General features: G+C 63.8%; 46 protein-coding genes and 3 pseudogenes (2 of these 49 running past the window's edge). 6 read left to right on the top strand and 43 right to left on the bottom strand.

Going from position 1 to position 57,671, the window contains the following annotated elements; translation table 11 throughout:
- The 10 genes from aroC to ACP8LP_RS06180 all read right to left on the bottom strand — a co-directional run.
- Window positions 1–520 carry the 5' end (the start) of a chorismate synthase gene (gene aroC, locus ACP8LP_RS06135; protein ID WP_484483343.1) on the bottom strand. 677 nt of this gene lie to the left of the window's left edge, so the window shows 520 of its 1,197 coding nt (coding positions 1–520); the start codon lies at window positions 518–520; its stop codon lies off the left edge, out of view.
- A gap of 13 nt (window positions 521–533) precedes the next feature.
- On the bottom strand, window positions 534–1,340 hold the full coding sequence (locus ACP8LP_RS06140; RefSeq protein WP_334355066.1) for a shikimate dehydrogenase: 807 nt from the start codon (window positions 1,338–1,340) through the stop codon (window positions 534–536).
- A gap of 16 nt (window positions 1,341–1,356) precedes the next feature.
- A complete protein-coding gene (gene mltG / locus ACP8LP_RS06145; RefSeq protein ID WP_016667655.1) occupies window positions 1,357–2,466 on the bottom strand; it encodes an endolytic transglycosylase MltG in 1,110 nt (369 codons plus the stop codon).
- Entirely contained in the window at window positions 2,463–2,906 is a 444-nt protein-coding gene (ruvX, locus tag ACP8LP_RS06150; protein ID WP_484483363.1) for a Holliday junction resolvase RuvX, read from the bottom strand. Before ruvX ends, mltG begins: the two co-directional genes overlap by 4 nt.
- A gap of 35 nt (window positions 2,907–2,941) precedes the next feature.
- Window positions 2,942–5,620, bottom strand: coding sequence for an alanine--tRNA ligase (alaS, locus tag ACP8LP_RS06155; RefSeq protein WP_016667653.1), 2,679 nt, complete (start codon window positions 5,618–5,620; stop codon window positions 2,942–2,944).
- A 170-nt stretch (window positions 5,621–5,790) separates the two neighbouring features.
- The gene (locus ACP8LP_RS06160; protein ID WP_016667652.1) at window positions 5,791–6,252 is read right to left on the bottom strand and encodes a DUF948 domain-containing protein; all 462 of its coding nucleotides are present in this window, start codon (window positions 6,250–6,252) and stop codon (window positions 5,791–5,793) included.
- Window positions 6,249–7,640 carry a replication-associated recombination protein A gene (locus tag ACP8LP_RS06165; protein ID WP_016667651.1) on the bottom strand — a complete coding sequence of 464 codons (1,392 nt, stop codon included), beginning with the start codon at window positions 7,638–7,640 and terminating at the stop codon, window positions 6,249–6,251. Before ACP8LP_RS06165 ends, ACP8LP_RS06160 begins: the two co-directional genes overlap by 4 nt.
- 107 nt (window positions 7,641–7,747) lie before the next feature.
- Window positions 7,748–9,571 (bottom strand): aspartate--tRNA ligase, encoded by a 1,824-nt coding sequence (gene aspS / locus ACP8LP_RS06170; RefSeq protein WP_016667650.1) that lies wholly within the window; start codon window positions 9,569–9,571, stop codon window positions 7,748–7,750.
- Between the two features lie 180 nt (window positions 9,572–9,751).
- A complete protein-coding gene (locus ACP8LP_RS06175) occupies window positions 9,752–10,822 on the bottom strand; it encodes a hypothetical protein (protein ID WP_016667649.1) in 1,071 nt (356 codons plus the stop codon).
- A gap of 123 nt (window positions 10,823–10,945) precedes the next feature.
- Window positions 10,946–11,599 (bottom strand): TetR/AcrR family transcriptional regulator, encoded by a 654-nt coding sequence (locus tag ACP8LP_RS06180; RefSeq protein ID WP_016667648.1) that lies wholly within the window; start codon window positions 11,597–11,599, stop codon window positions 10,946–10,948.
- Window positions 11,600–11,684: 85 nt separating this feature from the next.
- Here ACP8LP_RS06180 and ACP8LP_RS06185 point away from each other — a divergent pair, with 85 nt between their 5' ends.
- The 3 genes from ACP8LP_RS06185 to ACP8LP_RS06195 are packed head-to-tail and all read left to right on the top strand — an operon-like array spanning window position 11,685 to window position 17,399.
- Window positions 11,685–16,121, top strand: coding sequence for an acyl-CoA dehydratase activase-related protein (locus ACP8LP_RS06185; protein WP_036975982.1), 4,437 nt, complete (start codon window positions 11,685–11,687; stop codon window positions 16,119–16,121).
- Window positions 16,122–16,153: 32 nt separating this feature from the next.
- Window positions 16,154–16,723: a GNAT family N-acetyltransferase gene (locus tag ACP8LP_RS06190; RefSeq protein ID WP_036975979.1), complete on the top strand. Its 570-nt coding sequence runs from the start codon at window positions 16,154–16,156 to the stop codon at window positions 16,721–16,723.
- On the top strand, window positions 16,707–17,399 hold the full coding sequence (locus tag ACP8LP_RS06195; protein WP_016667645.1) for a DUF998 domain-containing protein: 693 nt from the start codon (window positions 16,707–16,709) through the stop codon (window positions 17,397–17,399). The genes ACP8LP_RS06190 and ACP8LP_RS06195 overlap by 17 nt, the downstream gene beginning before the upstream one ends.
- A gap of 73 nt (window positions 17,400–17,472) precedes the next feature.
- Here the strand turns inward: ACP8LP_RS06195 and hisS are convergent, their stop codons facing one another.
- Window positions 17,473–18,837 carry a histidine--tRNA ligase gene (gene hisS / locus ACP8LP_RS06200; protein WP_016667644.1) on the bottom strand — a complete coding sequence of 455 codons (1,365 nt, stop codon included), beginning with the start codon at window positions 18,835–18,837 and terminating at the stop codon, window positions 17,473–17,475.
- A 107-nt stretch (window positions 18,838–18,944) separates the two neighbouring features.
- Entirely contained in the window at window positions 18,945–19,634 is a 690-nt protein-coding gene (locus tag ACP8LP_RS06205) for an MBL fold metallo-hydrolase (protein WP_083940492.1), read from the bottom strand.
- Between ACP8LP_RS06205 and ACP8LP_RS06210 the strand changes: the two genes are divergently transcribed.
- Complete coding sequence (locus ACP8LP_RS06210) at window positions 19,612–20,910, top strand: DUF349 domain-containing protein (protein ID WP_187117035.1); 1,299 nt, start codon at window positions 19,612–19,614, stop codon at window positions 20,908–20,910. The genes ACP8LP_RS06205 and ACP8LP_RS06210 overlap by 23 nt on opposite strands.
- Before the next feature lie 95 nt (window positions 20,911–21,005).
- Here ACP8LP_RS06210 and ACP8LP_RS06215 read toward each other — a convergent pair whose 3' ends face one another.
- From ACP8LP_RS06215 to ACP8LP_RS06310, 20 genes and pseudogenes are all read right to left on the bottom strand, one after another.
- Window positions 21,006–23,327 carry a RelA/SpoT family protein gene (locus tag ACP8LP_RS06215; protein WP_016667641.1) on the bottom strand — a complete coding sequence of 774 codons (2,322 nt, stop codon included), beginning with the start codon at window positions 23,325–23,327 and terminating at the stop codon, window positions 21,006–21,008.
- 141 nt (window positions 23,328–23,468) lie between these two features.
- Window positions 23,469–24,563, bottom strand: coding sequence for a potassium channel family protein (locus ACP8LP_RS06220; RefSeq protein WP_063279941.1), 1,095 nt, complete (start codon window positions 24,561–24,563; stop codon window positions 23,469–23,471).
- Between the two features lie 2 nt (window positions 24,564–24,565).
- Window positions 24,566–25,099 carry an adenine phosphoribosyltransferase gene (locus ACP8LP_RS06225; RefSeq protein ID WP_016667639.1) on the bottom strand — a complete coding sequence of 178 codons (534 nt, stop codon included), beginning with the start codon at window positions 25,097–25,099 and terminating at the stop codon, window positions 24,566–24,568.
- Complete coding sequence (gene secF, locus ACP8LP_RS06230; protein WP_490292983.1) at window positions 25,096–26,265, bottom strand: protein translocase subunit SecF; 1,170 nt, start codon at window positions 26,263–26,265, stop codon at window positions 25,096–25,098. Before secF ends, ACP8LP_RS06225 begins: the two co-directional genes overlap by 4 nt.
- 1 nt (window position 26,266) lies before the next feature.
- On the bottom strand, window positions 26,267–27,910 hold the full coding sequence (secD, locus tag ACP8LP_RS06235) for a protein translocase subunit SecD (protein ID WP_484483364.1): 1,644 nt from the start codon (window positions 27,908–27,910) through the stop codon (window positions 26,267–26,269).
- Window positions 27,911–27,983: 73 nt separating this feature from the next.
- Window positions 27,984–28,421 carry a preprotein translocase subunit YajC gene (gene yajC, locus ACP8LP_RS06240; protein ID WP_016667636.1) on the bottom strand — a complete coding sequence of 146 codons (438 nt, stop codon included), beginning with the start codon at window positions 28,419–28,421 and terminating at the stop codon, window positions 27,984–27,986.
- Window positions 28,422–28,483: 62 nt separating this feature from the next.
- Window positions 28,484–29,512, bottom strand: coding sequence for a Holliday junction branch migration DNA helicase RuvB (gene ruvB, locus ACP8LP_RS06245; RefSeq protein ID WP_036901822.1), 1,029 nt, complete (start codon window positions 29,510–29,512; stop codon window positions 28,484–28,486).
- Window positions 29,513–29,559: 47 nt separating this feature from the next.
- Window positions 29,560–30,165, bottom strand: coding sequence for a Holliday junction branch migration protein RuvA (ruvA, locus tag ACP8LP_RS06250; protein WP_016667635.1), 606 nt, complete (start codon window positions 30,163–30,165; stop codon window positions 29,560–29,562).
- A complete protein-coding gene (gene ruvC, locus ACP8LP_RS06255; RefSeq protein ID WP_036976603.1) occupies window positions 30,162–30,707 on the bottom strand; it encodes a crossover junction endodeoxyribonuclease RuvC in 546 nt (181 codons plus the stop codon). The genes ruvA and ruvC overlap by 4 nt, the downstream gene beginning before the upstream one ends.
- A gap of 41 nt (window positions 30,708–30,748) precedes the next feature.
- Window positions 30,749–31,543 carry a YebC/PmpR family DNA-binding transcriptional regulator gene (locus tag ACP8LP_RS06260; protein WP_016667633.1) on the bottom strand — a complete coding sequence of 265 codons (795 nt, stop codon included), beginning with the start codon at window positions 31,541–31,543 and terminating at the stop codon, window positions 30,749–30,751.
- A gap of 153 nt (window positions 31,544–31,696) precedes the next feature.
- Complete coding sequence (gene priA / locus ACP8LP_RS06265) at window positions 31,697–32,461, bottom strand: bifunctional 1-(5-phosphoribosyl)-5-((5-phosphoribosylamino)methylideneamino)imidazole-4-carboxamide isomerase/phosphoribosylanthranilate isomerase PriA (protein ID WP_484483045.1); 765 nt, start codon at window positions 32,459–32,461, stop codon at window positions 31,697–31,699.
- Between the two features lie 13 nt (window positions 32,462–32,474).
- Entirely contained in the window at window positions 32,475–33,095 is a 621-nt protein-coding gene (gene hisH, locus ACP8LP_RS06270; RefSeq protein WP_016667631.1) for an imidazole glycerol phosphate synthase subunit HisH, read from the bottom strand.
- Window positions 33,088–33,708, bottom strand: coding sequence for an imidazoleglycerol-phosphate dehydratase HisB (gene hisB / locus ACP8LP_RS06275; protein ID WP_016667630.1), 621 nt, complete (start codon window positions 33,706–33,708; stop codon window positions 33,088–33,090). The genes hisH and hisB overlap by 8 nt, the downstream gene beginning before the upstream one ends.
- Window positions 33,708–34,835, bottom strand: coding sequence for a histidinol-phosphate transaminase (locus ACP8LP_RS06280; RefSeq protein WP_036976601.1), 1,128 nt, complete (start codon window positions 34,833–34,835; stop codon window positions 33,708–33,710). The genes hisB and ACP8LP_RS06280 overlap by 1 nt, the downstream gene beginning before the upstream one ends.
- Window positions 34,836–34,867: 32 nt before the next feature.
- Window positions 34,868–36,187, bottom strand: coding sequence for a histidinol dehydrogenase (hisD, locus tag ACP8LP_RS06285; protein WP_016667628.1), 1,320 nt, complete (start codon window positions 36,185–36,187; stop codon window positions 34,868–34,870).
- A 4-nt stretch (window positions 36,188–36,191) separates the two neighbouring features.
- On the bottom strand, window positions 36,192–36,746 hold the full coding sequence (locus ACP8LP_RS06290; RefSeq protein ID WP_016667627.1) for a hypothetical protein: 555 nt from the start codon (window positions 36,744–36,746) through the stop codon (window positions 36,192–36,194).
- A complete protein-coding gene (gene dnaE, locus ACP8LP_RS06295; protein ID WP_016667626.1) occupies window positions 36,743–40,315 on the bottom strand; it encodes a DNA polymerase III subunit alpha in 3,573 nt (1,190 codons plus the stop codon). Before dnaE ends, ACP8LP_RS06290 begins: the two co-directional genes overlap by 4 nt.
- A 104-nt stretch (window positions 40,316–40,419) precedes the next feature.
- Window positions 40,420–41,409 (bottom strand): MupG family TIM beta-alpha barrel fold protein, encoded by a 990-nt coding sequence (locus tag ACP8LP_RS06300; protein ID WP_016667625.1) that lies wholly within the window; start codon window positions 41,407–41,409, stop codon window positions 40,420–40,422.
- Between the two features lie 3 nt (window positions 41,410–41,412).
- A pseudogene (locus ACP8LP_RS06305) lies at window positions 41,413–42,925 on the bottom strand (PTS transporter subunit EIIC).
- A 16-nt stretch (window positions 42,926–42,941) separates the two neighbouring features.
- Window positions 42,942–43,394: pseudogene (locus ACP8LP_RS06310) on the bottom strand (N-acetylmuramic acid 6-phosphate etherase); the annotation flags it as partial.
- Between ACP8LP_RS06310 and ACP8LP_RS06315 the strand changes: the two are divergent.
- Both ACP8LP_RS06315 and ACP8LP_RS06320 read left to right on the top strand, forming a co-directional pair.
- Window positions 43,393–43,893 (top strand): annotated as a pseudogene (locus ACP8LP_RS06315) (MurR/RpiR family transcriptional regulator); the annotation flags it as partial. The pseudogenes ACP8LP_RS06310 and ACP8LP_RS06315 sit on opposite strands and share 2 nt — an antisense overlap.
- 22 nt (window positions 43,894–43,915) lie before the next feature.
- Window positions 43,916–44,575: an HdeD family acid-resistance protein gene (locus tag ACP8LP_RS06320; protein WP_016667620.1), complete on the top strand. Its 660-nt coding sequence runs from the start codon at window positions 43,916–43,918 to the stop codon at window positions 44,573–44,575.
- A 69-nt stretch (window positions 44,576–44,644) separates the two neighbouring features.
- Here the strand turns inward: ACP8LP_RS06320 and pbp4b are convergent, their stop codons facing one another.
- From pbp4b to ACP8LP_RS06375, 11 genes are all read right to left on the bottom strand, one after another.
- Window positions 44,645–46,846, bottom strand: coding sequence for a penicillin binding protein PBP4B (gene pbp4b / locus ACP8LP_RS06325; RefSeq protein ID WP_484483046.1), 2,202 nt, complete (start codon window positions 46,844–46,846; stop codon window positions 44,645–44,647).
- 9 nt (window positions 46,847–46,855) lie between these two features.
- Complete coding sequence (locus tag ACP8LP_RS06330) at window positions 46,856–47,158, bottom strand: hypothetical protein (protein WP_016667618.1); 303 nt, start codon at window positions 47,156–47,158, stop codon at window positions 46,856–46,858.
- Window positions 47,159–47,221: 63 nt separating this feature from the next.
- Complete coding sequence (locus ACP8LP_RS06335) at window positions 47,222–48,694, bottom strand: glutamate synthase subunit beta (RefSeq protein ID WP_016667617.1); 1,473 nt, start codon at window positions 48,692–48,694, stop codon at window positions 47,222–47,224.
- Entirely contained in the window at window positions 48,687–53,210 is a 4,524-nt protein-coding gene (gene gltB / locus ACP8LP_RS06340; RefSeq protein WP_484483047.1) for a glutamate synthase large subunit, read from the bottom strand. The genes ACP8LP_RS06335 and gltB overlap by 8 nt, the downstream gene beginning before the upstream one ends.
- A 126-nt stretch (window positions 53,211–53,336) precedes the next feature.
- Complete coding sequence (gene lgt, locus ACP8LP_RS06345; protein WP_016667615.1) at window positions 53,337–54,176, bottom strand: prolipoprotein diacylglyceryl transferase; 840 nt, start codon at window positions 54,174–54,176, stop codon at window positions 53,337–53,339.
- Window positions 54,173–55,006: a tryptophan synthase subunit alpha gene (trpA, locus tag ACP8LP_RS06350; RefSeq protein WP_016667614.1), complete on the bottom strand. Its 834-nt coding sequence runs from the start codon at window positions 55,004–55,006 to the stop codon at window positions 54,173–54,175. Before trpA ends, lgt begins: the two co-directional genes overlap by 4 nt.
- The gene (trpB, locus tag ACP8LP_RS06355) at window positions 55,003–56,259 is read right to left on the bottom strand and encodes a tryptophan synthase subunit beta (RefSeq protein ID WP_016667613.1); all 1,257 of its coding nucleotides are present in this window, start codon (window positions 56,257–56,259) and stop codon (window positions 55,003–55,005) included. The genes trpA and trpB overlap by 4 nt, the downstream gene beginning before the upstream one ends.
- A gap of 31 nt (window positions 56,260–56,290) precedes the next feature.
- Window positions 56,291–57,091: an indole-3-glycerol phosphate synthase TrpC gene (gene trpC / locus ACP8LP_RS06360; RefSeq protein ID WP_021108498.1), complete on the bottom strand. Its 801-nt coding sequence runs from the start codon at window positions 57,089–57,091 to the stop codon at window positions 56,291–56,293.
- Window positions 57,092–57,307: an HGxxPAAW family protein gene (locus tag ACP8LP_RS06365; RefSeq protein WP_016667611.1), complete on the bottom strand. Its 216-nt coding sequence runs from the start codon at window positions 57,305–57,307 to the stop codon at window positions 57,092–57,094.
- A 17-nt stretch (window positions 57,308–57,324) separates the two neighbouring features.
- Window positions 57,325–57,480, bottom strand: coding sequence for a hypothetical protein (locus ACP8LP_RS06370; protein WP_016667610.1), 156 nt, complete (start codon window positions 57,478–57,480; stop codon window positions 57,325–57,327).
- Window positions 57,458–57,671: the 3' portion of a Trp biosynthesis-associated membrane protein gene (locus ACP8LP_RS06375; RefSeq protein ID WP_036910365.1), read on the bottom strand. The gene runs 368 nt beyond the window's last position; the window shows 214 of its 582 coding nt (coding positions 369–582); its start codon lies off the right edge, out of view — the gene reads right to left on this strand; the stop codon is at window positions 57,458–57,460. Before ACP8LP_RS06375 ends, ACP8LP_RS06370 begins: the two co-directional genes overlap by 23 nt.

The raw sequence follows: 57,671 nt of genomic DNA on the forward strand, positions 1-57,671 counted from the left end.
CGATAGGCCCGAGGGACACGACATGGGACAACACATCGACGTCGAGGGCCTGTTTGAGGAAGGCCTTGGCAATTGCTCCCAGGGCCACTCGCGCAGCGGTTTCACGGGCCGATGCGCGTTCCAGGATCGGCCGGGCCTCATCAAAGTCGTACTTCTGCATACCCGCGAGGTCAGCGTGTCCCGGACGGGGACGGGTCAGAGCAGCTCCACGAGCCTGACCGGCTAGCTCCTCGGGGGATACCGGTCCGGGGGCCATGACGGTACGCCACTTATCCCATTCGGAGTTACCGATCCGGATCGCGATGGGATCGCCGAGGGTCTCCCCGTGACGGAATCCCGCGATCAGCTCCAACTCATCGGCTTCGAAGGACATCCGGGCCCCTCGCCCAACCCCGAGGCGACGACGTCGCAACTCCTCTGAAATCTCGTCGGCCCCGACGCGGACATGGGCCGGGATGCCCTCCATCGTCGCGACAAGGGCAGCGCCGTGGGACTCCCCGGCAGTGAGGTAACGCAACATGGAGCCCAGTCTCTCAAAGGCGTGCGCGCTCAGCCAGAGCGTTCTGCGCTGTGGACCTCAAGATATCCATGGGAACGTCATGGCCCGTCATGAGACGAATCTGGTCGACGGCCTGTCCGGCAAGCAGGTCGAGGCCATCGATGACCGTGATGCCGGCGTTCTCCCCAGCCACCGTCAGCGGTGTCGGCCACGGGTCGTAGATGACGTCGAAGACGGCGTCAGCATGGGCAGCGAGGTCCTCAGCCCGGTCCATGACAGACCCGGCCGGAACCGTCGAGACCATGAGGTCACAACGCGACGGCTCGGACTCGAAGGGCAACCAGGCGACGCGGATCCCGAGACGGTTGGCAAGCTCAAGGATCTCGGTCGACCGATCGCGAGAGCGCGACATGATGATGACCTCGTCTGCCCCCAATTGGACGGCAGCGGCAAGAACTGACCGTGCCGTCGCCCCCGCCCCGAGCATGACGACCTTCTCAACCCTGGTGACGCCCCGAGACCGAAGCGCAGCCCCGGCGCCGGTCACGTCGGTGTTACGGACGATGGTTCTCCCGTCACGACGTACCCAGGTGTTCGCCGCTCCGAGCAGTTCGACGGTCTCGTCGGTCTCCCCCAACTCACTGAGATCAACCTTGTGGGGCATCGTCACCGACAAGCCGCGCCACGACTCGTCTAGCTCATCGACAAAGGTGCGCAGTCCACCGGGCTCGACGTCAATGGCGTCGTAGGACCAGTCCAGTCCGAGAACCCGATATGCGGCCCGATGGATTGCCGGCGACACGGAATGAGCCACTGGATGACCAACGACCGCGCACCGCATCGTCAACTCCTCCCGATCAGCACTTGCCCTTGTGGTCCTGACACCACGCCTGGAACTTCTTCACATTCTTCTCGTGATCGGCCAAGGTCTTGGCATAGGCCGTCGTCCCCTTGTCGGGATCCGTGACGACCCAGTACAGGTAGTCGCTCTTGATCGGGGTCACGGCCGCCTCCATCGACGCCGCACCAGGATTGTTGATGGGAGTCGGCGGGAGGCCATTGTGCAGGTAGGTGTTGTAAGGAGAATCCTTGGCACGCTGCTCGTCGGTCGTCGTGAGCTTTCCGTCGGCATGGTTGGCGTACAGCACCGTCGCATCCGATTCCACCTTCATACCCTGGTTGAGACGGTTGTAGATGATGCCGGCGACCATCCTCATGTCCTTGGGGTTCCTGGCCTCCTTCTCCAGGATGGAGGCGACGATGAGGGCATCATAGGGACTGCGCTTGATGGCCTGGGCCTGACCCATGAAGTTCATGGTGTTCACCTGTTTGACGAACTGGTTCGCCTGCATCTGCAGAATCTCCAGCGGCGTCGGGTTGGAACCCACCTCGTAGGTGTCGGGGAAGAGGAAACCCTCCGGACGGTCCTTGGCCCACACCGGCAGGCCAAGCTTCTTGGTCTGCTTGTACGCGACCTTGAAACTGTCGACGGGCATGGTGGTGCCCTTGGCCATGATGGCGAACTGTTCCTCGGTTGTCAGTCCCTCGGGAAGGGTGACGCGAGTGCGCTGGATGTTGTCCGGGTTGCCCAGGATGGAGACAGCCTTCGCCGCGCTCATGCGGGTCTTGAGCTTGTACTGGCCGGCCTGGATCGTGACGTCAGACTCCGACTCGCGAATGGCCTTGTTGTAGGCCTTCGTCGACTTGATGACGTCGTTGTCGAGCAGGATCGATCCGACCTCGCTCACCGACGCGCCCGAGGGCACACGCACCAGGACGTCCTTCTCACCGTCTCCGAGGTAGTCGTCGGCCGACTTGTACGAGATGTAGGCGTCATAAGTTTTGACACCGACGAAGACGCACCCACCAACGAGAACCGCCAAGGACAAGATGACCGCCACAGCACTGCGAAACTTGTACCAGAACTCCGCCTTGGGGTCATCCTGTTCGTCGAACGGTCCGTTCACGAATCCGTCCCTCCTGTCGTCGTCGCCGATCGGGCCGACCGGACTTGCTCCAACACGTGCTCCAGTATGGCCACCGCAGCCACCTGATCAATAACGCCACGCTGTTTGCGCGCGTCTCGCCCGGCATCGTGGAGAGCACGAGCGGCCGTACGTGTCGTCATCCTTTCATCGACCCAGCGCACCGGAATCGGACTGATGGCCTCGGCAAGCTGATGTCCGGCCTGCCGGACATCCCGCGCGGCGATCTTCTCGGTGCCGTCGAGGGCCACCGGGAGGCCCATGATGACCTCGACGGGCTCATACTCGGCGGCAATCTCGGCCAGGCGCTGTACCGGACGATTCGCGGTCTGCACCGTTTCGACCGGGAAGGCAAGGATGGCATCACGGTCACTCGCGGCCACACCGATCCGGGCCCTCCCCCAGTCGACGGCGATCCTCACACCGCGCAGGGAGGTATCGGGGCGCTCCTCGGAGTTCACAGCGCAGCCAACTCGGCGTTGATGGCACGAAGTGCGGCGTCGATACCAGAAGCATCGCTGCCGGCCCCTTGAGCCATGTCATCCTTGCCGCCACCGCGGCCACCGATCGGCCCCGTGCCGGCCTTGATGAGGGCACCAGCCCTGGCTCCGGCGGCGCGAGCGGACTCAGTCGTCGCGACGATCATGGCGGGCTTGTCGTCTGTACCTCCGATGAGGGTGACGACCGCCGGGCGATCCTTGACGCGGACCCGGACCTCGGAGGCCAGGGTGCGCAGGTCGTTGCCAAGAACACCAGGCACCCTGGCCGCGATGAGGTCAAAGGACCCGGCCGGGGTGGCACCGGCGACGATGTCGTCAACCTGCCCCATGAGTTCGCGGGTGCGGGCGGCGGCCAGCTTGTGCTCAGCGTCCTTGAGGTCGGCAGCGAGCTTGGAGACGCGGTCGGCCAGCTGGTCAGGCTGCACCTTGAGGATGCCGGTGAGCTCGTTGACCAGGGCACGCTCGGCAGCCATGTGGCGGAAGGCATCGGTGGAGACCAGCGCCTCGACGCGGCGAGTCCCTGAACCGACCGATTGTTCGCTCAGCAGGCTCAGCATGCCGATACGACCGGTGGAGGCGACGTGAGTGCCACCGCACAACTCGCGGGACCACGGGCCGGCCAGTTCGACGACGCGCACGATCGGCGGGTACTTCTCGCCGAACATGGCCATCGCTCCCATGGCCTTGGCATCCTCAAGAGGCATCTGGGTGTCGGTGACCTCGAAGTCGTCGTGGATGGCGACGTTGCAGCGCTCCTCGATCTCCTCCTTGAGGGATTCCGAGAGTCCCTTGGTGGCCGAGAAGTCGAAACGCAGGTAGCCGGGCTTGTTGTAGGAGCCGGCCTGGGTGGCCGACGGCCCGACCAGCTCGCGCAGGGCTGCGTGGATGACGTGGGTGGCGGTGTGGGCCTGGCAAGCTCCAAAACGGGTGGTCGGGTTGACCTGCGCGGTCACCTTGTCACCGACAGCGAGGTCTCCGTCGAGACGTACCTTGTGGACGATGAGGCCGGGAACCGGGCGCTGGACGTCCAGGACCTCGAGATCGAAGCCATTGGCGCGGATGATGCCGGAGTCGGAGTCCTGGCCACCCATCTCGGCGTAGAACGGGGTCTCGGCGAGCACGACCTCGACGACTGATCCGGACTCGGCAACCGTGACGGAGGCACCGTTGGCGATAATGCCAGTGACGGTGGTGTCGACGGCCAGATCCGTGTAGCCGAGGAAGGGAGTCTCGCCGAGGGCGCGCACCTGGGAGTAAGCCTCCGGGTCGGTGAGCAGGCCCTTCTTGGCCTTGGAGTCTGCCTTGGCACGGGCGCGCTGCTCGGCCATCAGGGCGGTGAACTTGTCACGGTCAACCTGCAGGCCCTGTTCGGCCGCCATCTCAAGGGTGAGGTCAATCGGGAAACCGTAGGTGTCGTGCAGCTGGAAGGCCTTATCGCCAGACAGGGTCTTGGAGCCCGCAGCCCTGGTGTCTGCCACCGCGGCGTCGAGCATCGCGGTACCGGCGCTGAGGGTACGACGGAAGGTCTCCTCCTCGGCAGTGGCGGCCCCGATGACTCGATCCCACTGAGCGAGGACGTCCGGGAAGGAAGCAGACATGAGGTCACGGGAGACCGGCAGCAGCTCAGGTAGCACCGGATCCTCCACACCGAGCAGACGCATGGCACGGACGACGCGACGCAGCAGACGACGAAGCACATATCCACGAGCCTCGTTGCCGGGGGTGACGCCGTCGGTCATGAGCATGAGGCCGGAACGGACGTGGTCGGCAACCACGCGCAGCCGGACGTCGTCGTCATGGTTGGCGCCATAACGCCTGCCCGACATCTCCGAAGCCTTCTCGATGACGGGGAAGACCTGGTCAATCTCGTACATGTTGTCGACGCCCTGGAGCAGGTACGCGATGCGCTCCAGACCAGCGCCGGTGTCAATGTTGAGGCTGCGCAGCGGGCCGGCGATGTCGAAGTCTTCCTTGGCGCGAACCGCGGACAGATCCTCGGTCTCGAACACGAGGTTCCAGATCTCGAGGTAACGATCCTCATCGGCCTGCGGACCTCCGTCGGGGCCGTAAGCCGGACCACGGTCGATGTAGATCTCGGAGCACGGGCCGCCCGGACCGGGGACGCCCATGTGCCAGTAGTTGTCCTTAAGGGAACGGCCCTGGATGTGCTCATCGGGCACCCCGACGGCTCTCCAGGCCTCGCGCGCCTCGATGTCGCCCTCGGGGTAGTCCGGATGGAATCCCGGGCCGAGGACCGTCACCCAGATGCTGGCCGGGTCAAAGCCGAATCCACCTTGGTCGGCAGGCTTGGCGACGAGCTCCCAGGCGTACTGGATGGCCTCATTCTTGAAGTAGTCACCGAAGGAGAAGTTGCCCAGCATCTGGAAGAAGGTGCCGTGGCGGGTGGTCTTGCCGACCTCGTCGATATCGAGGGTACGGACGCACTTCTGGATGCTGGTGGCGCGTTTCCACGGGGAAGGCTCGGTACCCATGAGGTAGGGCTTGAACGGCACCATGCCGGCATTGACGAACAGCAACGTGGGGTCGTTGTACAACAGCGAGGCGCTCGGCACCACTGCGTGACCCTTGTTCTCGAAGAAGTCGACGAAGCGCTGTCCGATCTCCGCTGTTCTCATGCCTGGTCCTTCTTGACGTGGTCGCTGATTGTGGCCTGTGGGAAATCCTGACAAATTTTCAGGACATACCGGGTCCCAACCCTACCCGGACGCGCGGTAGGCCACATCTCAGCGCGCCGCGGAAAATGTCGAGCTGGGGAATCGTGGAGCGAGGGTGATCCGATTGTGGATCAGTTCTCGTCGTCGAGGTCCTCAGCCGCTGACGCACCATGACTCACCTCGGCGGGAGCTGCCTCGGTCTCGACCTGGGAGGGATGGTTGCGACGCCTGGGACGGCGAATCGTGCGTCGCACTCCCTCACCAAAAGCAGCGGCCTTCACCATCGGCGTCCCGACCGTCTGGGTGAAGGTTTGAGCGAGTTCAGCAGCCTGACCGGTGACGACGGTGCCGTGTTCGGAAATGGTGTGAATGTCCTCGATGACCTGGTCAAGCTTCGAGATCTCACCATTGGTGATGACGACCGTTCCCTTGAGTTCTTCCAAGATCGGCACCGTCGACTCATCCACGTCGCGGACCGTCCTGCGCACCTCATCCAGGACGCCACCAAGTTTCAGCAGGGGAACGGCACACAGCGCGACGAGCACCACCGCCGCGAGGGCAGCGATGAGTCCGGCGATCTGGCCCAGGGTCATGACTTGTTCTCCTCGGTGGTATCTCGTCCGAGCAGCATCCGTATCTGGCTCAGACGTTGTGAGATGGCAGCCTCATTGCCGTGGTCAGTCGGGTGGTAATACCGCGTCGAGGCGATGTCGTCAGGAAGATACTGCTGTTCGGCCACCCCGTGCGGAAAGTTGTGAGCGTAACGGTATCCGACCCCGTGACCGAGGTCGTGGGCGGATGAATAGTGCGCGTCCCGCAAATGGGCAGGCACCTCTCCTCCCTTACCGGCGCGGACGTCGGCCAGTGCCCCGTCGATGGCGGTGATGACGGCGTTGGACTTCGGGGCGGTGGCCGCTGCAATGGTCGCCTGGGCCAGGTTGAGGCGGGCCTCGGGCATACCGATGAGTTGAACGGCCTGGGCTGCGGCGACACAGGTTTGCAGCACGCTCGGGGCGGCCATGCCGATGTCCTCGCTGGCCAAGATCACCAGACGGCGGCCGATGAACCGGGGATCCTCCCCCGCCTCGATCATCCGGGCCAGATAGTGCAAGGCTGCGTCGACGTCCGAACCACGTACCGACTTGATGAAGGCACTGATGACGTCGTAGTGCTGATCACCGTCACGGTCGTACCGCACCGCAGCGCGATCCACAGCCGTCGAGACGATCTGACTGGTGATGATGTCAGTTCCAGCCGTGCTCGCTCCGGCGGCGGCCTCCTCGAGATAGGTCAGGGCTCGTCGGGCGTCTCCCCCCGCCAGCTGCAACAGGTCGGCTCGGGCATCGTCGTCAAGGGCGTAGAGCCCGTCCGACTCGGTGCGCAGACCGCGCGGATCACTCAGTGCACGGTCGATGAGGGAGGAGACGTCAGCCTCGGTGAGGGGTTTCAGGGTCAGCAGCAGGGATCGGGACAGCAGCGGGGAGATGACCGAGAAGGATGGATTCTCCGTGGTGGCGGCGATGAGGGTCACGGTCCGGTTCTCGACTGCGGGCAGGAGCACGTCCTGCTGGGCCTTGGAGAACCGGTGCACCTCGTCGACGAAGAGGACGGTCGGCTTTCCCAGCGCCAGCTGACGACGAGCGGTGTCGAGTTCCCGTCGGACATCCTTGACTCCGGCGGTCACGGCCGAGATCTCCACGAATCGTCGGTTCGTGGCGTGGGACACCACAGAGGCAATCGTCGTCTTGCCGACCCCCGGAGGGCCCCACAGGAAGACGCTCATGGCCCCGGTGCCCTCAGCCAGCCGACGCAACGGCGACCCGGGGGTCAACAGGTGTTGCTGACCGACGATCTCGTCAACCGTGCGGGGGCGCAGTCGAACGGCCAGTGGCGCGTCAGGGTTGGGAGTGTCCAGGGACCCGCCACTGGTCGCGTCGGGCTGTGCCGGCCCGACGTTGCCGAAGAGATCCTCACTCACCATGGCACCATATCGCCGCGCTGCGACACCCCGACGTCCAACGACGCTCGACATGAGGAACGGGCGACGACCGTACGCATCAGTCGCCGCCCGTCGTCAGCTCGGAATCGTCACTTCTTGGACTTCTCTGCGTCGTCCTTCTGCCCCTCGGGGGACTCGGCCTTCTTCTTCGGCTTGGCGTCCACCCCAGCCTCACGACGCTGAGCCGGGGTGATGGGAGCCGGAGCGGCCGTCAACGGGTCATAGCCGTTGCCGGTCTTCGGGAAGGCGATGACGTCCCGGATGGTCTCGAAGCTGCCGAGCAGCATGACCAGACGGTCCAGGCCGAAGGCGATGCCACCATGCGGCGGAGCACCGAACTTGAAGGCGTCGAGGAGGAAGCCGAACTTCTCCTGGGCCTCCTCCGGACCAATGCCCATGACGTTGAAGACGCGCTCCTGGACATCACGACGATGGATACGGATGGATCCACCGCCGACCTCGTTGCCGTTGACGACGAAGTCGTAGGCGTAGGCGAGGGCGGAACCTGGATCGGTGTCGAAGGTGTCCATGCACTCAGGGGTCGGGCTGGTGAAGGCGTGGTGGACAGCAGTCCAGGCACCGCCGCCGACCGCGACGTCGCCAGAGGCCTCGGCCTCCTTGGTCGGCTTGAACAGCGGGGCGTCGACCACCCAGCAGAAGGCCCAGTCGGAGGGATCGAAGAGTTCACAACGACGACCGATCTCCAGACGGGCCGCACCGAGCAGCTCCTGGGAGGAGGTCTTCGGTCCAGCGGCGAAGAAGATGGCGTCACCGGGCCTGGCACCGACCTTCTCGGCGATACCAGCCTTCTCCTCCTCCGAGATGTTCTTGGCGACCGGACCGCCAGGCACACCCTCGTCGGAGATGGTGATGTAGGCCAGGCCCTTGGCGCCTCGGGTACGAGCCCACTCCTGCCAAGCGTCGAACTGGCGACGCGGTAGCGAGGCTCCACCAGGCATGACGACGGCGCCCACGTAGGGAGCCTGGAAGACGCGGAACGGAGTGTTGGCGAAGAAGTCAGTGACCTCGGTGATCTCGTTGCCGAAACGAAGATCAGGCTTGTCGGAGCCGTAACGGTCCATCGCCTCGTGCCAGGTGATGCGCGGCAACGGGGTCGGCATGTCGACGCCAATGATCTTCCAGCAGGCCGCCATGGTCTCCTCCGCCAGGGAGATGACGTCATCCTGGTCGACGAAGCTCATCTCGACGTCGAGCTGGGTGAACTCGGGCTGACGGTCAGCTCGGAAGTCCTCGTCGCGGTAGCAACGTGCGATCTGGTAGTAACGCTCCATGCCCGACACCATGAGCAGCTGCTTGAACAGCTGGGGGCTCTGCGGCAGGGCGTACCAGCACCCGGGGGCAAGACGAGCCGGCACCAGGAAGTCACGGGCACCCTCAGGAGTGGAACGGGTCAGGGTCGGGGTCTCGATGTCATAGAAGTTGTGACGGTCGAGAACCTCACGAATGGCGTGAGTCACCTTGGAGCGCAGCACCAGGGCCTCGTGCTGACGTGGACGCCGCAGGTCCAGGTAGCGGTACTTGAGACGGGCGTCCTCACCGACGGTGACGTGCTCGTCGATCTGGAAGGGCAGCGGGGCCGAGGGGTTGAGAACCTCGAGCTCGGAGATGGCGACCTCGATCTCGCCGGTGGGAAGGTTCGGGTTGGCATTGCCCTCCGGACGAGCCTCGACGACACCAGTCACCTTGATGCAGTACTCGTTGCGCAGATCATGGGCGCCGGAGGACTCCAAGATCTCGTCACGGATGACGACCTGGGCCAGACCGGATGCGTCGCGAAGATCGATGAAGGCAACGCCGCCATGGTCGCGTCGGTGCCCAACCCATCCGGCGAGAGTCACCTCCTTGCCGATGTCGCTGGCTCGCAGGCTTCCGGCGTCATGGGTTCGCAGCACGTTTCATCCTTCCGTTGTCGCAGGCCACGTATAGACGGTACGGGCCGCGAGCCAGCATACCGGCGGCTACCTCAGCCGTCATCCGGGACACACTGCCCGAGGGGCATGCCCCGCGTCGAGACATGATTGAGCGCCGTGACGGTCGACCGTCACGGCGCTCAATCATGTCTCGACCAAGGATCAGGCCTCGACCTCGGGGAACCACTCCTCGATCTGCTTGCGGATGGCCTCGTTACCACCGGAACGCTCGTTATTGGCGAGGATCCACTCGCGCAGCGAGCCGCCGGCAGCGTCATTGATGGCGTTTCGGGCCGCCTCGGGATCGCGCAACACGTCCTTCAGCATCGATACCGCCTCGTCGGTGGTGCGATAGAAGTACGGGTAGTCCTCAGGAACGGTCTTGCGGGCCCAAGCGGCATCCGGGAAGACACCGACCGCACCAGCGACCAGGGCCTCGAGATACTCGAAGCCGTAGGCCTCATTCTTCGCAGTGGCGAGGAATGCCGTCATACGCGCCAGGGCCTCCCAGTATTCCTCGCGCTGACCGAACAGTGGGCCGACCGAGGCCCACTTGGGCGAGGACATCTTCATGGCCATGACGCTGGCGAGATCGCGCTGGCTCAGGCGAACCTCCATGCGCACATCCATCTCGGAGGCGACGCGATTCATGACGTCGAGGAAGACCTTCGGCTGCTTGTTGTCGGTAAGGTGAATAGCCGGGTAGAGGACGGTCGGCACCTCGGGATCGACGTGCTCGCGGACGAGATCGTCACGGATACCAGGCTGAACCCAGGCGATCCGAGCCTGGTGGGCCAGCGGGGAGATCGTCCAGCGACGAACCAGCTCGGTCACCTCGCCGGCAGTGCGCTCACCGGAGCACAGGGTTGGGAAGAGGGCGTAGGCCAGGCCCATGGCTGCGAAGTTCACCTTGTGGTGGTAGTGGGACGGGGGCAGCCACTGCAGGTTGAGGATCTTCGGCTCAGCACCCTCACGGTGCATCGTCTGGAAGACGCCGACCGAGTCGATGACGTCGAGGTTGATGACGAGGGTCTCCAGCGGGTCAAGGCTGGACAGCGTCTTGGCCTCGAAACCGTCACACTGCCGATCCTCGTGGTCGACGACGACGGCTCCCGGGTACATCTTGAGGAGTCGCTCGACCAGCGCGGTTCCGCCTCCTCGTCCGACAAGTCGACCCTGGTCGTCAACGATGGGGTCACCATCAAGGAAACCCATCTTGATTGCGATGGTCATTGGTCATCTCCCGTTATCCGTGGGCGGAGGCGCGACCGTGCGCCAAGTTCATGGGTATCACCCTATCGCCGGACGTGGCACTCCGGTGGGCGAACTGAACGCCCTGAGGGCTAAATGGATGTGTCATCCCCTGGGAACCGAACCCGTCAGGGTCTTCTGCAAGGTCGGAGCCTCTCGAGCAATGAGTTCCGAAGCGGAGAGATCTGCCAGGGATCGCAGCCCGACGACATAACGCGCCGTGAAGATTCCCAACAACTGCGAGAGCCCCAGCGAGGCCCGGATTCCTGCCTCCTCCTCCCCGAACCGGGGCACCAAGAGCTCGACGACGGGGGCCAGGATCTGATCGGTGTAGAACTCGCTCACCATGTCGAAGGCGCCAGGCTGGGTGAGGAGCGCCTGAACCACCCCCTGCATCTGCGGATCCGGTCCGCCCAGGCCGAGATGCCCGTCCCAGGCATCGATGAAGGCCTTGACCAGTGCCTCGCCCAGGTGATCCGGCTCTGTGCCGGAACAGACGTCAGCAATGATCCGGTGTGGTCCGTTCGGCAGGGACATCGCCTCGTTGTAGAGAGCCTGCTTGGATCCGAAGTAGTAGCTCACCAATGAGGTGTCCACCCCAGCATCCCGGGCAACGGCCCGCAGACTCACCGACTGAAAATCTCCCGCCAGGAAGAGAGCCCTGGCAGCTGCCAGAATCGATGCTCGCGCTGCCCCGGCCTCGCCACGAGGACCACGGCGGGGCGCTCGAGTGCGCTGTGACTGACTCCGGACAGACATGCCACGACCGTACTCCCCAAAGAATCTTCCGGAAAAGGGGACCCCGGTGGCTGCGAAGTGATTTCCACGGTGATGAAATGGGGGCATGGACGCACATCATGGCAATGCGATCCCACTGGCCGACCAGGATCTCCGAATGGGGCTTGACGTCGGATCGACGACGATCAAGGCCGTCGTCCTCGACCCCGACGAGAACATTCTCTTCGAGGACTACAGACGCCACCATGCCGACATCACCGGCGCCATGGCGTCACTGCTCGGCGACGCCGCCAAGGCCCTCCCCGGCGCCAAGGTGCGCGCAGCCGTCACCGGATCAGCAGGTCTGGGAACCGCCGAGGCCCTGGGCCTCACATTCATCCAGGAGGTCATGGCCGAGACCGCGGCCGTCCAGCACTGGAACCCGGACGCCGACGTCCTCCTGGAGCTCGGCGGCGAGGATGCCAAGATCACTTACCTCAAGCCGGTCCCCGAGCAGCGCATGAATGGTTCGTGTGCCGGCGGAACGGGTGCCTTCATCGACCAGATGGCCACCCTGCTCCACACCGACGCCGCTGGCCTCAACGACCTGGCATCGCGTGCCCACACCATCCACCCCATCGCGTCGCGCTGCGGTGTGTTCGCCAAGTCTGACCTCCAGCCCCTCATCAACGAGGGTGCGCGTCACGAGGACCTCGCGGCGTCGGTCATGCAGGCCGTCGCCACCCAGTGCATCGCCGGCCTGGCCTGTGGACGTCCGATCCGCGGCAAGGTCATCTTCCTCGGTGGTCCGTTACACTTCATGCCGGCCCTACGAGACGCCTTCGCGCGAGTTCTTGAGGGCAAGGTCGACGAATACATCACACCGGAGCGCGCCCAGCTCTACGTGGCCATGGGGGCTGCCCTGACGTCTGCCTCGGAGCCGGTGGACCTCGCCGAGACCGCTGAGCGTTCCCGTCACGCCCGCACCCAGAACGGCATCTCCCAGTCGATGCCGCCACTGTTCAGGAATGAAGAGGAACTGACCGAGTTCACCAAGCGTCACTCCCAGGCCAAACTCCCCCATCTGCCACTGCATGACGCTCGCGGCAACCTCTTCCTCGGTATCGACGCCGGTTCGACGACGATCAAGTCGGTACTGCTTGACGAGTCCCTCAACATCGTCGCCTCCCATTACGCCTCTAACGAGGGCGACCCGGTGAGCGCAGCAGTGCAGATCCTCACCGATCTCTACGACACCATACCCGCAGAGGCGACCATCGCCCGTACCTGTACCACCGGTTACGGCGAGGGGCTCGTCAAGGCTGCCCTGGGCGCCGAGGACGGTGAGGTCGAGACGATGGCCCACTACCGGGCTGCTGATCACCTGCTTCCCGGAGTCACCGCCATCATCGACATCGGCGGCCAGGACATGAAGTACCTGCGCGTCGTCGACCAGGTCATTGACTCCATCTCCGTCAATGAGGCCTGCTCGTCGGGATGTGGATCCTTCCTCCAGACCTTCGCCGCCGGGATGGACACTGACATCCAGTCCTTCGCCGACATGAGCCTGATGGCCCAGCATCCCGTCGACCTGGGCAGCCGCTGCACCGTCTTCATGAACTCCTCGGTCAAGCAGGCCCAGAAGGAAGGGGCCTCCCCCGCCGACATCGCTGCCGGACTGTCCTACTCCGTGGTCCGCAACGCCCTGTACAAGGTCATCAAGCTGACCGATCCGTCCCAGCTGGGTGACAAGGTCGTCGTCCAGGGCGGCACCTTCCTCAACAATGCCGTGCTGCGAGCCTTCGAGAAACTCACCGGCCGCGAGGTCGTCCGTCCTGCCGAGGCCGGACTTATGGGTGCTTACGGTGCCGCGCTGACGGCCCGTGCCCGCTTCCATGCGGGCGAGCCCACCACCTCTGACGGTCTGCGAAATCGCGCCGAACTGGACGGGTTCGCCGTCGAGACCCACCGCGACGACTGCACCCTGTGCCAGAACCACTGCCAGCGCACCATCGCCACCTTCTCGGACGGACGCGTCTTCGTCTCCGGCAACCGCTGTGACCGCGGCGCCGAGGTCAACAACCGCACGATGGCCAAGCTGCCGAAGTCCGAGCTGCCCAACGTCTTCGAGGCCAAGTACAAGAGGCTCTTCAGCTACCGACGACTCACCGTCAAGAAGGCCTTCCGCGGCGACCTGGGTCTGCCTCGCGCCCTCAACATGTACGAGAACTACCCGTTCTGGTTCACGACCCTCTCGGCCTTGGGCTATCGCGTCATGATCTCGGGGCGCTCCTCTCACGCCCTGTTCGAGAAGGGCATGGAGTCCATCGCCAGCGAGAACATCTGCTACCCCGCCAAACTCAACAACGGTCACGTGGAAGACCTCGTGAAGCGCGGTGTCAAGCGAATCTTCGACCCCTGCATCCGTTTCGAGCAGGTCAGCGCGACCGACGCCGACGCACATTTCAACTGCCCAGTCGTCGCCTCCTACCCCGAGGTCATCCGTGCCAACGTGGAGAGCCTGCGCGAGAAGGACGTCGAGCTCATCTCCCCCTTCCTCTCCCTGGCCAACCCAGACAAGCTCGCCGAACGACTGGCGGAAATCTTCGCCGAGGACGGGGTGACCGTCGAGGAGGCCCGTCAAGCCGTTACCGAGGGGCTCGAGGAGGACAGGGCCTTTCATGACGACGTCCGCAAGATGGGCGAGGACGCCTTGGCCTACATGGCTGAGCACAACGTTCCCGGCATCGTGCTGGCAGGACGCCCCTATCACGTCGATCCCGAGATTCACCACGGCATTCCCGAGATGGTGAATTCCCTGGGCATGGCGGTCCTCACCGAGGACTCCGTGGCCCATCTTGGGTCTGACCTGCTAGAGCGTCCGCTGCGTGTGCGTGACCAGTGGATGTTCCACTCCCGCCTCTACCAGGCAGCCGCCTTCGTGGGCTCCCGCCCCGATCTCGAGCTCGTCCAGCTCAACTCCTTCGGTTGCGGACTGGACGCCATCACCACCGACCAGGTGCGCGAGATCCTGGCAGCGCGTGACCGCATCTACACCACTCTCAAGATTGACGAGGTATCGAACCTGGGTGCAGCCCGTATTCGGATGCGCTCCCTGCAGGCCGCGGCGAAGGAACGCGCCGGCCACGATCGCAAGCTGGTGACCCATCCGCTTTCCGACGACCGGGTCCCCTTCACCAAGGACATGAAGGCGACCCACACCATCCTGGTGCCCCAGCTCGCCCCGTACCAGACCTCGGTCGCGGAGGCAGCTCTGCGCGCCTCCGGTTACAACGTCGAGGTGTTGGAACAAGCTTCCAGGGAGAACATCGACTTCGGCCTGTCGGTGGTCAACAACGATGCCTGTTTCCCCGCCATCGTCGTCATTGGTCAGCTCGTCTCGGCATTGAAGTCGGGCAAATACGACTTGGACCACACCACTCTCTTCCTCACCCAGACCGGTGGCATGTGCCGTGCCACCAACTACATTGGTCTGCTGCGCAAGGCCCTCAAGGATGCCGGATTCGGAAGCATCCCGGTCATCGCAGCTTCCCTGCAGGGTGTCGAGGACAACCCGGGCTTCTCCCTCACCGCTCCCCTGATTCACCGCATGGTTCAGGCCATCACGATCGGGGACCTGCTGCAGAAGGTCCACTTGCGTACCCGACCTTACGAGGCGGTTCCGGGTTCAGCTGACGAGCTCATGCACCACTGGACGACCATCGCCAGGGAGCACTTCCTGGATGGCGGACATTCCAAGACCTGGGGACGGCGCACCTCCTACAAGGCGATCATCAACGGCGTCGTCGACGGCTTCGAGCACCTCGAACTCGTCGATGGCCCGCGCAAACCTCGCGTCGGTGTCCTCGGCGAGATCTTGGTGCAGTTCCACCCGGACGCCAACAATCACATTGTCGACACCATCGAGTCTGAGGACTGCGAGGCTGTCCTGCCAGGTCTGATGTGGTTCGTCTACAACTGTTTGTCCGCGGGCGACTACAACTACAAGACCTTCGGTACTGACAAGTGGAGCCGTCACCTCAAGAAGGCCTTCCGTGGTCTACTGATGCAGTATCAGAAGCCGGTGACCACGGCGCTGAGGAAGTCGACCCGGTTCGAGGTCCCGACCCCGATCACAGAGCTGATGGAGGACGCCCAACGCATCGTCCAGCTCGGCAACCAGGCTGGCGAGGGGTGGTACCTCGTCGGTGAGATGGTCGACATGATCCGCGAGGGCGTGCCGAACATCGCCGTCGTCCAGCCGTTCGCCTGCCTGCCGAACCACGTCACCGGTCGCGGCATTTTCCGAGAGATCCGCCGTCAGTTCCCGCATGCCAATGTGGTGTCGGTGGACTACGACCCCGGTGCCTCCCAGGTCAACCAGCTCAACCGCATCAAGTTGATGGCAGCTACCGCGCGGGACCGCAATGGTGCCGAGGAGCTCGATGCGAACCAGGCAGTGCGTCCAGAGCCTGACGAGGACATCCCAACCTCACCGCAGACAGCGTCGCGCCAAGATTTCATCACCGGGACACCAGTGATGGAGCTGTCTTCACGCTCGTGAGAGGCCTTTGGCGCAGTGCTAGTGTCAACGTCATGAAACTGGTTGGCACCCGCCCGATCCGAACTGATCGGTTAGTGCTCCGGCAATGGTCTGTTGACGATGCCCAGCAAATGTATGACAACTGGGCCAGTGATACCGAGGTCACCCGTTTTGTGACGTGGCCGCCACACCCACATGTCAATGCAACGCGATCACTATTGACCGGTTGGGTTCAGGGCTATGATGATCCAGCCAGTTTCAACTGGGCGATATGGCTCGACGACGTCATCATCGGCCAGACCGCGGTCGTCCATTGGGAGCCGCAAGTCGAACTCGCCGAGGTGGGTTACTGTTTTGGTGCCCGCTGGTGGAATCACGGTTATGCGACCGAGACTCTGAAAGCCGTCATGGCGTACTTGTTCGATGTCGTTGGGGTCAACAAGGTCGAGGCCAGCCACGACCCAGCCAATATCGCTTCCGGGAAGGTGATGGACAAGGCGGGAATGGTCACTGAGGGGTTGCGACGGGCGTGCCTTGTCGGCGCGCAAGGCCCACGAGATGCCCTGTATCATGGCCTGCTGCGCAGCGAATGGAGAGGCCAGCAACGTGCTCGATCGTCGTGAGGTGACGCTTCGATGCTGGCGCGCCGCCTTCCTTATCCTCGCGTCCTTGACCGCCCTAACCTGGGCCTTCGCGGGCATTCTCAACCCTGCGATGAGCCAGTTGCATGCCTTCGTCTCGGAGTACTCCGCCCGTGACCAGCCGTGGCGTTACCTCTTCCAGACCACCGACGTCATCATGGGGACCTCCCTGTGTCTGGCAGGCCTGGCCACTCTTGCCTGGGCTGGTCGTCGTCCCCTTGGCCGCCAGGGGTGGTCGGGCATTGGATTCGTGGCTGGCGGACTTTTCAGTGTTCTTGACGCCTTGGTGACGATGGACTGCTCCCCTACCCGTTCCACGGCCTGTCTGGCTGCCGAGGAGGCCGGTCACGTCAGCCCGAGCCACCTCGTCCACGTCGGGACCTCGACGATCGTCGTCGTCGGTTTTGCCCTCCCGATCCTGCTGCTCAACTCCACCATGACGAGGTTCCGCACCTTCGGTCTGATAGTGGCATGGGCGTGGATCGTGTTCACCCTGCTCAACGGCATCGGGGCCATGGACTGGTTCGATGGCACCCCGATGGATTACACCGGGATCTGGCAGCGTTTCAGCTTGTCCCTGGGCACCCTGTGGTGGCTGACGTTAGCCGCCGACGACATCATCACCTCCCGTGCCCAGCGACGCCCAGTTACCTGCTGAGGTGTGAAGGAGGGCTCCCGGAGGTTACCGGGAGCCCTGTTCCTCGTAGCTGTCGCCCTTCGGCAGGCCGCACTCACCAAGAACCGACGACTCCGGGATGAAGATCCTCGGCAGGCGGATTCCAACTCGCGGCGTCAGCCTCGACCTGGTCACCGGAGCGAATGTCCTTGACGGTGTCGGGGTCCCGGTGGTCGCTGTGCTGAGCACCCGGGAACCACACGAAGGGGATCCCGCGACGATCAGCATGCTTGATCTGCTTGCCGAACTTGTCGGCTTTGGGGGCCACCTCGCAGGGGATGCCGCGGGAGCGCATCGCGTGGGCGACGGCCTCCGAGCTGACACGATCCTCCTCGCTGTTGACGGCCACGAGAACCGCTGAGGGAACCGAACGAGAAGACGTCAGCTCTCCTCGGGAGATGATCGGGGCCAGCAAGCGGGTCAGGCCGAGCGAGATTCCCACGCCCGGGTAGATGTGTTTGCCGTCGGAGGCCAGGGACTCGTAACGGCCGCCCGAGCACACCGAACCCATCGACTCGTGGCCGGTCAGTTCGGTCTCGTAGACGGTGCCGGTGTAGTAATCCAGGCCGCGGGCGATCTTGAGGTTGGCAACCATGCGTCCGGGAACGACCTTGTTAACGGCAGTGACGACTCGGTTGAGGGAATCCAGGCCCTCTTCGAGCATGTCGTTGGACACCCCGAGTTCGCGCACCTTGCCGATGAAGGAGTCGTCGGCAGACTGGATGGAGGCCAGGGCGACACACTTGCCGGCGACCTCGTCAGACAGGCCCAGCTCGTCAGTGAGAAGCTCACGCACCGCGTCCGGGCCGATCTTGTCGTACTTGTCGACCCGCTGCAGAACGGCCATGTGGTCCTCGATGCCCAGCCCGCGGTAGAACCCCTCGGAGAGCTTGCGGTTGTTGACGTGCATGGTGACGGTCGGGAAGCCCAGCTCAGTGTGCAGACGCTCAAGAGCCGACAGCATCACCAGCGGGGTCTCGATATCGTGGTGCTCGGCCAGGGTCTGGTCGCCGACGATGTCGATGTCAGCCTGGGTGAACTCGCGGTAGCGGCCCTCCTGAGGACGTTCACCACGCCACACCTTCTGGATCTGGTGGCGACGGAACGGGAAGTGCAGGTGGCCGGCGTTCTCCAACACGTAGCGGGCGAAGGGAACGGTGAGGTCGAAGTGCAGGCCCAGACGGTCCTTCTCGGACCGCGAGTCATGAGGGTCAGCGTGCAGTCGATCGACGACGTAGACCTCCTTGTCGATCTCCCCCTTGCGGGTGAGTTGCTCCATGGGCTCGACGGCACGGGTGTGGATCGGCGCGAAACCATGAAGCTCGAAGGTCTCCTCAAGGATCCGGGTCACATGGTTCTCCACCATCTGTCCTGAGGGCAGGAACTCGGGAAAACCGGACAAGGGCTTGAGACGGGCCATGGAAGGAATCCTTCGAAGAGTTGGGTATCAGGGCGAGTTACCCCGCAGGGGTCATTCTGCCAGCCCGAGGGCGATCGGGCTCATTCGCCACTGTTCGGTGAGACTTCTCAGTGGAAGTCCGACGAGACCGTGCGGTTGAGAAATGGGTTGGAGATGCGCTCCTGGGCCATCGTCGTCGGTCCCCCGTGTCCTGGCAGTAGGTGGGTGGAGTCGTCAAGGGGCCAGACGACGTCGGACAGGCTGCGAGACATTTGTGCCGGGTCAGCCTCGGGCATATCGGTTCGACCGATGGAACCTGCGAAGACGACATCACCGGACATGACGATCGGGCCGAACTGCGCGTCAACCATGCGGATCATCGAACACCCAGGGGTGTGGCCCGGGGCGTGCAGGAATTCCAGGTCGAGGTCGGCGTACTCGTGGTGGGAGAACGGCTCGACATCGACGACTTCCTCGGGTTCGCGCAAGGTCGTCGATCCGTAGCACTGCTCGATGAGTGGACGGGCGAAGTCAGACAAGGCTGCCATGGGGTCGGTGAGGAGATGCCGGTCATCTCGAGGGCACAGCACGGGCATGCCGTACTGATCTCCAACCTGGCGAGCTGAACCGACATGGTCGATGTGACCGTGGGTGAGCGCGACCGCCACCGGGGTCAGATGGTGGGTCTTGAGCGCCTCGCCAAGGAACTCCTCGGCACCCATCCCAGGGTCGACGACGACGCAGTCAGACCCTGGTTCGCGCGCCAGAAGATAGCAATTGGCCTGAAAAGGACCAGTGATGAAGGACGCAATGAACACGTTTGCCATTTTATCGGGCAAGATGGAGCGTATGAGTCACGCACAAGCTCCGCAGTCCTTCGGCCGCGTCGATGATGACGGCACCGTTTACGTCCGAACCAGTGACGGGGAGAGGCCTGTCGGCCAGGTGCCGGACTCCACCAGCGAGGAAGCCCTTGAATTCTTCGTGCGCCGCTATCACGCCCTCGAGACCGAGGTGTCGCTGCTGGAATCACGAGTGAGCTCCGGGACCGCCTCGCCGGAGGAAGCCCGATCGGCCGCAAGCAAACTCGTCACGTCCATCCGTGAGGCCAATGCCGTCGGCGACCTGGAATCGCTCGCAGCTCGGGTGGAGGCTCTCAGCCCCACCATCGACGCCAAGGCGGAGACCCGTCGGGAGGAGAGGGCCGAGGCCAAGGCCCGCGCAAAGCAGGCCAAGGAGGACATGGTCGCCAAGGCGGAGGCCATCGCTGCTGGCACCGACTGGCGCGGTGGCATCGGCAAGTTCCGCGACCTGCTCGAGGAGTGGCGTCATCTCCCCCGTATCGACAAGACCACCGACGACGAACTGTGGCACCGCTTCTCCGGGGCTCGCACCGCCTTCACCCGTCGCCGCAAGCAGCACATGGCCGAGCAGAATCACCTGCGTGAGAAGGCTCGCGTGCTCAAGGAGCAGATCATCGAGGAGGCTCGTCCGCTGGCCGATTCGACGGCCTGGAGCGAGACCTCTCGTCAGTTCCGCGACCTCATGAACCGTTGGAAGGCTGCCGGCCCGGCTCCTCGCGACATCGACGAGAAGCTGTGGAAGGAGTTCCGCGCCATCCAGGACAAGTTCTTCGACGCCCGCAGTACTGCTCAGAGCCAGCAGGACGAGGAATATCGCGGCAACCAGGAGGTCAAGGAGAAGCTTCTCGACGAGGCCGAGAAGGACATCCTGCCGGTCAAGGACATCGAGGAGGCCAAGGCCAAGTTCCGCTCCTTCCTGGAGAAGTTCAACGAGGTCGGTCGAGTGCCCCGTGACGCCATGAAGCGCATCGACGCCCGCGTCCGTGACTTGGAGCGTCAGGTCCATTCCGCGGAGGAGGCCGAGTGGAAGCGCACCGATCCGCAGGCTCGTGAGCGTGCCCGCGCCACCGTCGACATGTTCAGCGCCCAGATCGACAAGCTCAGCGCCCACGCCGAGAAGGCCGAGGCTGCTGGCCACACCAAGGAGGCCGAGAAGGACCGCGAGTCGATCAGGACCTACCAGACCTGGCTGGAAGAGGCTCAAAAGGCCCTCGACGAGTTCAGCGCCTGACTGACAGGAAACGGCCCCAGTCACAACGACCGGGGCCGTTCGTCATACCGGCGGCTTTCCAGACAGAGAAGTCAAACCCCGAGAGCCATACCGGGTCACGACTTCACGCGAAAGACGTCATAGACCCCGGAGATCCGCCGGATGGACTCGATGAGGTGCTTGAGGTGGGTTGGGTCGGGAGCCTCGAAGGTGAGCCGCAATCGAGCCAGATGAGTCTTCGATGCGCTCATGTTCGCCGAGATGAGGCTGACCCCCTGCTCGGCGAGGACGCGTGAGGTGTCCAGCAGCAGGCCGGCACGGTCGAGACCCTCGATCTGGATGGTGACCTGGTAGCCCTCCTGCTGGTTCTCCGACCAGGAGACCGGCACGATCCGTTCGGGGTGCTCAAGCAGGTTCTTGGCGTTCGAGCAGTCCGTGCGATGTACCGAGACCCCGTCGTTGCGGGTGACGAAGCCCATGATCGGGTCCCCCGGCAGCGGGGTGCAGCACCGAGCCAGCTTGACGAGCATGTCGGCGTCACCGTCGACGATGACCCCGGTCTCGTTGCTGCGATGCCGCGGAGTCTTGACGCCAACGGCGAGCTCCTCCTCGACGTCGGCCGTGGTCTCCTCCGGCCCACCGCCCAGGGCGATGAGCTTCTCGACGACCGACTGGGCGCTGACGTTGTGCTCTCCCACCGCGGCGTACAAGGCGTTGATGCCGGGCACCCGCAGGTCATCGGCCACCGCGGTGAGGTACTCCACCGTCAGCAAGGACTGCAGCGGCACACCGGCTTGACGCAACTGCTTGGCGATCGCATCCTTACCGGCCTCGATGGACTCCTCACGGCGTTCCCTCGTGAAGTAGGACTTGATCTTGGAACGAGCACGTGGAGAGGCGATGAACCCCAGCCAGTCACGGCTGGGACCGGCATCGGGGGAATTCGAGGTCAGGATGTCAACGACGTCGCCGTTGGTCAGCTTGGTGTCCAGGGTGACGAGTTTGCCATTGACGCGAGCGCCGATACAGCGGTGGCCGACCTCGGTGTGGACGGCATAGGCGAAGTCAACGGGGGTAGCGTCCTGGGGAAGGGCCATGACGTCGCCCTTAGGGGTGAAGACGTAAACCTCCGAGGAATTGATCTCGAAACGCAACGAATCCAGGAACTCGCCGGGATCGGACTCCTCCTTGGACCACTGGTTGAGCGACTGTACCCAGGACAGGTCGGTGCCGTCAGGCTGAATCCCCTTGCCAACGGCGTTGGGGTTCTCCTTGTACTTCCAGTGGGCCGCAACACCGTACTCAGCCCGCCGGTGCATCTCGTGAGTACGGATCTGCAATTCCACCGGCTGCCCACCGGGCCCCAGCACGGTAGTGTGCAGGGACTGGTACATGTTGTACTTCGGCATCGCGATGTAGTCCTTGAACCGCCCTGGGAGGGGGTTCCATCGCACGTGCATGACGCCCAGTGCGGCATAACAGTCGCGCGGGGTGTCGACGAGGATGCGCAGACCGATGAGATCGTAGATGTCTGAGAAGTCCCGACCGCGTACGACCATCTTCTGATAAATCGAGTAGTAGTGCTTTGGCCGACCGTAGACGGTGGCCTCGATGCCGGCCTCATCGAGGTCCTGACGGACGATCGCGATGACTTCCTTGAGCTGAGCCTCCCGCTGCGGGGCCTGCTCGGCCACCATGTGGACGATCTCGTCGTAGAGCTTGGGATTGAGGGTGGAGAAGCACAGGTCCTCCAGTTCCCACTTGATGGCATTCATGCCAAGACGATGAGCCAGTGGCGCGAAGATCTCGAGGGTCTCCTTGGCGATGCGGTTCTGCTTGTCCGGCCGCAGGAACCCCAAGGTCCTCATGTTGTGAAGCCGATCGGCGAGTTTGATGACCAGCACTCGGATGTCGCGGCTCATCGCGATGACCATCTTGCGGATGGTCTCGGCCTTCGCCGAGTCACCGTACTGAACCTTGTCGAGTTTCGTCACCCCGTCGACGAGCAGGGCCACTTCCTCGCCGAAGTCTGCCGTTAGCTGCTCGTGCGTGTACGAGGTGTCCTCGACGGTATCGTGCAGCAGACCGGCGCACAGGGTCTGCTCATCCATGCCGAGCTCCGCCAGGATCATCGTCACCGCTAAGGGATGGGTGATGTAGGGATCACCCGACTTGCGGGTCTGCCCACGGTGATAATGCTCAGCCGTGCGGTATGCCCGCTCGATGACAGCGGTGTCGGCCTTCGGGTGATTGGCCAGGACTACCGAGATGAGCGGATCCGTGACGCTCTGGGGCGGACCTGATGGCTTCGGAGTCCCCCAGCGGACGATGCGCTCGCGCATCCCCATCCGAGGCTGGGGACGCTGCTGGTCAGTCTTCGGCTTGCCCAGGGTTCCCTTGCCCGATCCGTACGGACCGTAGACGCTGTCGTCGGCCATCGGGGCACCTCCTGGCAAGTTAGACTATTCATTCTAGTGGTATTTTCCACCGTCATGTCGGCTGAGTGCGACGGCATGTGGTCGGTCAGCACCCATGCCGACAGCTGAATTGGCCTTCCGGTGCCGGGGTTCCTGCTGTTCTCAGCGGACCAGGTCAGACTCGGTCTGGGTGCCGGTGGCGCGAGGAACCGCCTTCCGCACGACGACGATGACGTCACCAGCCTGTAACTGACCGATCGACGGGTCGTAGAAGTTGCGCAGCACGTCATTGCGGATGACGGCCAGGAGCCGCTCGTTCTGGATGTCGGCTGGACGTGCGCCGATCTCCGTCTTGGAGACCATCCGCTGGACGACCTCCATACCCTTCGAGCTGGACAGCAGGTCGTCGACGACGGTACCGACGTGCGGGTTGACCGAGGACAGACCAAGCAGACGGCCCACCGCGTCGGCGGAGGTGACGACGGCGTCGGCCCCGGACTCACGCAGCAGCGGAAGGTTCTCGTCTTCCCTGCCGGAGACGACGATGTGGCAGCGCGGATTGAGCTGTCGCACCGTCAGTGTGGTGAGGATGGCCGAGTCATCTCGGTTGAGGGTGATGACGACCTCGCGCGCCTTGCTGATCTCAGCTCGTCTCAACAGGTCCCGCCTCGTCGCGTCGCCTTCGAAGGCAGCCAGGCCTGACCGATTGGCCTCGGCCACCGCAGAGGGACGATTGTCGATGACGACGATCTTCTCGATGGGAACGTCATGGTTGCGCAGGGTGTTGACGGCGCTGCGCCCCTTCGTGCCGTACCCGATGACGACGGTGTGGTTCCTCATGCGCTTCCTCCAAGCACTGTCAAGCAGTCCGCGTCGCCCCTCGTTGGCCAACATCTCGAGGGTGGTACCGACCAACAGCACCAGGAAGGTGATGCGCAACGGGGTGATGATGAAGGCATTGATGAGTCGCGCATGGGGCGCGACCGGGGTGATGTCACCGTAACCAGTCGTGGTCACGGTAACCGTCGAGTAGTAGAAGGCGTCGATCAGGGAGACGCCGTCACCGGCGGTGGAATCAACATAGGAGTCATGGTCGACCCAGACGATCAAGGTACTGGCCAGCAACAGAATCGCTGACCAGACCAGCCGCTTGACCAGCTCTCGAAAGGGCTTGGTGGTCTTGAACGGAAGCTTGACCAGAGCCGACTGCTCAAAGACGTTGCGACGGCTCGAAGACTCCATTGATTCCGGCACCATGATCAGACCGTGATCACGGCGTTGACCGGACCAATACCGGCCCGGTCGAGCATCTCACGGCCCCCCAAGGCGGACAGCTCCATGAGCACCGACACACCGACGAGCTCACCACCGAGCTTCTCCACCAGGGATGCCGTGGCACCGACCGTTCCTGCCGTCGCGAGGATGTCGTCGACGATGAGCACCTTCGAGCCGGGCTGAACGGCGTCCTGATGAACGGTGAGGGTGGCGGAACCATACTCCAGCACGAAGGACTGGGAGTAGACGTCGCCGGGAAGCTTTCCGGGCTTGCGCACCGGGACGAACCCAGCGCCCAAGGACAGGGCCACCGGCCCGGCGAACATGAATCCACGTGCCTCCATGCCGAGAACGACGTCAACCCCGCGCGGAGCGGTGTCAACGAGTTCAGAGATCGCGGCGGCGTACCCGTTGGCGTTGGCCAGCAGAGGGGTGATGTCCTTGAAGGTCACCCCGGGCTCCGGGAAGTCCGGAACATCCCGGATCAGGCCGGTGATGAGGTCAGTACGGTAGGTCATTTCTTCCTCTCGGAGCGAGTGGAACGACGCGGCTGATGACGCTCGCTCCCAGTGATGGACGTGACGTCACCAGGCCCTTCGGCGGCGACGGTCTGAGCCGTCACCTGAGGACCCTTGTGCGCAGCACGCTCACGGCGGCGCAAGACACGAGCGGTGTGTTCCTTCATGGCCGGCTCATTCTCACGCAGCTGGGTGAACACCGGGGTGGCGATGAAGATCGAGGAGTAAGCACCGACGATCATGCCGACGAAGAGGGCCAGGCCAAGATCCTCCAGAGGCCCGGACCCGAGCACGAAGGCACCGGCGAAGAGCAGTGCCGCCACCGGCAGAACGCCGACGATGGTGGTGTTGATGGAACGCACCAACACCTGGTTTACGGCTCGGTTGGCGCCTTCCGCAAAGGTGTAGTCGCGTTTCTGGATGTCCTGGACGTTCTCGCGCACCTTGTCGAAGACCACGACGGTGTCGTAGAGGGAATAACCCAGAATCGTCAGCACGCCGATGACGGTCGACGGGGACACCGTGAAGCCGATCAGAGCATAGATGCCGATGGTGACGATGAGATCGTGCAGGAGAGCGATCAGGGCGGCAACAGACATCTTCCAGTGCCGGAAATAGGCCCAGATCTGCAACATCACCAAGACCAGGAAGACGACCAATGCCTTGATGGCCTTGCCGGTGATCTGGTCTCCCCACTGACTACCGACCTTGGAGTACGTGACGGAGTCCGTCTTGGTCGCGGTGGCCTTGGCGATAGCCCCCTGAACCTTGGTGGTCTCCTCGTTGTCGAGTGCCCTGGTCTGCACCTGGACGGCGTTCGAGCCGAGACTGACGACCTCGGTGGAGTCCATGTCCGGGACTCCGGAGGACGGCACCGACCTGCGGATGTCGTCGACGGTCGAGGTCGCAACGTGGGCAGGAGAACGGAACTGCACACCGCCCTTGAACTCGATACCGAGGTTCAGGCCACGCACCAACAGGCCAAGCAGCGAGATCGCGATGACGATGATCGAGATCGTGTACCAGAGTTTGCGGCGCTGGATGAAGCCGTAGGAAATCTCACCCGTGTACAGGGCATGGGTGAAACCGTGCTTATGCTTCTTGTCCTTCTCCTCGGACCGCCTCGAGGCGACAGACGAGGTCTTGGCGTTCTTGTCGTCAGTCATGTCAGGCCTCCTCCGTCTCGATGGTGCGCTTGGCCCGCGGGGCAGATCGCCTGCTTCGCCGACCGAGCAACTGGGCTTCCGTGACACCCATGTGCCCAGCCTCAAGGCCGGAGCCGCGTCGGCCCTGGCCCCAGAACTTGGTGCGTCCCAGCAGAGTGACGACAGGGTGGGTGAAGAAGAAGCAGATGAGGAGGTCGATGAACGTCGTCAGACCCAGGGTGAAGGCGAATCCCTTCACCTGGTCGACCGACAGCACGAACAGCACGATGGCGGACAGCAGGGAGACGCCGTCGGCCATCAGGATGGTGCCGCGGGCCTTCGTCCAGCCGGTCTGAAGGGCGGTACGCAGGGTCCGTCCTTCTCGGATCTCGTCTCGGATGCGTTCGAAGTAGACGATGAAGGAGTCGGCCGTCACACCAATGGCGACGATCGCGCCAGCGATACCAGCCAAGGAAAGAGTGAATCCGACAGCCTCGCCCAGGAGCACCATGGCCGCGTAGGTCGTGATACCGGCGATAAGCAGGGAGCCGATGGCCACCAGGCCCAGTCCTCGGTAGTACAGCAGGCAGTAACCGGCAACCAGGATCAGTCCGATGACGCCGGCGATGATCCCGGCACGCAGCTGCTCGCCACCAAGGGTCGGCGAAACATTGTCAACGCTGGAGATGTCGAAGGACAGCGGCAGGGCACCGTACTTGAGGACGTTGGCCAGGTCGGCAGCACTGTCCTGGGTGAAGTGTCCGGAGATCTCGGCCTGACCACCGTTGATCGGACAGGAGGCTCCCTTGCCGCCATCCAACTGCGGTGAGGAGATGACCTTGCCATCCAGGACGACGGCGAACTGGTTCTGCGGGCTCTGGCGCGAGCACAGGAAAGTGGTCGCCTCACTGAAGGAATTCGTGCCGATGGAGTTGAATTTCAAGTTCACCACGTAGGACAGCTGGCCCTGCGGGATTCCGGAGTCGGCGCTCTCAACCTGGGTTCCCGTGATGGCGACCGGGGAGAGCAGGTACTTGGTCTTGCCCTCACGGTCACAGGTCACCAGGGCCTTGTTCGGCGGGGATTCGACGGACTTGGTGCACTTGAAGTCCTGGAAAGCCTTCATGTCCTCCGGGGACGGCCTCCACTTCTCGGCGCCCTTGACCATCTTGGCCGCGGAGGTCGGATCCTTCTCGTTGTACTGTGGGCCGCTGTCCTTGGCACCAGGCTTCGAGCTGGCAGAGGCACTTGACGACGCCTTGGCCTTCGGATCGGCAGTGGGGAGGGCAGAGGGCTTTGCGGGGCCGGGAGTCGGACCCTTCTCACCCACCGACTCCTCAGCATGGACCATGCGGAATCCGAGCTGGGCGGTCTGGCCGACCATCTCGACGAGCTTGGAACTCTCGACGTTCGGGGCCGAGACGACGATGTTGCGGTCACCCATCGTCGTCACTGACGACTCGCCGACACCCAGCGAGTTGACGCGCTGCTGAATGATGAGCCGCGCCTGCTCGAGGCTCGTCGGTGTGGGAGCCTTGCCATCATCCGTCTTGGCCGTCAGGGTGACGGACGTACCGCCTCTGAGGTCCAGGCCAAGTTTGGGTGCCCACGTACGCGTAGCTCCCATGAGCACGTACATGACGATGATGGCCACCAGGAAGATCACCAGGGTTCTGCCTGGATGGTGTGTCCGCTTTTTCGTTGCCACGTCGAAAATAGTCCTTGGTCTTGGTGGATTGTCAGGCCCGGGGCTGCTCGTCAGTCTCAGCAGCGACGGTGGACTCGGTAGCCGAGGTCTCAGGCTGGGCGTCAATTGCCGGGGCCTCGGCGACGGTCTCGTTGCTGGCCGGAGAGGTCTGTGCCGGGACGTCGTCGGCGAAGGCGAATTCCTCCTCGTCACCAGCAGGTCGTACGATGGCCTGCTTGAGGACGCTGACTTCGACGCCAGGGGCGAGCTCGACGACGGCCTGCTTGTCACCCAGGTGGGTGATCGTCACGAAGAGACCACTGTTGAGCACGACACGAGTGCCCTCCTGCAGGTTCGACTCGAGCTTGGCTCGCTCCTCCTGCTGCTTCTTGACCTGCCTCTTTCCCTGCCACACGGTGAATCCGATGAGCACGATGAAGAGAATCAGGATGGGCATGAAACCGCCCAGCGGGCTGGCGAGAAGAGGCATAGGGAGTTTTCCTTGTCTACGGGTGTAACCGGGGTCATGCTACCCCGGAGTGGTGAACATGGTCAGAACAGGCCGTCGCCGGTGCTGTTGGTAGGTGGCTCAAGACCGAGGTGGCGCCACGCCCTGTCGGTGGCAACCCGACCCCGAGGGGTTCGCATGAGGAAGCCCAACCGGACGAGGAAGGGTTCGGCGACCTCCTCGACGGTCTGAGGCTCCTCCCCCACGCTGATGGCAAGGGTGGACAAGCCGACCGGGCCTCCGCCGAATTTGAGACAGACGGCATTGAGCACGGCACGGTCGAGGCGGTCGAGGCCGAGCGGATCCACCTCATAGAGATCCAGAGCCGTCTCCGCCCCCCTCGGTGTCACCGGGGACTCGTCGTTGACGTCGGCCCAGTCACGGACGCGACGCAACAGTCGGTTGGCAATCCGAGGTGTGCCGCGAGAGCGGGAGGCGATGGTATGGGCGGTCCCCTCAGCCAGGTCGACCCCGATGACCCCGGCCGAGCGGGTGACGATCCGCTCAAGGTCGGCCACCTGGTAGTAGTCGAGCTGGGCCGTGAAGCCGAATCGGTCCCGCAGCGGCCCGGGCAGCAGGCCTGCCCGTGTCGTCGCCCCGACAAGGGTGAACGGTGGAATGTCGATCGGGATCGCAGTGGCCCCAGGGCCCTTGCCGACGACGACGTCGACGCGGAAATCCTCCATCGCCAGGTAGAGCATCTCCTCGGCAGGCTTGGACATCCGGTGAATCTCGTCAAGGAAGAAGACCTCACCGGGAACAAGCGAGGACAGGATCGCAGCCAGGTCCCCCGCGTGTTGAATAGCAGGGCCGGAGGAGATGCGAATCGGGGCGGACATCTCGGCCGCGATGATCATGGCCAAGGTGGTCTTTCCAAGCCCTGGAGGTCCGGACAACAAGACATGGTCCGGGGTCGTACCGCGTGACTGTGACGCGGCCAGGACGAGTCCCAACTGCTCGGCGACGCGCTGCTGTCCCCCGAATTCCGCCAGGGCACCAGGGCGCAGAGCAGCCTCTTCGGCCTTCTCAGGAGGCTCGGCCCAAGGGTCGACGGGCGAATGCTCCACCGAGATTCTCCTTCCTGACGACGTCTGTCAGTGTGCCAGAGGGGTCCGACATCTCATCGAGCCAAACTGCGCAGGGCTGCCCTCATGAGGTTGCCGATCGTCATCGAGGGATCGGCCTCCTTGAGGGTGGCCACCTCCTCAACAGCCTTGTCAGCATTCTTCGCAGACCACCCCAGACCGATGAGCCCATCAGCAACCTGCTCTCTCCACGGTGCCACCGGCTGGCTCGTACCGGCAGGGGTTGACCCGGCAGGAGCGACGATTGCCATCTTGTCCTTGAGCTCGAGGATCATCTTCGCTGCGCCCTTGCGCCCAATACCGGGCACGCGGCACAGCGTCGCCTCATCCTCGGCGCTGATTGCCGACGCAAGTTGGTTGGCATCCAGCACACTCATGATCGCCGCGGCGAGCTTGGGGCCGACCCCGGAAGCCGTCTGGACGAGCTCGAACGCGTCCCTGTCGTCAGCCTCGACGAAGCCGTAGAGGGTTAGGGAGTCCTCGCGGACGACGAGGGAGGTCTGCAAGGTCATCGTCTGGTCGACACGTGCACTCGCAGCCGTGGCAGGCGGGCACAGCACCTTGACGCCGATTCCGTGGTTGTCGAGGACGACCCAGGTCGGGCCGGCCGCAGTCACGGTGCCGGAGAAATGGGAGATCACCGGGCAAGATCCTTCCAGGAACGAGGTGCCGGACGGCCACGTCGTTGGGCTGCCACGGCTGCTTCGATGCGATTGGTGGCTCCGCCTCGCCACAGATGACAGATCGCCAAGGCCACGGCATCGGCAGCGTCGGCTGGTTTCGGCGGGGCTGACAGGCGCAACACCCGCGCGACCATGAGACCCACCTGGGCCTTGTCAGCACGCCCAGAACCGGAGATGGCCGCCTTGACCTCGCTAGGGGTGTGCAGGGCGACCGGCAGGCCGTGGCGAGCAGCGATCATCATCGCCATGCCTGCGGCCTGAGCGGTGCCGGTGACGGTATTGCGGTTGTGCTGGGCGAAAACCCGCTCGACGGCGATGGCGTCAGGACGGGTGTGGTCGCGCCACTCCTCCAACCCATCGTGGATGCGCAGCAGACGATGAGCGTGATCCAGATCTGCGGGGGTACGGATGACGCCGACCGCGATGAGCCTCAACGGGGCCCCGGGGCCGCCTTCGACGACCCCGACCCCGCATCGGGTCAAACCGGGGTCGACCCCCATGACCCGCGTGACACGCGGGTTGGGGGTCGTCTCTGGGATGGTCACTCCTCCTCGTCGAGAGCCGCAGCGACCTCGGCGGGGACGTCAGCGTTGGAGAAGACGTTCTGGACGTCATCGAGGTCCTCGAGGGCGTCGAGGATCTTGTAGAGCTTGCGAGCATCGTCGAGCTCTACGGGCTGGGTGAAGTCCGGCTTGAAGGAGACCTCGGCCGAGTCGTAGTCGATGCCGGCGTCCTGGACGGCCTTACGGACATCCACGACGGCGTTGGGGTCGGAGATGATCTCGAAGACGTCGCCCTCGTCGACGATGTCCTCGGGCTCGGCGTCGATGGTGGCCTCCATGAGCTGGTCCTCGTCCACCTCACGGGTTTCGGTCTTGCGACCCTCCTCGACCTCGTAGGTCTTCGAGACCGCCACGACACCCTTGCGCTGGAACAGACGCTGCACCGAGCCACCATCGGCCATCGTGCCACCGTTGCGGGTGACGGCTACGCGAACGTCGGAGACGGCACGGTTACGGTTGTCGGTCAGGCACTCGATGAGGATGGCAACACCGGCGGGGCCGTAGGCCTCGTACATGATGGTCTCGTAGTTGACGGCGTCGGCGCCCTCACCGGAACCACGCTTGACGGCGCGGGTGATGTTGTCGTTGGGAACCGAGCTCTTCTTCGCCTTCTGAATGGCGTCGTAGAGGGTCGGGTTGCCCGACGGATCCCCACCACCGAGTCGTGCCGCCACCTCGATGTTCTTGATCAGGCGGGCGAACAGCTTGCCACGCTTGGCGTCGATGGCCGCCTTCTTGTGCTTGGTGGTGGCCCACTTGGAGTGACCGCTCATGGACGGTGTCTCCCTTCCTCGAATGTCGCAGTTATCGGCCCAGAGGGGCCAAGCATTCGGCGCGGGACAAGCCCACGCACACAATGAAATAGTTTACACTCCTCACCCGACAGCGAATCGGGCTGAGGAGAGCGGACGGTGAGTGACCGTCAGTCAGCCTTGGGTACGGGGGGCAGAGTCCGCCGGGATCGGTGCCCGGCACACCTCGAGGGCTTCCGGCAGGGTGAAATTACCCACGTAGAGAGCAGTTCCCACGATGGCCCCCTCCACCCCAATCGGGACCAATCCGCGCAGACGACGCAGGTCCTCGAGGGTGGCGATGCCTCCGGACGCGACGACGGTTCCCTGGATGCGCGCACAGATTCGGCCCAAGAGCTCGTAGTTCGGTCCGGTCAACATGCCGTCGCTGGCCACATCGGTAACGACGTAGCGCTTGCACCCGGCGTCCTCCAGCCGAGCCAGGACGTCGAGAACCTTGCCGCCCTCGCGAGTCCAACCGCGCGCCGCGAGCTGATCTCCCCTGACGTCCAGACCGATGGCGACCTGTTCGCCGTAGCGGCGCACGACCTCGTCGCACCAGGTGGGATTCTCCAGAGCGGCGGTACCGATGTTCACGCGAGTGGCGCCGGCCGACAGGGCCGATTCCAGGCTCTTCTGATCGCGGATACCGCCGGACACCTCGACGTTGATGTCCATCTGCTCGACGATGTTGCTGATGATCTCAGTGTTGGATCCACGTCCGAAGGCGGCGTCAAGGTCGACCAGGTGAATCCACTGGGCTCCCAGACCTCGCCACCTGTGAGCCACCTCCAGGGGATCACCGAACGCGCGTTCGGAACTGGCCACCCCCTGTTGCAACTGGACGGCGCGTCCACCCTGGACGTCAACGGCTGGAAGTAGTGTGAGTTCTCCGGTCACGAGGGTCAGGTTATCAACACACCCGAGCCAGCCACCGTTCGAGCAAGGCCAGGCCCGCCGTTCCGGACTTCTCGGGATGGAACTGGGTTGAGGTCACCGGACCAACCTCAGCGGCGGCGACGAAGGTCGCACCTTGATGGCTTGCCGTGGTGAAGTGGTCGTCAGGCCCGTCGACGAGCACCCCGTAGGAGTGGACGAAGTAGAACCTCTCGCCATCCGCATGCCGGAACAGGGTCGTCCGGGTCCCCGGTTGGACGGTGTTCCACCCCATGTGTGGCAGGCGGTCAGCCGGCAGCTCCTCGACGACACCGGGCAGTACCCCGAGGCACTCGACGTCGACGCCGCGCTCGCTGCCACGCTCGAAGAGCATCTGATGTCCGACACAGATGCCGAGCAAGGGCCGTCCCTCGTCAACCCAACGATGCACCAGGTGGTCCCCACCCATGGCGCGTAGGCCCACCATGCAGGCTGCCAAGGCTCCCACTCCGGGCAGGACGAGGGCGTCATTGTCGAGCAGGGCTCCCGGATCACGGGAAATCGTGACGGTGGCACCGACCCTGCGCAGGGCGCGCCCGGCCGAATGCAGGTTTCCCGAGCCGTGGTCAATGATGCCGACCCGCACCGGATCAGACATCGAGAGCACCCTTGGTGCTGGGGACACGCCCGGCATTGCGCGGATCCGGAGCGACGGCAATCCTCAGAGCGCGGGCCAGAGCCTTGTACTGGGCCTCGCAGATGTGGTGGGGATCCCGTCCGGCCAGCAGACGCAGGTGCACACACAGGCCAGCGTTGAGAGCCAGTGACTGCACGACGTGATAGGTCATGGATCCTTGGTAGGGAACGCCCGAACCGCCGAGACGGGCGTAGATCTGACCCTCCGGCTCTCCGGTGCACTCCACCCACGGGCGTCCAGCGACGTCAACGACGCATTGTGCAAGCGCCTCGTCGAGAGGAACCACGGCGTCACCGAAGCGAGCGATCCCTCGCTTGTCGCCGAGGGCTTGGGCCAAGGCCTGTCCCAGCGCGATGGCAGTGTCCTCGACGCTGTGGTGACCGTCGATCTCGACGTCTCCGGTGGTGGTGATCGACATGTCGATGCCTGAATGCTTGGCAAGGGCCGTGAGCATGTGGTCGTAGAAACCGACCCCGGTGGAGATGGTCGACTCCCCCTCACCGTCCAGATCAATGGAGACGTCGACGTTGGACTCGGAGGTCTCGCGGTGAATGTGAGCGCAGCGGTGGGTCATCAATCCTCCTCGGGACCGAGTCGACGAGCGGTCGGAAGGACGTCGAGCAGTGCAGCTCGGAATGCGTCGGTCTCCCGAGGAGTACCAGCGCAGACACGCAGGTAGCCGGTCGGGCCCACCTCACGGACGAGAACGCCGTGGTCGAGAAGGGCCTGGAAGACCGCATGGCGATCGGCGAACCTCCCGAAGAGGACGAAGTTCGACTGAGAAGAGACGACGTCCAGACCGTGTGCGCGCAGCCAGTCCTCGAGATTGGCACGCGTCTCGCGGAGTTCGTCGACCCGAGCGAGCATCTCGGGAGCATGGGCCAGAGCGACCCGGGCCACCACCTGGGACACCTCCGACAAGTGGTAGGGCAACCGGACAATCCGTAGGGCGTCCACCACGGCAGGAGCCGCAACGGCATATCCAAGACGACCTCCGGCCAGGGCAAACGCCTTCGAGAGGGTGCGCACCACAATGAGGCGTCCATGCTTGGGAAGCAGGGCGATTGCCGAGTCCTCCGGGGTATCGGTGAACTCCTGGTAGGCCTCGTCGACGACGACGATCGCATCGGTGGCCGAACAGACCTCGTCTATGACCGCCACCGGGATGGTGGTGCCGGTCGGGTTGTTCGGCGTGGTCAGCAGGACGACGTCCGGCTTGACCTCCTCGATGGCGCTCACGATCTCGTCGGTGGTCAGACCGTAGGAGGCATTGCGGGGACGAGTGACGTACTCGGTGTGAGTGTTGCGGGCGTACTCCGGATACATCGAGTAGGTCGGCGTGAAGGTCAGGAGAGTACGGCCCGGACCGCCGAAGGCCTGCAGGATGTGGGTCATGACCTCGTTGGACCCATTGGCCGGCCAGATCTGACCGCTGCTGACCCCGAATCCGATGTACCTGGCAAGGTCCTCGCGCAAACCCGTGGCCTCTCGGTCCGGGTAGCGATTCAGCCCCTTGCCGGCATTGGAGACGGCCTTGGCCATGTCCTTGCGCACCGATTCCGACGGTGGGTACGGGTTCTCATTGACGTTGAGACACACCGGGACGTCGAGCTGCGGGGCACCGTAGGGCTCCTCCCCCACCAGTTCGGGACGAAGCGGCAGATCAGCCAATTGAATGGGGTTCGGCTGCGGCTTGGCCATCGGACGGGGCTGGGTCGTCCGTCGACGCTGGGTCATCGCGGCCTCCTCACGGTGATGGCATTGGCATGGCCGGGCAGGTTCTCGGCCAGGGCGAAGTTCTCGACGGAATCGGCAAGGTCGAGCAGGGCGTCCTCGGTGTAGTCAATGACGTGGACAGCTCTCATGAACGAACGCACCGACAATCCCGAGGAATGGCAGGCAGCACCTGCCGTCGGCAGCACGTGGGTGGATCCGGCCGAGTAGTCACCCAGGGAGACCGGGGACCAAGGACCGACGAATATGGCACCGGCGTTGTGGACTCGCGCTGCCACCGCGGCGGCATCAGCCGTCTGGATTTCCAGGTGCTCGGCGGCATAGGCATTGACAACCTCAAGGCCTTGGTCGATGTCGCGCACCATGACTATGGCCGACTGCTCGGAGGTCAGTGAGGTACGGATCCGCTCGGAGTGCAAGGTGGCCTCGACCATGGGGGCCAACTCCTTCTCCACGGCGTCGGCCAGCTCGGTGGAATCGGTGACGAGAACAGCGGCGGCGAGCGTGTCGTGTTCGGCTTGGCTCATGAGGTCGGCAGCAACGTGACGTGGATCAGCGGTCTTGTCAGCCAGGATGGCAATCTCGGTCGGACCAGCCTCCGAGTCGATGCCGACGGTGCCACGCAGGTAGCGCTTGGCAGCAACGACATAGATGTTGCCCGGTCCGGTGACCATGTCGACCCGCGGGCAGGAATCGGCCTCGTCAGAGCCCTCGACACCGTGGGCGAACATGGCGATGGCCTGGGCGCCGCCGACGGCATAGACCTCGTCAACCCCGAGCAGGTGACACAAAGCGAGGATGTTGGGGTGCGGCAGGCCACCGAACTCAGCCTGCGGTGGGGACGCCACCGCGATCGACGCAACGCCGGCTTCCTGGGCCGGGACGACATTCATGATGACCGAGGAGGCCAACGGGGCAAATCCGCCAGGGACGTAGAGCCCCACTCGGCCTACGGGGACGATGCGCTGACTCACACGAGCACCGGCAGCCACCTCGACCGGCGCCGGCGAGGTTTCCACCTCGACCTCCCGGCACACCTGACGACGTCGACGAATGGACTCGGTGAAGGCCTGACGCAAGGTGTCGTCAAGATCGGCAGCCGCCTCGACCAGGGCCTCAGCCGGAACCCTCAGATGATCCGGAACCACATGGTCGAACTTCTCGCTGTATTCACGCAGTGCCTCGGCGCCACGGTCCTTGACCGCAGTACAGACAGGGATGATAGCCGCCATCGCGGCATCGACATCAAAGTCAGCGCGCGGCACGGCGCGACGCAGGCCGCCAGTGGTCTCACGGGTCAGATCGACGATTCTCAGCACACCGTCAGTCTAATGAAGCCTCAGTCGCCGGTTCGGAGCGTCCAGTCCGCGGAGAGCGACGCCGGGCCGTCACCAAGGATGCAATAAGCATCGGGATCATTGCTGCAAGCAACCAGACCAGCACCGACACCCAGGTGTGGAGGGCAAAATCAACCGGAACGACCTCACCCGTCTTGGCCGCAACAATGCGCTCGGCGAAGGAGTCCGGGCCGATGAGTACCCCTACCCACCAGCAGGCCAGGGCAGACAGACAGGACGACACCCCGGCAGCCAGTACTCCCCACGCACCGCGACGGCGCATCAGAACCCAGCTCAGGAAGCCGATGATCAGTCCGACGATCAGGCCCACGAGGCAGTACACGGCGTCGGTCGAAAAGACCTGGGTGAGGCCCTTCTCCGTTGTCGATGCCGCACCATCGGATCCCACCGTGTAGGTCGGCAGGGTCACCATGGAGTGCCATATCGGAGCAGCCAGTCCGCCCAGGACGATGCCCACCCCCACGACGAGCAGGCTCGACCGCAGAATCGCGAGACCGTGGGCACGGATCGTCTCGTTCATGACTGCCTCCTGGGGATGCATGAGGGGCCGAGCAGGGCCTTGAGGTCGGCCATCAGCGGCTGGCCAGTGGTGACCTTGAGTTCATCGGCAAGCCGGAAGGTGGTCGTCACCTTTCCGTCGAGGAGTCGCAGTCTCACCTCGGAGCTACCCGGGTGGTTGCGTAGCACTCCCCGCAGGCCTTCGATGGTGCCCCGGTTGCATCGTCCGCGACGTAGATCAATCGTCATGGGCGCATTGCCGGCATCGGTGAGGTCCAGCAGCCAGACGTCATTGGCCGACATCTCGACGGTCTCGTCACGTTCCCGGACGAATCCGCGCACCTTGAGGATGCTGTCTACGGCCAGTAGCGGCTCCACGCGCTGGTACACCTTCGGGAAACAGGCAATAGTGATGGAGGCGCCGAGGTCCTCCAGCGTGATAGAGGCCCAGATGTCACCGTTCTTGGTGGTACGTCGGACGATCTGGGTGACCATACCGGCAATGGTGTAGCGCCCCTCGTGATGGCCTTCAGGGTTGACGAGTTCGGCCACCGAGATGTCTGATTCGGCCTCCAGAGCAGCTTCCAGGCCTCGCAGCGGGTGATCGGAGACGTACAGACCCAACATCTCGCGCTCGAAGGCGAGCTTGGTGCTGCGGTCCCAGTCGTCCTCCGGAACCACCCTCTCGACACCCAGCTGGGTGGGTTCGGAATCGTCCCCCATGCCGAAGAGGTCGTCCTGACCATTGGCCTGGTGGCGTTTGATGTCGATGACGGCATCGACGGCCTGCTCGTAAACCGCCATCAGGCCGCGTCGGGAATGGCCCATGGAATCGAAGGCACCAGCCTTGATGAGGGACTCAATGAGCCTCTTGTTGCACACCGTCAGGCTGACCTGGTCAAGGAAGCTGAAGAAATCGGTGGCCGGGCCATTCTCCTCACGGGCCCGGATGATCTCCGTGACGGCGTTGGCACCGACATTGCGGACAGCTCCCAGGCCGAACCTGATGTCCTCACCGACAGCCGTGAACTCCAGCGAGGAGGCGTTGACGTCGGGAGGCAGGACATTGATGTGCTGGGACCGCATGTCGGCCAGGTACATCGCCATCTTGTCCTTGTCGTCACCGACGCTGGTCAGCAGGGCGGCTCCGTACTCGGCCGGGTAATTGGCCTTGAGATAGGCCGTCCAGTAGGAGACTAGTCCGTAACCGGCAGCATGGGATTTGTTGAAGGCGTATCCGGCGAAGGGGACCATGACGTCCCACAGGGTCTGGATGGCATCGTCGGAGTACCCGTGTTCACGCATGCCAGCCTGGAAGGGGATGAAGTTCTCCTCCAGGATGTGCTTCTTCTTCTTGCCCATGGCACGACGCAGAAGGTCAGCGCCACCCAGGGTGTAGCCAGCGAGCTTCCGGGCGATCGACATGATCTGCTCCTGGTACACGATGAGGTGGTACGTGGGAGCAAGGATCTCGTCGAGGTCCTCCTTGAGTTCGGGATGGATCGGGATGATCGGTTCTCGGTTGTTCTTGCGCTGGGCATATGAGATGTGTGCATTGGCACCCATCGGGCCCGGTCGGTACAGGGCCAACACGGCGACGATGTCATCGAAGCAGGTTGGTCCCATGAGACGCAGCAGGGATCGCATGGCCGTGCCATCGAGCTGGAAGACGCCCAATGTGTCGCCTCGGGCCAGCATCTCGTAGGTGTTCTCGTCATCAAGGGCAAGATCCTTGAGATCGACGTCGATCCCCCGGTTCTCCTTGATGATCTTGATGCAGTGATCCATGATGCCGAGGTTTCGCAGGCCCAGGAAGTCCATCTTCATGAGCCCCATCTCCTCGAGCTGGGGGTAGGCGAAGCCGGCGATGATCATGCCGTCCTTGTCTCGCCTGTGCATCGGCACCAGGTCGAGCAGCGGAGCGCTGGACAGGATGAAGGCACATGCGTGCACACCGGTACCGCGGATCAATCCCTCGAGACCCTTCGCCGTCTCGACAACCTTAGCGACGTCAGGATTGTCGGCAACCAGCTGGCGGAACTCCTGGCCCTCGCCATACCTCTCGTGGGAAGGATCGAAGATCTTGCTCAGCGGCACTCCCTTGCCCATAACGTCCGGGGGCATGGCCTTGGTGATCTTGTCTCCAAGGGCGAAGGGATAGCCGAGAATACGATTAGCGTCCTTGACGGCAGCCTTGGCCTTGATCTTGCCGAAGGTGTTGACCTGGCTGGTGTACTCCGCCCCGTACTTGTGGGTGACGTAATCGATGACCTTGTCACGCTGACGATCGTCGAAGTCGAGGTCGATGTCGGGCGGGTTGACGCGTTCCGGGTTGAGGAACCTCTCGAACAGCAATCCGTGTTCCAGCGGATTGATGGCGATGATGCCCGTCAGATAGGCGACGAGGGAACCGGCAGCCGATCCACGACCCGGCCCGACCGGCACGCCCATGGAGCGCGCCGCATTGCATATGTCGGAGACGACGAGGAAGTAGGAGGAGAATCCCAGCGGCTCAATGACCGAGAGCTCTGTCTCGAGACGGTCGAGGACCTCCTTGGGCGGATTCGGACCGAACTTCTCATCCATGCCCTCCTGAAGCTTCTTACGAAGCCAGGACTCCTGCGTCTCCCCCTCCGGGACGTCGAACTGCGGCATCCGGTCGACGTGATTGAAGACCTCGTCGTAGGACCCGATCATCTCGGTCAGCAGCAGGGTGTTGTCGCAGGCCTCGGGATGATCCGGGAACAGCGCCCTCATCTCGTCAGAGGACTTGATGTAGTAGCCCGAACCATTGAAGCGGAAGCGGTTCGGATCATCCTTGTTACGCCCCACACCGACGCACAGCAGGGAGTCATGGGCGTCAGCCTGGTCCTCGGTGACGTAGTGCGAGTCATTGGTGACCAGCAGAGGAATGTCCAGCCTCTTGGCCAGCCTCAGCAGGTCGGATCGCACCTGCTTCTCGATCGGGACACCATGGTCCATCAACTCGCAGAAGTAGTTCTCCTTGCCGAAGATGGCTTGGTAGGCACCCGCGGCTTGGCAGGCCTCCTCGAACTGCCCCAGGCGCAGTCGGGTCTGCACCTCGCCCGACGGGCATCCGGTGGAGGCAATGATGCCACCGGGATACTGGGACATCAGTTCGCGGTCCATGCGGGGCTTCATGTAGTAGCCCTCGTAGGAGGCCAGGGAGGACAACCGGAACAGGTTGTGGAGCCCCTCCGGGTCCTTGGCCCACATCGTCATGTGGGTGTAGCGGCCACCTCCGGACACATCCTTGCCGCCCTCCGCATCCGGATCGCCCGCGTCGCGGGAGGTTCCCCAGAATTCCTGCACCCGGGACTTGCGAGTACTCGGGGCAACATAGGCCTCGATACCGATGATCGGCTTGACCAGCGGGTTCTGATCTCCGTCGTACTTCTTGGAGATCTGGAAGAACTCGTAGGCGCCAAACATGTTGCCGTGGTCGGTCATGGCGACCGCCGGCATGCCCTGACGAGCCACCTCGGCAAAGAGCTTCTCGTTGCTGGCAGCACCATCCAGCATCGAGTACTCAGTGTGAGTGTGAAGGTGGACGAAGTCGGATCGGGCCACGGACAGTCCTTTCACGAACCGACCGGAATGGAGGTCACTCCGGCCCTGGGTGGTGCTGACTCGGACAGACTAGTCCGCACCACCGACCGGAGCGACCCGACCGCTCACGTCGGGCGGCGAACGACGAAGTCAACCTGCATCCCACCGGCCAACTGGGACACCAGATCCGTGTACGGACCAGCAATCTCACCAACCCTGACGAAGTCCCCGTCAAGCCTGTCGTCATGCACCATGAGGTGAACCTCACCGCGATATCTCCCCACGGTGTCCATCTGGAGGGATCCGGCCCTGCGGCACCCGGCGTTGGGGGCATCGGGCACACTCATTCCTCGGGTCCTCTCGATCCGCCACGAGGAGCCCGTCTCCTCCCGGCGTAGATGCCGAACCCCTGCCAGCTCCGGAACCTCCAGGTCAGCGAGGGGGAGGGTCAGGACGCCGTCCCTCTCCAGGTGGTCGATCCACCCGAGGGTCTCCTCGGTCAGGGTTCCCTCCGCCAGGGCGACCGTCATGCCCATCCGGTGCAATTCGACGACGTTGACCCAGGCATTGCAGTGACGCTGGTGTTCCAGCGTGGCAAGGCCACGATAGAGCGGGGCGCGCAGCCCTCTTTCCCCAGGGACGAATGCGACCACCGGTAGCTCATGTTCGGTGAACAGCCGCGACTGTTCGAGGCACCAGCTCCTGGTGATTCCGGTTCCTGGACGCGGGTAGAAGTTGTGCCAACCCACCGGCTCCAGATCGGCCAGCTCCTCCAAAGTGTCGACTCCAATCGTCGAGGCATTCACCGCAGTGTGTAGACCTGTCAGGTGCGCCATTCGGTGGATGTCCTCGACGTCGAACCCGAAGTCGTACCTCAGCCCGACGATGCCAACCTCTCGCAGTTGTGGACCGATCAGGTCGACGGCCACCGGGGAGACGTCGGCCCAGAAGGTCAGCCCGAAACGGCGGTGCAAGTCACCGAGGACATCGAGGAAGGACGCGACGTCACGAGCCTCCGGCAGGTGCAAGGAGGTGAAGACCTCCCCACCGTGGTCGGCGGCCTGTCGAGCAACCGGCTCCCACGCCTCGTCGGTCGGATAGAGGGACCAGATCATCGCTCAGTCCATGATCCGATCGGCCATGGACTCCTTGAAGCCGAACAGGTAGGTCAGCAGGCAGCCCATGATCACCGAGATGAGCCAGCCGCCGAGGTACCAACCCCACTTGCCGGCCGAGATCACCGGAGCCATGAGCAGGCCTGACAGGCCGAGGGCCTGGGACCCGAAGATCTCGGAGTGCTGCATGCCCCAGGCCACGAAGGCTCCTCCGAATCCGCCACCGAGACAGGCGGTGAGGAACGGGTAGAGCAGCGGCAGGGAGACGCCATAGACGAGGGGTTCTCCGATGCCCAGGATGCCGATGGGCAGCGCGCTCTTGATGACCGAACGCAGCCTCGGGATCTTCGTCTTCAGGAGGATTGCGATGGCCATTCCAACCTGTCCCGCGCCCGCCATGGCGAGGATCGGGAGCAGCTCGGTGAAGCCGCGGTTGGCGATGAGCTGGGCGTGGATCGGGGTCAGGCCCTGGTGAATGCCCAACATCGCCATCGACAGGAAGAAGGTCGCCAGGATGAATCCACCAATGGTGCCGCCCTTGGCCAGGGCGAAGTCCACCAACAGCCAGGTGAGGCCCTTCATGAGCAGCGAAGACACCGGCATGATGATGAAGATCGACGCTGCTGCACCGATGAGCAAGGTGAGGGTAGGGACAAGAAAGAGTTCAATGGCTGCCGGAATGACCTTTCGGAGCTGTTCCTCGATGACGGTGAACAACCAAGCCGTGATCATGACGCCGATGACACCGCCCAAACCAGGCTTGAGCTCACCGAACGGGAATTGTCAGCGGGACTGCTGCGGCCTTGTCGGACGCCGCAACACCTGCGAGGGCGGGCATGTAGGGCACGCCACCGGCGATGAAACCGAGGATCGGGCTGCCACCGAATTCCTTGGCAGTGTTGTGGCCGACAATGAGGTTGAGGGAGGCGACGACGATTCCTCCCAGTCCGGCGAGCACCAGGAACCATCCATCGTTGGCGACGGCAGGATCGATCATCTTCCAGATGCCGCAGATGGCGGTGACCAGGCCACAGGCGATGAATCCCGGGATGACGGGGACGAAGATGTTGCCGATGTGACGGAACATCGCCTGCACCGGGGAGGTCTGCTTGTCGCGGACCTTGTCCCTGGTGCGCTTGGCCAGATCGGCATCTCCCTCGGGGAGGGGCTCAACCCCGCCAGAAGCAGCATGTCGCGGGACGGACGAGCCCGTCGCTGTCGCAGTGTCCTCGACCGTCGCCTTCTCATCGACGACGGAAGCCGTGCCAGACTTCCCCAGGACCTCACCGAAGGCTGCGCGCAACCTTTCGGCATGGCCAGGCCCGACGACGACCTGCAGCTGCTTGCCCTCGACAACTCCAAGCACCCCGTCGAGACCCTTGATGGCCTCCACGTCAGCGGATTGTGGGGTGACGAGGTTGAGCCGCAACCGCGTCATGCAGTTGGTGAACGACCCGACGTTATCAGGACCCCCGACGAGGTCGAGTATTCGCTGCGCAAGAGCTTTGTAATCCATGACGTCCTCCTGGAAGTCAGATGTGGGGGTGGTCTTGGTCAACAGCGGCGCGAACCGCTCCGCCAGATGTCGTCAGTCGTTCTCGGGCTTGTGCCGCCGTCATGTCCAGCAGGATCATGACGATGGCCGTCTTGGCGTGACCGTCAGCCTCATGAAGGGCGATAACGGCCTGGTCCCGGGTGCATGCCGTCGCGGACACGACGATGGACACGGCACGTTGCCGCAGTTTCTCGTTGCTCGGAGAGACGTCGACCATGAGGTTCCCGTAAGTCTTACCGAGCCCGACCATGGTCGCCGTGGAGATCATGTTGAGGACGGGTTTTTGTGCCGTTCCGGCCTTCAGACGGGTCGACCCGGTGAGCACCTCTGGGCCGGCGTCGATCTCGACGGGCAGATCGGCCTCGTCACTGATGAGGGCGTCATGGTTGCAACACACTGACGCCGTGTGGGCACCGGCCTGCTTGGCGGACCCGGAAGAGCTCGAAGCCGTGGCCAGCGCCATCTCCATCGCGCCGCGGACCGTCCTCTTCGGAGTCGGTTCCAGCGGGCTCGTGGCCGACGATCTCTCCCAGAAGCTGGAACGCATCGGTCTGGTCTGCCAACATCACAACGACACCCACATCCAACTCGTCCATGCCGCACTGTGCGGACAAGCGTGCGTCGCCGTGGGAATCTCGTTCAGCGGTAGCACCCAGGAAGTCGTCGAGACTCTCACCGTGGCTCGGGCCCACGGTGCCACGACGGTCGCCATGACGGGAGTGCCCCAGTCCCCCGTCGCGCAGCTGTCGGATCACGTTCTCGTCACCCCAGCCCGCGAAACCCAGGTCCGGGCCGGAGCAATGTCTAGCCGAATGTCTCAGTTGGCCGTCATCGACTTCCTCTTCGCCAGGGTCGCTCAGCTGTGCATGGACGATCTTGAAACCCACCTGACCAGCACCCGAACGGCAGTCAGCACTCACCGGACCTGAGGTCCTCACGTAGACTTGAGTCATGTCGTCACAGACCCTGACAAAGACCTGGAAGTCAATTTGGTGGATTCCCCTCACGAAGGGGATCCTCGCGATCATCGCGGCGGTGATGGCTGTCGTCTGGTCCCACCAGACCATGGAGGCCATCGTGGTGATCGTCGGTGTCTACGCCATCGTCGACTCCGTCATGACTCTCATCAATGCTCAGGCTCTTCGCGGCATGGTTGGCACCGGGTTCATGACAGCTTGGGGCATTATCGGCATCATCATTGGCCTCGTCCTCATCGTCCACCCTGGATTCTCACTCCACGTCATCGCCATCCTCATCGGAGTTTGGCTGGTTCTCCTCGGCGTTGCGGCGACCGGTTTTGCCCTGCCGATGAGGTTCGTCACCGAGAAGGCCTGGGCCTGGATGCTCGGCGGCGGCATCGGACTGTTCGCGCTGGGCATCGTCATCCTCGTCCACCCCGGATTCGGCGTGGTGGCCATGAGCTGGCTGCTGGCCATCGGCGTCCTGCTCTACGGCGTTGCCAACATCGCCATCGCAGTGAGTGTCCACAAGATCACGAACTCCATTTCCTCGGCAGTACGGCGAGATCCACGCAATACCCTCATCGAGGGTGAGGTCGTCGATTCCCCCGCGACCTCTCAGGAGACCTCACCCCACCGCGAACTCAAGTGACGAGTGGCCCTGAGCACCTACTGCGGCCCGGCCTCCAAGCCGGGCCGCAGTGTCATGTGTTGATCCGGATCATGCACCGGTATGCGGGAGACCGCGCGGGTGGCCATCAGATGTCCCTGAGCCGGGACGATTCGTCGGTGACGGGGTAGAAGTATGCGCTGCGGACCGCTCGGGAACCGTGACCTGCGCAATCCGATCATCCTCGGACAAGGCCGAGTACACCCGTGAGATGAGCCCGACGTAATCAGCCAGGGGGAAGGCACCGGCGGCGAATCCATTCGGTGGTTCGACGACCGGACTGTGACGCATGTTCGTCAACAGGACGATCTGGATGTCCCGGACCGGGTCGACCATCGTGATCGTTCCGGTCCACCCGGTGTGGCCGAAGGCGGCGGCGCTCGGCCCGCCGTGGAAGTAGTAGTACTTGTTCGTGCGCCATCCCAGACCATAGGTGCCGTCGTCATCGTCAGGAACGAGGAAATGTCGCAGGACGTCGGGACGGAAGTACTCCCGACCGTCATAGATGCCCTCGTTGGACATCAGCTGCAGCAGCACCCCGAGGTCGTCCGCGGTGGAGAACAATCCGGCATGTCCGGAGACCCCGGACATGGTGTAGAAGGCCTTCTCGTCCTGGACTTGGCCCCACACCGTCTCGGTACGGATGAAAGCAGGCTGACCATCGGGGAGGACACCGAAATCGACATTCCCGTCACGGGTGTTGCCATTGAGTTCGGTCGCGGCGATGAGCGTGCGCGACTCCCCCTGATCCAGCGGGCGGAATCCGGTGTGCCTCAGGCCGAGGCTCCGGTAGACCCCGTCCTGGAGGTACTGATGCAGTGGCTGACCGACGATCTGCTCGACGACGAGGCCGAGGATCATGTAGTCGACGTCGCTGTAGGCCCGCTCGGTGCGCGGAGCGTGCATGAGCGGGGTGCGACAGATGCGGTCAATCGCCTCCGCCCGATTCGCGACATCGTCAAGGTTCTGCAGGTAGAGATCGCCCGCGACCTCGGCATTGGGGTACTGGGGATCCGGAATGAGTCCGCCCCGGTGATGCATGAGATCAATAAGTCGAATGGTGTCCTTCCCAGTGTACCTGTCCTTGATACCGCCTGATCCGCCTACGGTCCACGAACCCGTGTAGACCGTCGATTCGTCTCGGAAGGCCTGCCAGCCAGGCAGGGTGCACACCCGTCTCGACATATCAATACGTCCCTGACTGACGAGCATCTGGAGGGCCAAATTGGCGGCATACATCTTGGTGTTCGAGGCGATGTCGAACTGGGTGGACGCCGTCACCGGAATCTGCTGGGTAGCCGGGAGGAGGTGGGCCGGACGGACCGAGCCGTCAACCACCTTGGTGGAGTACTTGAGGGCCTGACCCGCGTGGTGACGCCACGCGACCTGACCATGACGGGCTACTAGCACGCTCGTACCAGAGAAACCACGCTTCACCTGGTCATTAATCCAGGTACCGATCTCGGAGAGTTTTCCCTTGTCGAAGCCGAGGGACTCGGCATCGCCACTGGTGACCAAAGAGTCATACCCGACGTGAATCCGCTGCAGGGCGAGCAGCTGGCCGCCGACGCAGACGACCCTGATGTCCCAGAGCCGACGCACTGCTCCCAGGCTCAGCCAGTATTGACCGTCAGACATCTGCCCGTCGACGGTCTCGATCATGATCTCGGGATTGTCGTGGAAGAACTCGTCGTCAAAGTTCCTCGTGAAGAGGTTGCGCCGGGTGTCGAAGACGTCGAGGTCTCGCCCCCTCCGCACCGACAGCAGGTCCGCTGGCGAGGCAGCTTCTCCGTCGAATGGGGTCTGGCCACGAGTCACGATCCAGCCGAAGGCCTTGGCCAGCCAATCGACGTTCATCCTGTTCCCTCGCGCTGCTGAGGAGGGGACTGAAAGGGCACGGCCGTAGGTCGCCGGATCCTCGCAGTTGTCGTCATGGAGGATCCACACCTCAGAGGTGTCACCTCTGACGATCCAGCGCCATCTCCCGGAACCAGAGCGCACTGCAAAGCGACGGGAGACGGTCGACAAGGTGACATCCCGGGACCAGGTCTTCGGTGTGGTGGCAAAACGGCGGACGTGTCCATCGAGGTTTTTCACCTCGACATGACACGAGGCTGCTGCCCCCACAAGGTGAATGGTGAAGTCGCCATGTCCGGAGGCCGTGGCGCGGGTGACTCTGGCAGCCAGGGGTGCGGCCATGATCGCGCCTATCGAGGCGCCCAACACGGTTCTGCGTCGCAGGTCGTCATTCATAGCGGAACACTAGACGGAGGGTGGTTCACGACGGTCGTCGTGCTCGTCCTCCATACCAAGCTCGTGATCGAGACGGTCATCCAAGGACCGAGCCCTGCGCTGGGAGGCCAGATAGGCCCACCAGACCCCGGCACCGATGATGCCCAGGAAGGATGCAGCCCCACCGAAGGCGCCCAGCACGAAGCGCGGATCGCTCTGGCTCGATGCCGTCAGCCCGACGACGTCAAGCACCACGAAAAGCGCGACGCACACCCACGTCAGCACCCTGGCGTGATGAATCGCCGAATCGAGATCCTGCTGATCATCGTTCATCCCAGCAGTCTCCTCCCACCCGGTGTCTCCTGTCGAACCCACAAGGCTCCATTCCCGTCGAGATCAGACCATCATCTGGCGATCAGAGGGTCTGACCGGCTTCGGCAGCACTGACCGCGAACCCATGAGATACGCGTCGACACCGTTGGCCGCCGCCCGTCCCTCCGCAATGGCCCAGACCACCAGGGACTGACCACGACCCGCGTCACCACAGGCGAAGACTCCGGGGACGTTGGTCTCGTAGGCGTCGTTCCGGACGATGTTTCCGCGACCGTCGAGTTCCAGTCCAAGTTCCTGGACGACCCCATCATGCTCGGGGTGGGCGAATCCCATCGCGAAGATGACCAGATCGGCCGGAAGGTCGTGCTCACTGCCCTCGTCAGCGATGAAGACCCGGTTTTCGTCACGATAGCCCGAGACCACTCGGACGGCCTTGACGTGGCCCCCGTCATCGCTGACGATCTCGACGGTGTTGGTCGAGTAGATCCGTTCGCCGCCCTCCTCATTAGAGCTGGAGACACGCAGGATGAGCGGATAGGTCGGCCACGGCTGATTGGCCGGACGATCCTTCGGCGGTTCGGGGTTGTACTGCAGCTGGGTGATCGATGCCGCCCCCTGACGCACCGCAGTGCCAACACAGTCATTGGCGGTGTCTCCCCCACCGATGATGACAACGTGCTTGTCGTCGGCGCGGACCTGGTCGGGAACATCGATCCCAGCCAGCACCTTGTTCTGCTGGGTGAGGTAATCCATGGCGTAACAGACACCGTCGAGCTCGATCCCCGGGGCGTCCAGCATGCGCGGCACGGTGGCACCGGTGGCCAGGACGACGGCGTCGAACCGCTCGCGCAGCTGCTCGCCGGTGATGTCCACGCCGATCTCGATGTTCGTCTTGAAGACGGTGCCTTCCAGCACCATCTGTTTGATACGACGATCCAGGACCGACTTCTCCATCTTGAAGTCCGGGATGCCGTAGCGCAGCAGGCCGCCAATGGCGTCGTCCCGCTCGTAGACAACGACGGTGTGGCCAGCGCGGGTGAGCTGCTGGGCTGCTGCCAGACCGGCAGGACCGGACCCGACGACGGCGGCCGTCTTGAGGGAGTGCCACTCGGGGACAATGGGAATGACGCGACGGTCCTCCCACGCCTTGTCGATGATCGCGACCTCGACGTTCTTGATCGTCACCGGGTCACGGTTGATTCCCTCAACGCAGGCAGTCTCGCAGGGGGCCGGACACAGGCGACCGGTGAACTCCGGGAAGTTGTTGGTCGCCAGCAGGGACTCCAGGGCCTCGCGCCACTCGTCACGCCAGATGAGGTCGTTCCAGTCCGGGATGAGGTTGCCCAGCGGGCACCCGGTGTGGCAGAACGGCACACCACAGTCCATGCACCGACTGGCCTGATCAGTGATGATCGGCAACAGGGCGTGGCCGGGGCCTCCGGGGTAGACCTCCTTCCAGTCATGGATGCGCTCCTCGACCCGACGACGCTCTGCCTCCTGTCGCGGCACCTTCATGAAACCGTGCAGATCAGCCATGGGACACCTCCATGAGAAGTTCGGTCGTCTCGTTGTCGTCCAGTCCGCGTTCCTCGGCCTCGACCATGGCCTTCATCATCTTGGCGTAGTCACGCGGCTGCACCTTGGTGAAAGAGTTTCGGATGTACTCCGGGCCTTCGGCCAGGATCTCTCCGGCGAGGGTCGATCCGGTCTCGGTCTGGTGCAGCGTCAGCAGCTCGATGACGCGATCGACGTCTGCCTCTTCCATCGGCAGGGCGTCAACCATCTCCGGGTTGAGCCGGTCGGCCTCGAGGTTGCGGACCCATGCCACCCCGCCCGACATGCCGGCGGCGAAGTTGCGTCCGGTGGAGCCGAGGACGAGCGCCTCTCCCCCGGTCATGTACTCACAACCGTGGTCGCCAACCCCCTCGACCACCGCTGTGGCTCCGGAGTTGCGCACGCAGAATCTCTCACCCGCCTGGCCGCGCAGCAGGATCTGCCCGGAAGTAGCGCCGTAACCGACGACGTTTCCGGCAATGATCTGATCACGGGGGCGGAAGGGCACCTGCGGGGCCGGGGCGACGATCACCCGGCCACCGGACAATCCCTTGCCGACGTAGTCGTTGGCGTCTCCGACGAGCCTCATCGTCATACCGCGTGGCACGAAGGCACCAAAGCTCTGACCAGCGGTACCGGTGAAGGTGAGATCAATGGTGTTGTCGGGAAGCCCCGTGCCATTCGTCGCCACCGTCACCCGGCTGCCGAGCATCGTGCCGACCGTGCGATCGACGTTGCGGATGCTGAGCTCCCGTCGAATCGGGGTGCCGTCGGTGAGGGCATCGGCACACATGTCGATGAGCTTCATGTCCAGGCTCGTAGCCAGGTCGTGGTCCTGGTCGCAGACATGGTGCAGCGGGGTGCCCTCCGGCAGTTCCACCTGGTGCAGGATCGGTGAGAGGTCGAGGCCCTTGGCCTTCCAGTGGGTGATGGCCTTACGGGTGTCGAGGACCTCGACATGGCCCACGGCTTCGTCGATGGAGCGGAATCCCAGCTCGGCGAGGATCTCGCGAGTCTGCTCGGCCATCATCATCATGAAGTTGACGACGTGGTCAGGGTCCCCGGCGAACTTCTTGCGTAGCTCAGGGTTCTGGGTCGCCACGCCAACCGGGCAGGTGTCGGTGTGGCACTTGCGCATCATGACGCATCCCTCGACGATGAGCGCCGTGGTTGCGAACCCGAATTCCTCGGCGCCCAGCAGGGCGGCGATGACAACGTCTCGTCCGGTCTTGAGCTGACCGTCGCACTGCACGACGATACGATCCCGCAGGCCATTAAGAAGCAGGGTCTGCTGGGCCTCGGCCAGACCGAGCTCCCAGGGACCACCGGCGTGCTTGATCGAGGTCAGCGGAGCCGCGCCGGTTCCGCCGTCGTGGCCCGAGATAAGCACGACGTCGGCCTTGGCCTTGGAGACACCGGCAGCAACCGTGCCGACTCCGGTCTCGGCAACCAACTTGACGTGAATCCGGGCCCGCGGATTGGCGCACTTGAGGTCGTGGATGAGCTGCTTGAGATCCTCGATCGAGTAGATGTCGTGATGAGGCGGCGGGGAGATGAGCCCGACACCTGGGGTCGAATGGCGAGTCTTCGCAACCCACGGGTAGACCTTCGGTCCGGGGAGCTGGCCACCCTCCCCGGGCTTGGCTCCCTGGGCCATCTTGATCTGGATGTCATCGGCATTGACAAGGTACTCGCTCGTCACGCCGAATCGTCCGGAAGCCACCTGCTTGATGGCCGATCGACGCTCCGAATCGTGGAGACGCTCGGGATCCTCGCCACCCTCACCGGTGTTCGACTTGCCGCCGATCCGATTCATGGCAATGGCCAGGGTCTGGTGGGCCTCCATGGAGATCGAGCCATAACTCATGGCGCCGGTGGAGAATCTCCTGACGATCTCGCTGGCCGGCTCGACCTCCTCCAGCGGCACGACCGGACGATCGTGGCGGAACTCCAGCAGGGACCGCAGGGTCATGAGTCGGCTGGAGTTGTCGTTGATGTGGTCGGTGTAGCGGCGGAACTGGGCGTAGTCGTTGGTGCGAGCCGCCAGCTGGAGCCGGAAGATCGACTCCGGGTCTACGAGGTGTTCCTCTCCCTCCCGACGCCACTGGTAGTGACCGCCGGGCTTGAGGGTGCGGTGGGCGAGACGTACACCGGTCTCGGGGTAGGCGGTGAGGTGACGAGCACGGATCTCGTCGGCGATCTCGGTCAGTCCGATTCCCTCGATACGGCTGGTCGTCCCGGTGAAGTACTCGTCGATGAACTCCTGGGACAGGCCGGTGGCTTCGAAGATCTGGGCACCGGTGTACGAGGGGATGGTAGAGACGCCCATCTTGCTCATCGTCTTGAGGACACCCTTGCCGAGGGCCTTGTAGACGTTGTGGATGGCGATCTCAGGGTCAGCCGAGACCCACACCTCGTGGCGGGCCATGTCCTCAGCCGACTCGAAGAGCAGGTAGGGGTTGACCGCCGAGGCTCCATAACCCATGAGAAGTGCGACGTGGTGGACCTCTCGGACGTCACCGGCCTCCACGACCAGTCCGGCCTGGGTACGCGTCTTCTCGCGAACCAGATGGTGGTGGATGGCGGAGGTGAGCAGCAGGGACGGGATCGGGGCCAGCTCACGGGTAGCGTGACGGTCCGAGAGCACGATGATGGTGGCTCCATCGGCGATGGCCCCGGAAACCTCGGCCCGGATCTCCTCAATGCGACGTCGCAACCCGTCACCGCCTTCCTCGACGGAGAAGAGTCCCCGGACGACATGGGTCTTGCGGTCCGGGTGCTCACCGTCGGCATCGATGTGGACGATCTTGGCGAGCTGGTCGGAGTCGATGATCGGGTAGCTGACGACCACCTGACGGCAGGACTCCGGTCCGGGTTCAAGCAGGTTGGCCTCGGGACCGATGGTACCTGTCAGGGAGGTGACGAGTTCCTCACGAACGGCGTCCAGCGGCGGGTTCGTCACCTGGGCGAAGAGCTGACTGAAGTAGTCCCACAACATTTGTGGCCGATTCGATAGAACAGCCAGCGGAGTGTCGGAACCCATGGCTCCCGTGGCCTCTGCCCCCTGGTTCGCCATCGGGGCAATGAGCATCTTGAGCTCCTCGGAGGTGTAGCCGAAGAGCTGCTGACGACGGGTGACGGAAGCGTGGGAGTGAACGATGTGGGTGCGCTCGGGCAGGTCGTCGAGGTCGATGCGACCCTGGTCGAGCCACTCTCCATAGGGCTTGGCAGAAGCCAGTCGGGTCTTGATCTCGGCATCGTCAACGACGCGATGCTCCGAGAGATCGGCGAGGAACATACGTCCGGGCTTGAGGCGTCCCTTCTCGACGACGTGGGCCGCCGGCAGGTCGAGCACACCGGACTCGGACGCGAAGACGACCAGTCCGTCATCGGTCACCCAGTACCGGGCGGGACGCAGACCGTTGCGGTCAAGCACTGCGCCGATCTGATTGCCATCGGTGAAGGTGACGCAGGCCGGACCGTCCCAGGGCTCCATGAGGAAGGAGTGGAACTCGTAGAAGTCGCGCAGCTCCTGAGTCATCTCGGTGTTCTTCTGCCACGCCTCGGGAATCATCATGAGGACGGCGTGCGGCAGGGAGCGTCCTCCCAGGTGGAGCAACTCGAGCACCTCGTCGAAGGAGGCCGAGTCCGATCCGGTCGGGGTGCAAATGGGGTACAGCCGAGCTAGGTCACCTGGGATGAGGTCGGACTTCAGCAAGGCCTCACGAGCCTGCATCCAGTTGCGGTTGCCGCGCACCGTGTTGATCTCGCCGTTGTGGGCGATGAGTCGGTACGGGTGGGCCAACTCCCAGGCCGGGAAGGTGTTCGTCGAAAACCGGGAGTGGACCAGGGCCAGTGCACTGGACAGGTCGGTGTCGTGGAGCTCGGGGAAGACCTCCTCGAGCTGGTTAGTCGTCAGCATCCCCTTGTAGACCAGAGTCCGCGAGGACAGAGAGGCGAAGTAGACCCCGGCCTCGTGCTGGGCACGTCGCCGCAACACGAAGGCCAGCCGCTCCAGATCCATGCCGATACGACCGTCACGGGCACGAATGAGGAGATGCTCGAAATGGGGCATGGTGCCCAAGGACACCTTGGAAAGGGTGTGGGTGTGGACCGGGACCTCACGCCATCCCAGCACCTCGATGCCCTCGTCCGCAGCGATGAGCTCGATGGCAGCGCGGGCGCGGGCACGTTTGGCCTCGTCAACGGGCATGAACGCCAGGCCAACGGCGTAGGCCCCAGGTTCCGGGAGGCGGATTCCAGCTACCCGTCGCAGGAAGGCGTCCGGAACCTGGAGGAGAATGCCTGCGCCGTCGCCAGCGGCCGGATCAGCGCCAGTGGCACCACGGTGGTCAAGATTGCGCAGTGCCTCAAGTCCTTGCTCGACGATCTCGTGGCTGGCCACACCTGTCATGGTGGCCACGAAGGCCACGCCGCAGGCATCGTGCTCGAACTGGGGGTCATAGAGGCCCTGTCGGGGGCGATGGCCGAAGATCATCGGTACTCCTTTCGACGGAGACAGGTGTGCTGCGATTGCGCAGGCACACCCGACCCGGGGACAGACTGTCACACGATGACCACGCCTTGACACATTTGTCCGGGTTGTGGACTCATCGCGGCAGAATCACTGGGCTTGAGCTGCTGGGCGACCGCTGTGCTCGTCATCCTTGCCATGACGGCGCTGCAGGATGATCAGAATGACGACCGCGCCGGTGAGGACGACCAGGGCGGTGACGTCGTTGAGTCGCCATTGTCCCACGTGATGGGCCGGATCGATGCGCAGCCGCTCCACCCAGAAACGACCAAAGGTGTAGACCACGACGTAAAGGGTGAACAAACGGCCATGGTCGAGCTTCCAGCGACGATCCGCCCAGACCAGGAACGCCGCCCCTGCCAAGCTCCACACCAACTCGTACAAGAAGGTGGGATGAAAGGTTGCGTACTGCAGATACCCCGCCGGTCGATGGGCGAGGTCGATCTCAAGTCCCCATGGCAAGGTCGTCGGGCGGCCGAAGAGCTCCTGGTTGAACCAGTTCCCGAGACGTCCGATGGCCTGAGCGGCCAGGATGCCCGGTGCCAGGGAATCGGCCACCGAGGCGAACATGATCCCCTTGTGGCGGCAGTACCGCCAGATCGCCAGGCCTCCCAGGGCGATGGCGCCCCAGATGCCGAGCCCGCCTTCCCAGATGTAGAAGCAGTGGTACCAGGTACGGCCGGGACCGAAGTAGAGCTGATGGTCTGTGATGACGTGGTACAGGCGCCCACCGATGATGCCAGCGACGACCGCGAGGGCACATAACTCCTCGAAGTGCTCCTGCTTACCACCTCGAGAGAGGTAGCGACGCTCGCCACTGATGTAGGCAATGACGATTCCGGCCAGAATGCACAGGGCGTAAATGTGAATCGTCAGCGGTCCGAGGTGAAAGGCCTCGACCGATGGGCTGGGGATCGACAGCAGGTTCACTGGAGTCGCGCCCGCCGCACTCCGGACACCAGGTCATCGACGATAGTGCGCATCCGGTCGATACCGACGTGTGCAGTCTCCCCCTGCTCCTCCGCCTCGACGAGGGCGCGGACAAGAGCGGACCCGACGATGACACCGTCGGCGAAGGAACCAACCTCAGCTGCTTGGTCACTGTTGGAGACGCCCAGACCGACACCGACGGGAATCTCGGAATTGACGGCCTTGACGCGAGCCACCAATTCGGGGGCGGCCGAGGAGGTCTGGGCGCGAGTTCCCGTCACCCCCATGACGGAGGTGGCGTAGACCCAGCCACGGCAGGCGGCGACGGTGGAGGCCAGCCTCTCGTCGGTCGAGGACGGGGCGACCAGGAAGACTCGGTCCAGACCATGGGCCTCCGACGCCGCCATCCACTCCTCCGCCTCGTCAGGAGTGAGGTCAGGGGTGATGAGCCCGGCCCCGCCGGCCGATGCCAGATCTCGGGCATAGGCGTCAACCCCGTAATGCTCGACGAGATTCCAGTAGGTCATGACGACACACGGGGTGCCGGTGTCGGCCACCGCCTCAGCAGCGAGCAGGGTGTCGCGAGTGCGCACCCCGCGCTCGAGTGCTCGAGTGGTGGCGTGCTGGATGACGGTCCCGTCCATCATAGGGTCGGAATAGGGCATCCCGATCTCGACGAGATCGACGCCGATACCAGTCGTACCGGTCGTGAGAGCCTTCATGGCGTCGATGGAATCGGGTACCGAGGGGTGCCCCACCGGCAGGTAACCAACCAGGGCCGGACGATTCTCCTCACGGGCCTTCAGGTAGGCACTCGCACTGCTGGTCATTCCATACCTCCGGTGGTGGCGTCAACACTGCCGTCGATGTCGAACCAGGTGAGGGCGGTGTCGACGTCCTTGTCCCCTCGTCCCGACACGGTGACGATGACGATCGGCGGCTCACCGCCGTGGTCCGGCAGATCCTTGACGATCCGCAGCACGCCGGCCACGGCGTGAGCCGACTCAATGGCGGGCATGATGCCCTCGGTCTGGGTGAGGGTGCGCAGAGCCTTCATGGCGTCCCGGTCGTTCACGGGAAGATAGGTGGCTCGCTTGTTGGCGGCCAACCAGGAGTGCTCGGGACCGACACCGGGGTAGTCCAGGCCGGCCGAGATGGAATGGGACTCCATCGTCTGACCGTCCGCGTCCTGCAAGATGTAGGTGCGAGTGCCGTGCAGCACGCCGACCGAACCTCCGGTGATCGACGCGGCGTGACGTCCGGTCTCGAGGCCGTCACCGCCAGCCTCGAATCCGTAGAGGCGAACCTCGGGGTCGTCGATGAACTGGGCGAAGGAGCCGATGGCGTTGGATCCGCCGCCAACACAGGCACAAACCGCGTCCGGAAGTCGCCCTGCGCGGTCGAGACACTGCTGACGCGCCTCAGCGGAGATGACTCGCTGGAACTCGCGCACCAATTTGGGGAAGGGATGCGGGCCAGACGCGGTGCCGATGAGGTAATGGGTGTCGTCAACGTGGGCGACCCAGTCGCGCATGGCCTCGTTCATGGCGTCCTTGAGGGTACGAGAGCCAGCTTCCACGGCGACGACCTCAGCGCCCAGGAGTTGCATACGAGCGACGTTGAGAGCCTGACGCTCGGTGTCGACCTGGCCCATGTACACCCGGCATTCCATGCCCATCATGGCGGCGACGGTGGCCGTCGCCACCCCGTGTTGACCTGCACCGGTCTCGGCGATGAGGCGGTGCTTGCCCATTCGTCGGGTCAGCAACGCTTGCCCCAGCACGTTGTTGATCTTGTGCGAGCCGGTGTGGTTGAGGTCCTCACGCTTGAGCAGGACCCGCACCTTGCGGCCGGTCTGCTCGGCCACGTGCTCGGAGAACCGGGGGGCCTCCGTCAGTGGGGAGGGGCGTCCCGCGTAGTCACGACGCAGTGCATCCAGCTCGGCGTGGAAGTCGGGGTCAGCGAGGGCGGCCTCAAAGGTCTTCTCAAGCTGGTTGAGGGCAGCCTGAAGTGCCTCCGGGACGAAGCGGCCACCGAAGGCGTCGAAATGGCCGTGGACGTCGGGCAGGTCTCGTGCGGACATGGTCGTCCTTTCCGTTGGATGTCAGGCGTGGTCAGACGGTGGCGCGATGGATCTCACGCAGCACCTGGGCTGGTTCACCGTGGCGAACCAGCATCTCCCCCACCAGCACCGCATCGGCACCACATTCGTGGGCCTCGACGGCGTCGTCCACGCAGAGGATTCCAGACTCAGCCACCTTAACGGCATTCTCCGGCAATTCGCCGAGAAGGGTGCCGAAGATGGCCCTGTCGACTTCGAGGGTCTTAAGATTACGGGCGTTCACCCCGATGACTCGGGCGTCAAGGGTCGCTGCCCGAGCAGCCTCCTGTGGGGTGTGAACCTCGACCACAGGGGTCATGCCCAGCTCGGTCGCAAGATCGTAAAGGCGTCGCAACTCGTCGTCGGGCAGAGCAGCGACGATGAGGAGGACGAGATCGGCGCCGTGAGCACGGGCCTCGAGCACCTGGTACTCGGTGACGACGAAGTCCTTGCGGAGAATCGGAATATCGACCTTTTCCCGTACCGCGTCGAGGTCGGCGACGGATCCCTGGAAACGACGCTCCTCGGTGAGAACACTGACGGCGGCTGCTCCGCCAACCCGGTACTGATCGGCCAGCGCAGCAGGATCGCCAATCGGCGCGAGGTGTCCCTTCGACGGACTGGACCTCTTGACCTCGGAGATGACCGACAGACCAGGAGCGGTCAGCCGAGGAACGGGGTCAATTGCGGGTGTGACGAGGTCGATGGCCTCGCGAAGGTTGTCCGAGGTGACCATGAGCTGGCGCTCGTGGAGATCCTCGAGAACACCAGCGATGATCTCGTCAAGAATTGTTCCGGTAACGGTGGGCGACATTCAGCATGCTCCGCCATAACCCATGGCGCGCATCACCAGGGTGACGACACCGCCAAGAACGACGAGAGCAGCGCCGACGATGCAGGTGATCCAGCTGGGGCCAGACATGGCACCGACGGTGGCGACGATGAAGCCAATGAGGGCGACGATCGAACCTGCCCAGTTCGCGGGGCTCCCACCGTGCTTGTACTGACGAGTGGCGCGATCAGCGCTCATGGTGTTCCCTCCGGTGGTCAGGCGCGGCTTATTCCACGCAGCTGGTCGATGATGCGGGTGGACTCCCCGAGCTGGTCAGGGGTGCCGTCGGATACCCGCAACGCGGCGAATCCAGTAATGATCCTACCCTGATTGGCCGTCGGCGCGGGCCTACCGACCATTGTGTGAGCCATTCCCGCCCTCGTGGGCCGACTCGTCAGAACTCGATTCCGACGACTCAGGTTCTGCCTGCGACCGGGCCACTGGTTGAGTCCGGAAATCCGCCAGGGTGGGATCCTCTCCCCTGTCCAGGGCATCCCACGCGGATCGCGAGTCGCCGACCAGTTCTCCGGTACGACGGGCCGAACGGCTGGGCCAACGGTCG

This window comes from Cutibacterium sp. LaCa_89, assembly GCF_058177555.1.

Coding starts and splice junctions, on each gene's coding strand:
- ACP8LP_RS06140 (WP_334355066.1), bottom strand. CDS start 1,340: ATGCGGTGCGCGGTCGTTGGTCATCCAGTGGCTCATTCCGTGTCGCCG.
- alaS (WP_016667653.1), bottom strand. CDS start 5,620: ATGAGAACAGCGGAGATCGGACAGCGCTTCGTCGACTTCTTCGAGAAC.
- ACP8LP_RS06160 (WP_016667652.1), bottom strand. CDS start 6,252: ATGACCCTGGGCCAGATCGCCGGACTCATCGCTGCCCTCGCGGCGGTG.
- ACP8LP_RS06165 (WP_016667651.1), bottom strand. CDS start 7,640: ATGGTGAGTGAGGATCTCTTCGGCAACGTCGGGCCGGCACAGCCCGAC.
- ACP8LP_RS06175 (WP_016667649.1), bottom strand. CDS start 10,822: ATGACCATCGCAATCAAGATGGGTTTCCTTGATGGTGACCCCATCGTT.
- ACP8LP_RS06180 (WP_016667648.1), bottom strand. CDS start 11,599: ATGTCTGTCCGGAGTCAGTCACAGCGCACTCGAGCGCCCCGCCGTGGT.
- ACP8LP_RS06185 (WP_036975982.1), top strand. CDS start 11,685: ATGGACGCACATCATGGCAATGCGATCCCACTGGCCGACCAGGATCTC.
- ACP8LP_RS06190 (WP_036975979.1), top strand. CDS start 16,154: ATGAAACTGGTTGGCACCCGCCCGATCCGAACTGATCGGTTAGTGCTC.
- hisS (WP_016667644.1), bottom strand. CDS start 18,837: ATGGCCCGTCTCAAGCCCTTGTCCGGTTTTCCCGAGTTCCTGCCCTCA.
- ACP8LP_RS06215 (WP_016667641.1), bottom strand. CDS start 23,327: ATGGCCGACGACAGCGTCTACGGTCCGTACGGATCGGGCAAGGGAACC.
- ACP8LP_RS06220 (WP_063279941.1), bottom strand. CDS start 24,563: ATGGTGCCGGAATCAATGGAGTCTTCGAGCCGTCGCAACGTCTTTGAG.
- ACP8LP_RS06225 (WP_016667639.1), bottom strand. CDS start 25,099: ATGACCTACCGTACTGACCTCATCACCGGCCTGATCCGGGATGTTCCG.
- secF (WP_490292983.1), bottom strand. CDS start 26,265: ATGACTGACGACAAGAACGCCAAGACCTCGTCTGTCGCCTCGAGGCGG.
- yajC (WP_016667636.1), bottom strand. CDS start 28,421: ATGCCTCTTCTCGCCAGCCCGCTGGGCGGTTTCATGCCCATCCTGATT.
- ruvC (WP_036976603.1), bottom strand. CDS start 30,707: ATGGGGGTCGACCCCGGTTTGACCCGATGCGGGGTCGGGGTCGTCGAA.
- ACP8LP_RS06260 (WP_016667633.1), bottom strand. CDS start 31,543: ATGAGCGGTCACTCCAAGTGGGCCACCACCAAGCACAAGAAGGCGGCC.
- hisH (WP_016667631.1), bottom strand. CDS start 33,095: ATGTCTGATCCGGTGCGGGTCGGCATCATTGACCACGGCTCGGGAAAC.
- hisB (WP_016667630.1), bottom strand. CDS start 33,708: ATGACCCACCGCTGCGCTCACATTCACCGCGAGACCTCCGAGTCCAAC.
- ACP8LP_RS06280 (WP_036976601.1), bottom strand. CDS start 34,835: ATGGCCAAGCCGCAGCCGAACCCCATTCAATTGGCTGATCTGCCGCTT.
- ACP8LP_RS06290 (WP_016667627.1), bottom strand. CDS start 36,746: ATGAACGAGACGATCCGTGCCCACGGTCTCGCGATTCTGCGGTCGAGC.
- ACP8LP_RS06300 (WP_016667625.1), bottom strand. CDS start 41,409: ATGATCTGGTCCCTCTATCCGACCGACGAGGCGTGGGAGCCGGTTGCT.
- ACP8LP_RS06320 (WP_016667620.1), top strand. CDS start 43,916: ATGTCGTCACAGACCCTGACAAAGACCTGGAAGTCAATTTGGTGGATT.
- pbp4b (WP_484483046.1), bottom strand. CDS start 46,846: ATGAATGACGACCTGCGACGCAGAACCGTGTTGGGCGCCTCGATAGGC.
- ACP8LP_RS06330 (WP_016667618.1), bottom strand. CDS start 47,158: ATGAACGATGATCAGCAGGATCTCGATTCGGCGATTCATCACGCCAGG.
- ACP8LP_RS06335 (WP_016667617.1), bottom strand. CDS start 48,694: ATGGCTGATCTGCACGGTTTCATGAAGGTGCCGCGACAGGAGGCAGAG.
- gltB (WP_484483047.1), bottom strand. CDS start 53,210: ATGATCTTCGGCCATCGCCCCCGACAGGGCCTCTATGACCCCCAGTTC.
- trpA (WP_016667614.1), bottom strand. CDS start 55,006: ATGACCAGCAGTGCGAGTGCCTACCTGAAGGCCCGTGAGGAGAATCGT.
- trpB (WP_016667613.1), bottom strand. CDS start 56,259: ATGTCCGCACGAGACCTGCCCGACGTCCACGGCCATTTCGACGCCTTC.
- trpC (WP_021108498.1), bottom strand. CDS start 57,091: ATGTCGCCCACCGTTACCGGAACAATTCTTGACGAGATCATCGCTGGT.
- ACP8LP_RS06365 (WP_016667611.1), bottom strand. CDS start 57,307: ATGAGCGCTGATCGCGCCACTCGTCAGTACAAGCACGGTGGGAGCCCC.
- ACP8LP_RS06370 (WP_016667610.1), bottom strand. CDS start 57,480: ATGGCTCACACAATGGTCGGTAGGCCCGCGCCGACGGCCAATCAGGGT.